Raw genomic sequence first — 56,344 nt, forward strand, 5'->3', positions numbered from 1 at the left:
GGGCGCGGTCGGGGTGGGGGCTCTCTCCGCGAGTCATTCCGTGGAGAGAGCCCCCACCCGCAACGCATCTTCGATGCGCTGCGACCTCCCCCGCAAGCAAGCGGGAGGGGCGAAGAAAGCCAGCGGCGCCCTTAAACCAGCAGCCCCTGCTGCTTCGCCAGATCCTGCAGCGACACCAGCGGCCGGGCGCCGATGTGCTGGATCACCTCGGCGGCGGCGAGCGCGCCGAGCCGGCCGGCATTCTCATGGCCGACATTGCGCACGAGACCGACCAGGAAGCCGGCGGCGAACAGGTCGCCGGCGCCGGTGGTGTCGACCAGCCTGTCGATCGGCGAGGCGGGCGCCGCGACGACGCTGTCGCCGGAGATCACGACGCAGCCCTTCTCACTGCGGGTGACGACGCCGAGCTTGGTGTCCTTGCCGAACTGCTTCAGCGCGGTGTCGAAATCCGAGGTCTGGTACAGCGAGTGCAGCTCGGACTCGTTGGCGAACACCAGATCCACGATGCCCTTGCGCATCAGGTCAAGGAATTCGTCGCGGTAGCGATCGACGCAGAACGAATCCGACAGCGTCAGCGCGACCTGGCGGCCAGCGCCATGCGCGATATCAGCCGCCTTCACGAAAGCGTCCTTGGCGTTCTTCGGATCCCAGAGATAGCCCTCGAGATAGATGATGCCGGCGGCCGCGATCTGGGCCGGATCGATATCGTCCGGCGTCAGGTCCTGCGCGGCGCCGAGATAGGTGTTCATGGTGCGCTCGCCGTCCGGCGTCACCAGGATGTAGGAGCAGCCGGTGGCCGGGCCGGTCCTGGCCGGCGCGGTGTCGAAGGCGACGCCGGCGGCGCGGATGTCGTGGACGTAGAGCTTGCCGATCTGGTCGTCCTTGACCTTGCCGACATAGGCGGCGCGGGCGCCGAGACTGCCGACGCCGACGATGGTGTTGGCAGCCGAGCCGCCCGACATCTCGGTCGCCACGCCCATGTCGCCGTAGATCGCGGTGGCCCGCGCCTCGTCGATCAGTTGCATCGAGCCCTTGGTCATGCCGTGACGGGCAAGGAACCCCTCGTCGGTCTGCACCAGCACGTCGAAGATCGCGTTGCCGATCCCAAGAACGTCGTATTTTGCGTCAGCCATAGACCTGCCCTGTGTTAACGCCACCCAACAAGAGTGGCGGCCTATCACGTTCGGCCTCGGGGCAGCAAGGGAAGCTCTACGTTCCGTCATCCCGAGCTCTACGTTCCGTCATCCTGAGGAGCGCGGAACGCGCGTCTCGAAGGATGCGCGGCCCCACTCTGGCCGATTCATCCTTCGAGGCTCGCTGCGCTCGCACCTCAGGATGACGGGTCCGTTAGAGTGCCGCTGGCAGCAAAGCGCGCTACTGCTATACAGACCTCATGTTCCGCTCCTTCCTCACCGTCTCCTCGGGAACGCTGGCCTCGCGACTGCTCGGCTTCGTGCGCGATTCCGTGATCGCGGCGCTGCTTGGTGCGGGGCCGGTGGCGGATGCGTTCCTGGCGGCGTTCCAGCTTGTGAATGTGGTGCGACGGCTGCTGGCCGAGGGTGGACTGAATGCCGCTTTGGTGCCGGCCTGGCTGAAGGCGCGCGATGCCGGCGGCCTGGACGCGGCAACCGCCTTTGCCGGCCGCGTGCTCGGCACCATCAGCGCCGCCGTGATCGCGGCCGCGCTCGTCATCGGCGTGCTGATGCCGCTGGTGATCGCGGCGATCGCGCCGGGGTTCGTCGGCCGCGACACGCTGCAATTCGCCGTCGACGACGCGAGGCTGATGCTGCCCTATCTCGCCTTCGCCGGCCCGGTCACCGTGATGATGGCGTTGCTCAGCGCCCAGGGACGTTTCGCGCTGACCGCGTTCTCGCCACTGTTGTTCAACATCGCGCTGATATCAGTGATGGCCGTGCTGCTGGTGCGGCAGCAGGAGCCGGCGCAGGCGGCGATTGTCATGGCGGCGACGATCGGCATCGCCGGCTTCCTGCAACTGTCGATGCTGGCGCTGCGCGGCGCGAAACTCGCTTCGCCGCTCAGCGTGTCCTTCGATCCTGACATGCGCCGCTTTCTCGGCCGCGCGGTCCCGGGCATGGTCGCGAGCAGCGCGCCGCAATGGCTGATGGTGGCAGGCGCGGTGATCGCATCGACCTCGCCATCGGCGGTGTCCTGGCTCTATTTCGCCAACCGCCTGCTCGAGCTGCCGCTCGGCATCGTCGGCGTCGCCATGGGCACGGTGCTGATCCCGGAGATGACGCGCGCCGTGCGCAGCGGCGAATCCAGCGCGATCGCGCATGCGGAATCGCGTGCCCTCGAGCTCGCGGTCGGGCTGGCGCTGCCGGCGACGCTCGGCCTGATGGTGCTGAGCGAGCCGATCGTGCGGATGCTGTTCGAGCACGGCGCGTTCACCGCCCAGGATAGCGCGGCAACCGCGCAAGCCTTGACCTGGCTGACGCTGGCCTTGCCGGCGCATGTGCTGGTGAAGGCGCTGTCGCCGGCATTCTTTGCGCGCGAGGACACGCTGACGCCGCTGCTCGCAACGCTGAAAGCGGTCGTGGTGGCGATCGCGGCGGCCTTCCTGCTCGGCCAGATCTTCGGTGCGAGCGGAATTGCCGCAGGCATCGCGCTCGGCGCCTGGAGCAACGCACTGGCACTGATCCGCAAGGGGGCCGCGACCTTCGGCTTCTCGATCGATGCCGATGCGCGCCGCCGGCTGCCGCGCATCCTGGCCGCGGCGCTCGCGATGGGCGCCCTGCTCTGGCTCGCGGAGGGCGCGCTGCCGTCCGCCGGCAGCCACGGTTTCGTGCAGGCGGCCTCCCTGCTCGTGCTGATTGCCTCAGGCATCGCCGGTTACGGGCTGTTCTTGCAGCTTTTCGGCGTCACCGGCTGGCGCGAGGCGATTAACGCCGTCCGGCAAAGGCGCCCCGCCTGACTTGCGCGCGCGGAGCTTAAGTGGCAAACGACGCGGCAAAACTAGCCATTTCCGGGAATTAGACCATGGCGTTCGTTGAACGGGTTTTCTCAGGCGTCCAGCCGACGGGCAATCTGCACCTCGGCAACTACCTCGGCGCCATCGTCAACTTCGTGAAGATGCAGCAGACCCACAACTGCATCTATTGCGTCGTCGACATGCATGCGATTACGCAGGGCGTCGAGGTCTGGGGCGGCCCGGCTGAGCTCGCCCGCAACACCCGCGAGGTCACCGCGGCCTTCATCGCCGCCGGCATCGATGCCAAGAAGCACATCGTGTTCAACCAGAGCCAGATCGCCGGCCATGCCGAGCTGACCTGGATCTTCAACTGCGTCGCGCGGATCGGCTGGCTGAACCGCATGACGCAGTTCAAGGAGAAGGCCGGCAAGGACCGCGAGAACGCCTCCATCGGCCTCTACGACTATCCGGTGCTGATGGCCGCCGACATCCTGCTGTACCGCGCCACCCATGTGCCGGTCGGCGAGGACCAGAAGCAGCATCTGGAGCTGTCCCGCGACATCGCGCAGAAGTTCAACAACGATTTCGGCGATTCAATTCGTGGTCATGGCTTTGCCGACGGCCTGTTCTTCCCGCAGCCCGAGCCGCTGATCACGGGGCCGGCGACGCGGGTGATGAGCCTGCGCGACGGCACCAAGAAGATGTCGAAGTCGGATGCGTCGGACAATTCGCGCATCAACCTCACCGACGACGCCGACACCATCGCGCAGAAGATCCGCAAGGCGAAGACCGATCCGGAGCCGCTGTCGTCGGAGGAGAAGGGTCTCGAAACCCGCCCCGAGGCCGATAACCTGGTCGGCATCTACGCGGCGCTGGCCGGCATCTCCAAGCAGGAGGTGCTGACGCAGTTCGGCGGCGGGCAGTTTTCCAGCTTCAAGAACGCGCTGGTCGAGGTTTGCGTCGCGAAACTGGCGCCGATCGCCTCCGAGATGAAGAAGCTGGTCGCCGATCCCGGCCATGTCGACGCGGTCCTCGCCGACGGCGCCAACCGCGCCCGCGGCATCGCCGACGAGACCATGCGCATCACCAAGGATATCGTCGGCTTCATCCGCCCGCGCTGACGCGCAAGGCAGGAACTGCGCGCTCCCTCTCCCAAACGGCGAGGGAGTATGGCACCATGGGTTGGTTTGGTTCAGCACCGGGACATGCATGACCGCCCAGCGACGCAGCTACGAGTCAGGTCACAAGCCGAAATGCCTCGTCATCGTTGACGACACTGCGGAATGGGACCGCGCGGTCTATTACGCCAGCCGGTGGGCGATCCGGGTCGGCGGCGGCGTCGTGATGCTGCGGGTGATCGAGACCGAAGACCAGAACCAGCAATGGCTCGGGGTCGCCGACATCATGCGCGCGGAGGCCGAGGAAGCCGCCAACGAGGCGCTCGACCGCGCCGCCGGCCGCGCCAACGGCATCGCCGCGATCACCCCGGAGCGGGTGATTCGCGAGGGCGACCCGATCGAGCAGATCCTCGACGTGATCGACAAGGACGTCGATATCGCAGCGCTGGTGCTGGCCGCCAATCCGGGCGCCGAGGGGCCCGGGCCGATCATCACCACCATGGCCAAGACCATGGGGGCATTCCCGATCCCGGTGACCATCGTGCCGGGCGGCCTGACCGACGCCGAGATCGACGCCCTGTCCTAGCCCGTTACCGGCCCCGGACCCGCTTCCGGGCATGGGTATGCGCCTGGAACCGCGGTTTTGCGGCTTGATCGCGGGCTTTTTAGTTGCCATCTGACTCCTTGATTTGACGCGTTTTCTTCGCGAACCGGTGTCACTTCGCTCGAAAACGCTATAATGGAACCCAACGCGCCGGCCTTGAACCGGCGACGCCGGAGACAGCAAATGTTCATTCAGACCGAAGCCACGCCGAATCCCGCCACGCTGAAATTCATCCCGGGCCGCATGGTGCTCGACAGCGGCACCATGGAATTCTCCTCGCCCGAATCCGCCGCACGCTCGCCGCTCGCCGAACGGCTGTTCGCCGTATCCGGCGTCACCGGCGTGTTCTACGGCGGCGACTTCATCACCGTGACCAAGGCGGACGGCGACTGGCAGCACCTCAAGCCCGCGATCCTCGGCGCCATCATGGAGCACTACATGTCCGGTGCGCCGCTGCTCGCCGACGGCACCGCGGCCAGCGACGACGCGCGCGATGAGGAAGACGAGTTCTTCGACGAGGCCGACGCCGAGACGGTCGAGCAGATCAAGGACCTGATCGAGACCCGCGTGCGCCCCGCGGTCGCCAATGACGGCGGCGACATCACCTTCCGCGGCTTCAAGGACGGCATCGTCTACCTCAACATGAAGGGCTCCTGCGCCGGCTGCCCGTCATCGACCGCAACCCTGCAACACGGCATCCAGAACCTGCTCCGGCACTTCGTGCCCGACGTGCAGGAAGTCCGGCCGATGTGATGGAGCGGCGAATGGCGAGTGGCGAATCGCGAATAGCATTCTCCGCTGGACCCCTGTTCGCCATTCCCTATTCGCTATTCGCCCTCCCATGATGATTCTCGCCATCGATACGGCGCTCGACGCCTGCTCCGCGGCGGTGCTCGACACCACCTCCGGCAATACAATCGCCATTGAATCGCAGGCGATGCAGCGCGGCCATGCCGAGGCGCTGATGCCGCTGATCGCTCGGGTGATGAAGGAGAGCGGCATCGGCTTTGCCGGGCTCGACCGCATCGCCGTCACCACCGGCCCCGGCAGTTTCACGGGCCTACGCGTCGGCCTCTCGGCGGCGCGCGGCCTGGCGCTGGCCGCGGAAAAGCCGGTGGTCGGACTGTCGACGCTCGCCGCCTACGCCGCGCCTGTGGTCGCCGAGAACGGCGCCTCTGCGATCCTGTCGGCGATCGATGCGCGGCACGATCACATCTATTTCCAGCTGGTCGGCGGCGACGGCAGCCCGATCATCAAGCCGAAGGTGGCGCCGATTGCGGAAGCGCTCGAGGCCTCCCAACACGGCGCGCTGCATCTGGTCGGCAACGCCGCCAATATCCTCGCCGAACGCTGGCCCGCCGACGCCGCACCGCCGGTCAAGGTCGACCGGCAGCCCGCGCCCGATATTACCTGGGTCGCCTGGATCGGCGCGGCCGTGGATCCTGAAACCGCGCCGCCGCGGCCGTTCTATCTGCGCGCGCCCGACGCCAAGCCGCCGAAGGACCGGCTCGAAATCAGCGTGCCGCGATCGACATGATCGGCTTGCTGTCACGATGGTGGGGCGGCGGTCCGCCCGCGGTCGAGCCCGCATCGCTGCGTGATGCGGCGCGGCTCGCCCAGTTGCATGGCGCGTCGTTTCATCGCGGCTGGGGCGAAGGCGAATTCGAGACAATGCTGACCGAGCGCAACACGCTGGTGCACCGGCTGCGCCAGGGCCGCAGGGTGATCGGCTTTGCCGTGTCGCGGATGGCGGCGGATGAGGCGGAAATCCTGTCGATTGCGATCGATTCCAATCAGCGCGGGCGCGGCCTGTCGCGCGACCTGCTGCTGACCCATCTCGGCCATCTTGCCGGCCGCGGCATCCGCACCATCTTCCTCGAGGTGGAAGAGAACAATCAGCCGGCACGACGCCTCTATGAAAGGGCCGGATTCGGCGTGATCGGCCGCCGCGAACGCTATTACAAGCAGCCCGGCGGGGAACATTTGAACGCGCTTCTGATGCGGCGCGACTTGTCGTAACATCGGGGCGATGGCAGAACAGCGCCCTGCTCTGCCATCCAAGGCCCAAGGACTGGCCAAGGACCTGCCAAGGACCCATGACGACGGTGAAAATCACGCCTGCGCAGAAGAATACCGGCATCGAGGCGCGCTGCGCCGCGACCGGCATGCGCATGACCGAACAGCGCCGCGTGATCGCACGCGTGCTGGCGGAGGCCATGGATCACCCCGACGTCGAGGAGCTCTACCGCCGCTGCGTTGCGGTCGACGACAAGATATCGATCTCGACCGTCTATCGCACCGTCAAGTTGTTCGAGGATGCCGGCATCATCGAGCGCCACGACTTTCGCGAGGGCCGCGCGCGCTACGAGCAGATGCCGGAGAGCCATCACGACCATCTGATCAATCTGCGCGACGGCAAGGTGATCGAGTTCACCTCCGAGGAAATCGAGAAGCTGCAGGCCGAGATCGCGCGCAAGCTCGGCTACAAGCTGGTCGATCATCGTCTCGAGCTGTATTGCGTCCCGCTCGACGAAGACAGCAAGTCCTAAAGCATGATCCGGAAAAGTGCGAAGCGGTTTTCCGAAAAGATCATACTCAGACAAGGAGCTAAAGCGCGATAATGATTCAACCTGATCTCATCGCGCTTTAGACGCGTGCGGGAACGCGTCACCCGACCATGACATTCGATCTCGTCATCTTCGATTGCGACGGCGTGCTGGTCGACAGCGAGGTGATCTCCTGTCGCGCGCATGCGGAAACGCTGACGCGTCACGGCTTTCCGATTACGCCTGACGGCGTGCTGAAGCGCTTCCTCGGCGTGTCCGACCGCGAGGCGCGGCGCATCGTCGAGAGCGAGATCGGCCGCGCGCTGCCCGAGACCTTCGAGGCCGAGGTCAAGCATGCGACGCTGAGCTTCTATGCCGACGATCTCAGCGCCATCGCGCATGTCGGCGAGGCGATCGCCGCGCTCGGCTTACCGAAATGCGTGGCGTCGAGCGGCACGCCGGAAAAGATCCATCACGGCCTGACCTGCGCCGGGCTCTACGACCAGCTCGCGCCGCATATTTTCTCCGCCACCCAGGTCAAGCGCGGCAAGCCGGCGCCCGATCTCTTCCTGTTCGCGGCCACGCAGATGGGCGCCGCCCCCGCGCGCTGCGTCGTGATCGAGGACAGCGTGGCCGGCGTCACCGGCGCCCGCGCCGCCGGGATGACTGTGCTCGGTTTTTATGGCGGCAGCCACTGCACGGCGGAACATGAGGGGATGTTGCGCCAGGCCGGCGCGGCCGTAACCTTCGCCGATATGCGCCAATTGCCCGATTTGATCGCCCAGGCCGGCCAAAAACACGGCTCGATCGCTGGATTTTCCCCGGTTTAAGCTATATTTCAGCCTCGGCGCCCCGATGGCGCCGTTTCCATTTTTCGCTCTCAGGGTTCCATGACGACGCCGCGCAAGCTGCACATCAAGTCCTATGGCTGCCAGATGAATGTCTACGATGCGCAACGCATGGCGGACACGCTGGCCGGCGAAGGCTTTGTCGAGACCGCGAGCGCCGAAGACGCCGACCTGGTGATCCTCAACACCTGCCACATCCGCGAGAAGGCGTCGGAGAAAGTCTATTCCGAGCTCGGGCGGCTGCGCGTCGCCAAGGATGAGGCCGCGCGGGCGGGCCGCGAGATGAAGATCGCGGTCGCCGGCTGCGTCGCGCAGGCCGAAGGCGCCGAGATCATCCATCGCGCGCCGACCGTCGACATCGTGGTCGGGCCGCAGAGCTATCATCATCTGCCCGAGCTTTTGAAGCGCGCCAAACAAAACGGCCGCGCGCTGGAAACGGAATTCCCGGTCGAGGACAAGTTCGGCTTCTTGCCGCAGCCGAAGCCGGATGCGATCCGCGCCCGCGGCATCTCCGCCTTCGTCACGGTGCAGGAGGGCTGCGACAAGTTCTGCACCTTCTGCGTGGTGCCTTATACCCGCGGCGCGGAAGTCTCGCGCCCGGTCGCCAGGATCATCGACGATGTGAAGCAGCTCGCCGACAATGGCGTGCGCGAATTCACGCTGATCGGGCAGAACGTCAACGCCTATCACGGCGAAGGCCCCGACGGCCGCGTCTGGCCGCTCGGCAAATTGTTGCAGCGGCTGGCCACAATTCCCGGCGTCACGCGGCTGCGCTATTCGACCAGCCATCCGCGCGACGTCGACGACGCCCTGATCGCGGCCCATCGCGATTTGCCCGAACTGATGCCGTTCGTGCACCTGCCGGTGCAATCGGGGGCGGACCGGATCCTTGCCGCCATGAACCGCAAACATACCGCCGATGACTACCGGCGCGTCATCGACCGGTTCCGCGCCGCGCGGCAAGACATTGCTTTTTCATCAGATTTTATCGTGGGCTTCCCCGGAGAGACCGCGGAAGAATTTTCCGCCACCCTCGCGCTTGTCACGCAAATCGGATACGCTGCGGCGTATTCATTCAAGTATTCGCCACGGCCGGGCACGCCGGCGGCGGAGATGCGGGAGACAGTGTCAGCAGCCGAGATGGACGAGCGCTTGGGGCGGCTTCAGGAATTGATCGACAGCCAGCAATCGGCCTTCAACCGGGCTGCGATTGGCACAACGGTCGATGTGCTGTTCGAGCGCGCCGCGCGCAATCCGGGCCAGATCGTCGGCCGCACCGCCTATCTGCAGCCCGCCCATGTGATGGCGTCGCCCGACATCATCGGCCAGGTCCTCCCGGTGCGGATCGACAGCCTCGAGCGCTACAGCCTGATCGGCGAGCTCGCGCCGCGACCCGCGCCCGGCCTCATTTCGCAGACCATTGGAGCCTGAAATCCTTGCCCAAAAGCGCATCGGATTCGTCTTCGCTCGCTCCCAGCCGCAAACCTGACCGCGACATGCAAATGCCACCCGAGACCCGGCCCCCTGAAACTCAGGTCGTCATCGATTTCGACGACAACCGCGCGGCATCCGCGCTGGTCGGCCCCTACGGACAAAATCTGGCGCTGATCGAGCGGCGGCTCGGCGTCGTGGTCGATTCCCGCGGCAATCATCTCACCATCGCAGGCTCCCGCGACGGCTGCGACGCGGCGCGGCGCGTGCTGGAGACGCTCTACGCGCAGGCCGTCGAAGGACACGACCTCGATCAGGGCGAGGTCGAAGGCGCGATCCGCGCGGTGATCGCGCAGGGCTCGCTGTTCGAATTCGACAACAAGACCGCCAAGCCGACCTTCGAGACCATCAATCTGCGCAAGCGCCCCGTCCGCGCCCGCACCGCAGCGCAGGATTCCTACATCCGCGCGCTGAAGCGGCATGAACTGGTGTTCGGCATCGGCCCGGCCGGCACCGGCAAGACCTGGCTCGCGGTCGCCCATGCCGCGCAGTTGTTCGAGCGCAAGGAGGTCGATCGCATCATCCTGACGCGGCCCGCGGTGGAAGCCGGCGAGCGGCTCGGCTTCCTGCCCGGCGACCTCAAGGAGAAGGTCGATCCGTATCTGCGCCCGATCTATGACGCGCTGTACGATCTGATGGACGCCCGCGTCGTCGAGCGCGCGCTGCAGGGCAACGAGATCGAGATCGCCCCGCTCGCCTTCATGCGCGGCCGCACCCTGACCAATGCCGCCATCATCCTCGACGAGGCGCAGAACACCACGACGATGCAGATGAAGATGTTTTTGACGCGTCTCGGCGAGAACAGCCGGATGATCGTCACCGGCGATCCGTCGCAGGTCGACCTGCCGCACGGCCAGGCCTCGGGGCTCACGGAAGCCGTGAAGCTGCTCGACGGCGTCGAGGGCATCGCGCAGGTGCATTTCAAGGCCGAGGACGTCATCCGCCATGAATTGGTGGCGCGCATCGTGGCCGCCTATGAGGGATTGCCGCAAAAGCCGGCAAACGCCAGATCTTGAGACCAATAGCTTCGGCCGCGAGCCCGCACGACGCGGGATCCGGCCATAACGCAGATTTTGAAACCAACGTGTCTGCTTTTCCTGCAACCGAGGTTCTCGTCACCGCCGAATGCTGGCAGGCCGAGCCCAGTGCCGACGCGGTGATCCACCGCGCCATCGAGGCTGCCGCCGAAATCGCCGATGCCGATGTCGCCGACGCCGAGCTTGCGGTGATGCTGACCGACGATGCCGGTATCCGCACCCTGAACGCCAACTGGCGCAGCATCGACAAGCCGACCAACGTGCTGTCGTTTCCGGCGCTGCAGCCGGAAGGCGCCGGCGGAGCCGACGATGCCCCGCGCATGCTCGGCGATATCGCGATCGCCTATCAGACGACGCGGCGGGAAGCCGATGAAGAGCAGAAGCCGTTCGACCATCATTTGAGCCATCTCGCGGTGCATGGCTTCCTGCACCTGATCGGTTACGACCACGAGAACGACGACGATGCCGAGGACATGGAGGCGCTCGAGCGCGAGATCCTCTCTTCCCTCGGCATTCCCGACCCCTATGCGGATCGGATCGCCTGACATGCCGGATTCCGAACCGACCCACGACAACCCGCGCAACGTGAGCAACCTGCCCGCCGTGGTGCACGAGGGCGAGGTGCAGCGCCCGGCGGCCGAGGGCTGGCTGGTTCGCGCGATCCGTACCCTGTTCGGCTGGAAGGCCGGCTCCGTGCGCGACGATTTGCAAGTGGTGCTCGACGCCTCGACGCCGGACGATGTCGGCTTCTCGGCGATCGAGCGCACCATGCTGCGCAACATCCTGTCGCTGAACGAGCGGCGGATCGCCGACGTCATGGTGCACCGCGCCGACATCGTCGCGGTCAAGCGCGACATTCCCCTCGGCGAATTGATGAGCCTGTTCGAGAGCGCGGCGCATTCGCGGCTCGTCGTCTACAACGAAACCCTCGACGACCCCGAGGGCATGGTGCACATCCGCGACCTGCTCGCCTTCATGACCGCGAGAGCCCGCGTCACCGACGCGACCAAGACGAAGCGCAAGAAGCCGTTCCCGGCCGGGCTCGATCTGCGCAGCGTCGATCTCGCGCTGCCGCTGTCGGAAGCCAACATCATCCGCAAGCTGCTCTATATCCCGCCATCGATGCGCGCGATCGACCTGCTGGCGCAGATGCAGGCCTCGCGGATCCATCTCGCACTGGTGGTCGACGAATATGGCGGCACCGACGGGCTGGTGTCGATCGAGGATATCGTCGAGCAGATCGTCGGCGAGATCGACGACGAACACGATTCCGACGAGCCGCCGTCGATCGTGCGCCAGCCGGACAATTCCTTCATCGCCGATGCGCGCGCCAGCCTCGACGATGTCCGCTCGGTGATCGGCGAGGACTTCGTGATCGGCGATGCCGGCGAGGAGGTCGAGACGCTCGGCGGCTACCTCGTATCGTTCGTCGGGCGCCTGCCGGTGCGCGGCGAGGTGATTTCGGGACCCGGCAACTACGAGGTCGAGGTGCTCGACGCCGATCCGCGGCGGGTCAAGCGCGTGCGCATCACCGCGCGCAAGGAACGGCCGACGCCGCGCAAGGAGCGCGAGCGGCGCCGCGAGCAGGCGCCGGACTCCGGAAACCCGCAGGCGAATGACAACATGCCGCCGCCCGGCGAGGGAGCCGGTCCGCAGTGAGGCTGTCCGACAAGCTCCGATCGATCGGCCTTGCAATCATCCTGACCTGGGGATGGAAACGCGCCGTCCTCGCGCTCACGGCCGGCGCGCTGTCTGCGCTGGCGATGGCGCCGTTCAACGCCTGGCCGGTTCTGTTTCTCACCTTTTCCATCGCGGTCTGGCTGATCGACGGCAGCGCGGCCGGCCGCTGGCGCGGTCTGCCTGCCGCGGCGCTGTCCGGCTTCTGGTTCGGCCTCGGCTATTTCGTGCCGGGACTGTACTGGATCGGCTACGCCTTCTTCGTCGACGCGGACACCTTCGCCTGGCTGACTCCGTTCGCGGTGCTCGGCCTGCCTGCTTATCTCGCTTTGTTCACCGCCTTCGGCTTCGCGCTGGCGCGGCTGATCTGGCCGCGCGACGCCTCGCGCGTGCTGGCGCTCGCGGTCAGCCTGACGATTTCGGAATGGCTGCGCGGCCATCTCCTCAGCGGCTTTCCGTGGAATGGGTTCGGCTACGCACTGACCGAGCCGCTGGCGCTGGCCCAGGCTGCGTCGCTGATCGGGCTGTGGGGCATGACGTTCCTGGCCGTCGCGATCTTCGCAAGCCCGGCCGTGCTGATCGACGGCGCCTCGCGCGGCCGCAAGCCGTGGCGCGCGCCGGTGGCCGCGGTGCTGGTGCTGGCAGCGATGCTGGCGTTCGGCGTGGTCCGCCTCGCGCAGCAGCCGACCAGGATGGTCGACGGCGTCAAGCTGCGCATCATGCAGCCCGATTTGCAGCAGGATGCCAAGTTCAACTACTCCGCCAAGGCGGCGGTGATGCAGAAATATCTCACCCTGTCGGATCGCGCCTCCGGGCCGCACGCCACCGGCGTGAAGGATGCCACCATCCTGATCTGGCCGGAATCCGCGTTTCCGTTCTTCCTGACCAAGGAAGCCGACGCGATGGCGCAGATCGCCGACCTGCTGCCGAAGGGAACCGTGCTGATCACCGGTTCGGTGCGCGCGCCCGATCTGCCGCCCGGCGTCCGCGTGACGCGCGCCTATAATTCCATCTACGTCATCGACCACGACGGCAGCGTGCTTGCGGTCTACGACAAGCTGCATCTTGTCCCGTTCGGAGAATATCTGCCGTTCCAGGACTGGATGGAGAAGGTCGGCTTCGTGCAGCTCACCAAGGTGCAGGGCGGCTACATTCCCGGCACGATCCGCCGTACGCTCGATATTCCGAATGCACCGCGCGCCCTGCCCCTGATCTGCTACGAGGCGATCTTTCCCGGCAACGTCGTGAGCCGCGACGATCGTCCCGGCTGGATCGTCAATGTCACCAATGACGGATGGTTCGGAATCTCGACCGGCCCTTACCAGCACCTGCAACAGGCCCGGCTGCGCACCATCGAGGAAGGCCTGCCGATGGTCCGCGCCGCAAATACGGGTATCTCGGCCGTCATCGACCCCGTCGGCCGGATCGTTGCACAACTCGGGCTCGGCATCGAAGGCGTGCTCGATGCCGGCCTGCCGGTGGCCATCGCGCCGACGATCTATGCGCGTGTCGGGAACATCCCCGCCGCTGTGATTGTGATCACAGCCCTGGCGTTCGTATTGCGGCGGCGGTTTGTGAGGCGAAAAGCCTGACGGCTGCATATCGCCGGTTGTCGCGAACCCGAAAAAACGTCGAAATTTACCTCAGTATGATTCCACCAGTTGACAGATCGACCGTGCACTTCGCATTGTACGGGTCCACGCGAAATCACAAGCCAAGTCAGCCCCTTTGCGCAAATTGTCCGCATTTCGTCCCGATCCTCCTTGCAGGATTTGACGGCACCGGCGCCTGAGGCATACTCCACTTCCAACTTGCCTCATCCACGGGCGCGCAATCCCTTAGGAGAGTTGGAGATGTCCACTAAAGCGCCCAATCCTGTTGACAAATATGTCGGCAGCCGCGTCCGGATGCGACGCATCATGCTCGGCATGAGCCAGGAGAAACTGGGCGAGGCGTTAGGCCTGACGTTCCAGCAGGTGCAAAAATACGAGAAGGGCACCAACCGCGTCGGCGCCAGCCGGCTGCAGCAGATCTCCGAAATCCTGCAGGTGCCGGTTTCTTTCCTGTTCGACGGCGGCCCGAGTGGGGTCAAGACCGCCGACGGCTTCAGCGAGGGCGCCTCGCCGACCTATGTCTCCGATTTTCTGGCAACCGCCGAGGGCCTGGCCCTGACCCGCGCCTTCACGCGGATTGCAGACGCCAAGCTCCGCCGCAGCATCGTCGAACTGGTCGAGCAGATAGCGGCGCGCGAGGCTGCCGAGCAGGTCTGATTCAGCCATATCCGTTTGAGCGATCGTCAAATCTGGAATATGCCATTCCAGCGTACGCTAACGCGATGAGTTCAGCTTGAGCATCATCGCGCTCTAGCGCCTCGTTTGAGCATGATTTCGGATCATGCTTTGGCGCGTGCGCGCAATGACAAAGCGAATTCACAGGCGACGACAACAGCATGTCCAGCAATCCGTTCGAAACCGCCGTGATTCTCGACGGCATCCGCCGCTGGGTCGAGATCGAATCTCCGACGGAGCGGCCCGATCAGGTCAACAAGCTGGCCGATCTCGTCGCGTCGGGCTATCGCGACCTGCCGGCCACGGTGGAGCGCATTGCGGGACGCGACGGCTGCGGCGATCACCTGGTGACGCGCTCGTCCTGGGGCCAGGACGCGCCGGGCATCCTGGTGCTGAGCCATCTCGACACAGTCCATCCGATGGGATTCATCGAACGGTTACCATTCAAGGTCGACGGCGACAGCGCGTTCGGCCCCGGCATCTACGACATGAAGGGCGGCGCCTATCTCGCCTATCATGCGTTCAGGCAGGTCTGCGCCGACGGCGCGCGCCCGCCGCTCGGCATCACCCAGCTCTACGTATCGGACGAGGAGATCGGCAGCCCGACCTCGCGGGCGCTGATCGAGGCCGAGGGCCGCAAGGCCAAATACGTGCTGGTGACGGAGCCGGCGCGCGATGGCGGCAAGATCGTCACCGGACGCAAGGGCGTTGCGCGCTTCGACGTGTTCATCAAGGGCGCGCCGGCCCATGCCGGCACGCGCCCCGAGGACGGCCGCAGCGCGATCCGGGAACTCGGCAATGTGATCCAGGCGCTGGAGGCGATGAACGATCTCAAGCGCGGCGTCACCGTCAATGTCGGTGTCGTCCGCGGCGGCACCAAGCCGAACGTGATCGCCGAAGAGGCCTATGCGGAAGTCGACATGCGCGTGCCGACCATGGCCGACGCCGACGAGCTGGTGCCGAAGATCCTCGGGATCACCTCACGCACCGAGGGCGTCAGCGTGAAGATATCGGGCGAATTGAACCGTCCGCCCTATGAGAAAAGCAACGCCGGCGCCGCGCTCTACGAGCACGCCAAGGGGGTGGCCGCCGAGCTCGGCTTCGAGCTGGCGGATGTGTTCACCGGCGGCGGCTCCGACGGCAATTTCACGGCGCCGCACACCGCGACCCTCGACGGCCTCGGCGTCGACGGCAAGGGCGCGCATACCCATTACGAGCAGCTCTACATCTCGTCGATCGAGCCGCGCGCGCGGCTGCTCCACCGTCTCTATCAAACGCTGCGATGACACCGGCTCCAGGCGACCGCGGCGATCGCGATTCCACCGACGACGGCACGATGGCGCATGCGCGCGGCTCGTTCTTCGGACGGCGCAAGGGCCACAAGCTGCGCCCGCATCAGGCCGACCTGATCGACACTCTGCTGCCGCATCTGGCCGTCGACATCTCGGCGCCCGCGCCCGAGGCGCTGACCGAGTTGTTCGATGACGGCACCGAGAATGTCAGGCTCGAGATCGGCTTCGGCGGCGGCGAGCATTTGATCGCGGAGGCGCAGGCCTTTCCGACCACGGGCTTCATCGGCTGCGAGCCCTATGTCAACGGCATGGCGAAGATCCTTACCCAGATCGAGGCGCTAAATATCGGCAATATCCGCCTGTTCGCCGGCGACGCGGCCGAACTGCTGGCCTGGGCGCCGACGCGCTCGCTTGCGCGCATCGACCTGATTCACCCCGATCCCTGGCCGAAGCGGCGGCATTGGAAGCGGCGTTTCGTGCAGGATGCAACGGTCGTCGCCATGACGCGGCGGCTGCCGCCGGGCGGCGAATTCCGCTTCGTCAGCGATATCGACGACTACTGCGCCTGGACGCTGGCGCATCTGATGCGCTCGCCCGACTTCGCCTGGCTCGCCGAGCGCGCGATCGACTGGCAACGACCATGGCCGAACTACACGATGACGCGCTACGGCGCCAAGGCCGAGCGCGAGGGGCGCAAGGCGGCGTATTTGAGGTTTCGCAGGCTTTAGCACCTCGTGATGCCCGGTCCCGGCCATGACGGCGAAGGGAATTACTGCCCCGCCAGGCGCGCCTTCCTGACGTCGGTCGCCTCCCACACCATCCGCTTGCCGCGCTCGCAGCCGAGCAGTTCGATCGGATCGTGATTGTCGATGTGGCCGAACTGGCCCTTGTAGACGCTGTAGCCGCACAATTCCTGCAAGCGGCGCGGAAAGCGGGCCGCGGTCTCGCGCGGAATGCCGAGCTGCAGGTTCTCCTGCTGCCGCATCCAGCCCCAGCAATAGGCGCAGGAGAAGGCAAAGCGCCTTGCGTCGCTGCTGTTGGCGCCGCCGCCATGCCACAGCGCGCTGTCGAACAACATCACGCTGCCGGCCGGCATGGTCGCGGTGACCGCGTCGTACTCCTTGCCGTATTCGGGCGACGAATCGAATTTGTGGCTACGCGGAATGATCCGCGTCGCGCCGTTATCCTCGCGGAAATCGGACAGCGCCCAGATCGCATTGATCGTGATCGGAATGTGCGGCCGCGGCAACGGGATCAATTGGGTGTCTTCGTGAATCGGCTGCGCCTCCTGGCCGGGCCCGAGCACCAGCGAGCAGAACGACGACAGCAGGCATTCCCTGTCCAGCACGCGTTCGACCACCGGCAGCACGTTGTCATGCAGCGGCACCTCCCAGAACAGATCGTCATAGGTCAGGAGGTTGTTGATGCGCAGCGTCTTGAAGCCTTCGAACGACGTCCTGGCAGGTGCGAGATTGTGCTCGCGCTCGATTCTCAGCACCGCCGCCTTCAACCCCTCGACCAAATCGGGCGAGGCGGCGCGCTCGATCACGGTGTATCCGTCGTCGCGGATCCGCGCGGCGTGCGATTGGATGTCGGCGTCCGTCAGCATGGCGATCTCCCCGTTGGCGCTGTGTCGCGCCTTGCGGAAAGCATAGCGGAACGATTTGAGATTGGGAGGTATTTGATGATCCCGTCACCCTGAGGAGCGCGGAACGCGCGTCTCGAAGGGTCGACGGCCCAACTGTGGCCGTGCATCCTTCGAGACGCGCCTGCGGCGCTCCTCAGGATGACGGAGCCAAGAGCTGTTAGCGTGAACTAGCGCGACTTCCAGAACTCCACGACGCGCTGCGCCGTTGACGGCATCAGGCGCACGAAATTCACCCGCGCACCTTCGATATCGGCAGGAGACGGCACGCGGTTCGGCCCGAGCCGCATCAGGATCAGGGTGCGCACGGTCGGCCATTCGAAGCCGATCGTCTTGCTGGCGATCAGGATCGGATCGTAACGGTCGCCGGAGACCAGGCGATCGAGCGTGACGATTTTCACGCCGGCCATTGCGGCGAGCGCCGCCACGCATTCCTCATATTTGAAGGCCTTTGCGAAGCCGGCCACCGCGGCCTCGTTCAATTCGCCGGCGCGATGCAGCGCCAGGATGGCGCGCTGCGCGGCCGTGAAATCGCGGCCCTCGACCTGAACGATCACGCCCTCGATCTCGTTCATCGCCAGCTTGATCTCGGCCTGGCGTTCCGGCTTGGCGACGGCATGTAGACGGCGGCGGATCACGTCGATCGAGCCGGCGAGCAGGCCCTTCAGATGCTCGGGCGGAAGATCATCGCGGCGGCCGATCCGCAGCGTCAGCACGCCGTCCTGGCCGGCGCGCCGCACCAGCGTCGCGAAGGACGCATCCGAGAACGCGGCGCCGGCATTGCCGGCCGCGCATCGGATCACATCGCGATCGCCGCGGCGGACAAGGACGTCGGTCAGCGCAGTCGAGAGCCTTGGCCGCTCGGCCATCGCGAGCAGATGGCCCTGGCCCTTGGCATTGGCGATCTCGACCAGCACCTTTTCGTCAATCACCGGCGATCGGCGCAGCAGCGGCCCCGCGATCGCGACCTCGTCGTCGCGGGCGAGCTGCCCGACCAGATGGCGCGGCGCGTTGCCGAGGGGCGCGAGCCGTTCGGCGAGATCGACCCGCGCAGCAAGCTCGGCATGCGGCACCAGGCTGGTCAGCACCCCGTCGAACAGGTCGATATGGTCGGGGCGGAAGCTCGCCGCGCCCTGCAGGAACAGCTCGCCGAGCCGCCGCGCGGCCTCGGCGCGGCGCTTGGGGTCGCCGCGGCGAACGATGTCGTCGAGTTCCGGAATCAGCGCAGGGGCTGTCGTCATGAGCCTTGTCCAACCGGCGACTTCTGCCGATTTTCGGCAATCTATGGTCCCGTTCGTAAACGGAGGGTTAGATCGATCCGGCATCCGGGGAGCCGTAAAATCGCCTCCCGCCGGACCCGAGGGGCCTTGCCCGACCCGGGCAAAAGAGCTATATCCAGCGCAACTTATGGTATCTCATACGATCGCGTAGGAGAGTGGGCCCCCCGGGACCCGCTCTTTTTTATTACCTGACAGGGACCCAGCGAGGCCGGGTCCGGTTTGGGTAGCGTTAGCGGCCCCTTAAGGCCACCTGAACAACACAACAGACCTCAGCAGCCTTTAGACCTTAGACAGCCTTTGACACTGGATATGACCGAACCGACCGCCACGCCCGTGGACACCGAACTGCTCGCCGAGCCGCGTCTCGTCGTCGAGCCCGGGGTCGCGGCGCGCGTTGCCGCGGTCGCGGTCCCGGTGCTGCAGGGCATGGGCTATCGCCTGGTGCGCATCAAGGTCTCGGGCGATGCCGGCTGCACCGTGCAGATCATGGCGGAGCGGCCCGACGGCTCGATGCAGCTCGAGGATTGCGAGGCGATCTCGCGCGCGCTGTCGCCGGTGCTCGATGTCGCCGACCCGATCGAGCGCGCCTACCGGCTGGAAATCTCTTCGCCCGGCATCGATCGCCCGCTGGTGCGCCGCTCCGACTTCGAGCGCTACACCGGGCATCTCGTGAAGATCGAGATGGCGGTGGCGCATCAGGGCCGCAAGCGGTTCCGCGGCGTGCTTGCCGGCGTCGAGGGCGATGCGGTGCGCATCAGGCGCGACGATCCGCGTCCCGACGAGGACGCCGAGGTTCTCCTGGTGATGGAGGACATCTCGGACGCGCGGCTGGTGCTGACCGACGAGCTGATCGAGGAATCGATGCGCCGCGGCAAGGCCGCCGAGCGCGAGCTGCGCCGCGAACTCGGCCTCGCGCCGCCGCAACCGGCCCACGCCAAGATGAGCGACCCGGCGAAGAGTCAGAAGCCGAAACCCAAGCCTGGTGACAAGCCTGCTCACAAGCCCGGCAAGAAGCCGGCCCCGACCAACACCAAAAAGCACCGCCTGGCGGCCGAGCGCGCGCGCCGTGGCGAGATCGATCCATCCGAAGGAGACTAAGCCATGGCAGTCAGCGCCAACAAACTCGAACTGCTGCAGATCGCAGACGCAGTTGCGCGCGAAAAGTCGATCGACCGCTCCATCGTGATCGCGGCGATGGAAGACGCCATCGCCAAGGCCGCGCGTGCCCGCTACGGCAGCGAGACCGACGTCCATGCCGAGATCGACGCCAAGAAGGGCGAGCTGCGGCTGACCCGCCACATGCTGGTGGTCGACGTCGTCGAGAACTCCTCCAACCAGATTTCGCTGCACGATGCGCAGCGCGCCAATCCGGGCGCCCAGGTCGGCGACACCATCGCCGACACGCTGCCGCCGCTGGAATATGGCCGCATCGCCGCGCAGTCGGCCAAGCAGGTGATCGTGCAGAAGGTGCGCGAGGCCGAGCGCGACCGGCAGTACCAGGAATTCAAGGATCGCATCGGCGACATCGTCAACGGCATCGTCAAGCGCGTCGAATATGGCAGCGTGATCGTCGATCTCGGCCGTGGCGAAGCGATCGTGCGCCGCGACGAGATGCTGCCGCGCGAGGTGTTCCGCAACGGCGACCGCGTCCGCGCCTATATCTTCGACGTCCGCCGCGAGACGCGTGGTCCGCAGATCTTCCTGTCGCGCACCCATCCGCAGTTCATGGCGAAGCTGTTCGCGCAGGAAGTGCCGGAGATCTACGACGGCATCGTCGAGATCAAGGCGGTCGCCCGCGATCCGGGCTCGCGCGCCAAGATCGGCGTGATCTCGCGCGATTCCTCGGTTGACCCGGTCGGCGCCTGCGTCGGCATGCGCGGCTCGCGCGTGCAGGCCGTGGTGAACGAGCTGCAGGGCGAGAAGATCGACATCATCCCGTGGTCGCCCGACATCGCAACCTTCGTCGTCAACGCGCTGGCGCCGGCTGAAGTCGCCAAGGTCGTGATCGACGAGGACCGCGAGCGCATCGAGGTCGTGGTTCCCGACACCAACAACCAGCTGTCGCTAGCGATCGGCCGCCGCGGCCAGAACGTCCGCCTCGCCTCGCAGCTGACCGGCTGGGACATCGACATCCTGACCGAGCAGGAAGAGTCGGAGCGCCGCCAGGCCGACTTCGAGAACTCGACCCGCGTGTTCATGGAAGCACTCAATGTCGACGAGGTGGTCGGCCAGCTGCTCGCCTCCGAAGGCTTCACCTCGGTCGAGGAACTCGCGCTGGTCGACGTCAAGGAACTCGCCGGCATCGAGGGTTTCGACGAGGAGACCGCCAACGAGCTGCAGACCCGCGCCCGCGAATATCTGGAACAGCTCGAGGCGGAACTGGAAGCCAAGCGCAAGGAACTCGGCGTCGAGGACGCCATGAAGGACGTGCCCGGCATCACCGGCAAGATGCTGGTCAAGCTCGGCGAGAACGAGGTCAAGACGGTCGAGGATCTCGCCGGCTGCGCCACCGACGATCTGGTCGGCTGGACCGAGCGCAAGGAAGGCGGCGAGCCGACCAAGCATGCCGGGTTCCTCGACGGCATCGAGATCTCGCGCGACGAGGCCGAGGCCATGATCATGCAGGCCCGTCTGAAGGCCGGCTGGATCACCGAGGCCGACCTCGCCAAGCCTGCCGAGGAGGCCGAGGCCGCCGAAGCAGAAACGACGGCTTCGTAAGGAGATGCCCGACGGATGCTGGCTCAGGCTGATCCCGATCTCGACGATGGCCCGCGGACGCAGAAGTCCGCGACCACGCGGATGTGCGCGGTCAGCCGCGAGGTGCGTCCGATCGACGAACTGATCCGGTTCGTCATTGCGCCCACGGGCGAGGTGATCCCGGATCTGAAGCGCAAGCTGCCCGGCCGCGGATTATGGGTTTCCGCATCGCGGCGCAGCGTTGCGGAAGCGGTCCGCCGTCACCAATTTAGCAAGGGATTCAAGCGCGACGTCCGCGTCGCGCCGACCCTCCCCACCGACACCGACACCCTCCTGGTGCGCAGCGTCACCGAGGCCCTGGCAATGGCCGCCAAGGCCGGTCAGGTCGTTTCGGGCTTCGGCAAGGTCGAGGACGCACTCAACCGGAACGAAACTGCAGCCCTGATCCACGCTTCCGACGGCGCAGCGGACGGAATCCGCAAATTGGACGCGATCGTCAGGCAAAGGGGCGAAAAACGTGGTGAATCGCCGGTAATCCCCGTCGTCAATGTTTTGACGTCGGAAGAATTGGATTTGGCACTTGGGCGGTCAAATGTGATACATGCTGCGCTGCTCGCGGGCCCAGCGAGCAAGACGTTCCTGTCGCGCTGCCAGATGCTGGTCCGATACCGGATGGCCGACGACGACAAGACCGCCGAAGCGGCCAGAAATTCCAGAGCGTGATCCGGGAAGGCGGACGCCGTCTTTCCGACCGGTCATGCTCAGCAAACGACGACACGTTGAAGGATTTGTGCGGCAAACGCACAGCGAAACGAGATTAGGACTGCTGAATGGTTGATACCAAGACCCCTGGCGACAAGACTTTGAGTGTCCCGAGCAAGACGTTGTCGCTGAAGCCGCGCGTCGAGACGGGCACCGTGCGCCAGAGCTTCAGCCACGGCCGGACCAAGCAGGTCGTGGTCGAGAAGCGCGGCAAGCGCCGCGTCGGTGGCGATGGCCCCGGCGAGGCGCATGCGCCGGAACCCGTGGTTGCAAAGCCGGCGGCGCCCGCCGCCAAGCCGCCGCTCGGCCGCCCCTCGGGCCCGCCTCCCGGCCAGCAACAGCGTAACACCCGCTCCGGCGTGGTGCTGCCGACCCTGACCGAGGATGAGCGTTCCGCGCGTGCCAGCGCCCTCGCCGACGCGCGGCAGCGCGACATCGAAGAACGCCGCCAAGCCGAAGAGGAAGCCAAGCGCCGCGCCGTCCGCGAGGCTGCCGAGAAGGCCGAGCGTGAGGCCGCCGAGGCCCGCCGCAAGGCGGAAGAGGAACGCCATCGCCACGAGGAAGAGGCCAAGCGCAAGGCCGAGGTCGAGGCCAAGCGCCGCTTTGGCGAAGGCGAGGCCAAGCCCGGTGCGGCGCCCGCTGCTCCCGCCAAGCCTGCCGGAGCCGCACCTGCGTCTGCTCCGGCCGCCCGTGCGCCCGGCGCAGCCCGCCCGACAACGACCACGACGCCTGCTGCGCGCACGCCTGCTGCCCCGGGGCGGCCGCCGGCCGTTGCCGCCGAGGCGGACGAGGACGAAGGTCCGCGCCTGGTGCGCCGCCCCGGCGGCGCCGTGCGTCCGGTCGCGGCCCCGAAGACCACTCACAAGCCCGGCCCGCAGAAGCAGCGCGGACGCCTCACCGTCGTCACCGCGCTCAACGCCGATGACGTGCGCGAGCGCTCGATCGCCTCGTTCCGCCGCCGTACCCAGCGCCTGAAGGGTCACGCCGCAAACGAGCAGAAGGAAAAGCTGATCCGCGAAGTCGTCATTCCGGAAGCGATCGCGATCCAGGAACTCGCGAACCGGATGTCGGAGCGCGCGGTCGATGTCATCCGCATGCTGATGAAGCAGGGCGCGATGCACAAGATCACCGACGTGATCGATGCCGACACCGCGCAGCTGATCGCCGAAGAGCTCGGCCACACCGTCAAGCGCGTCGCCGCGTCCGACGTGGAAGAAGGCCTGTTCGACGTCGTCGACGATTCCACCGACACCGAGCCGCGTTCGCCCGTGGTCACCGTCATGGGCCATGTCGACCACGGCAAGACCTCGCTGCTCGACGCGCTGCGCCATGCCAATGTGGTGTCGGGCGAAGCCGGCGGCATCACCCAGCATATCGGCGCCTATCAGGTGCTGTCGCCCGAGAGCGGCACCAAGATCACCTTCATCGATACGCCCGGCCACGCCGCGTTCACCGCGATGCGCGCCCGCGGCGCCAAGGTCACCGACATCGTCGTGCTGGTGGTCGCGGCCGATGACGGCGTGATGCCGCAGACGATCGAGGCGATCAACCACGCCAAGGCGGCCAAGGTGCCGATGATCGTGGCGATCAACAAGATCGACAAGCCGGACGCGCGGCCCGAGCGCGTGCGCACCGAATTGCTCCAGCACGAGGTGCAGGTCGAATCGCTCGGCGGCGACGTCGTCGACGTCGAGGTCTCGGCCAAGAACAAGACCAATCTCGACCGGCTGCTCGAGATGATCGCGCTGCAGGCCGAAATCCTCGACCTGAAGACCAATTCGCAGCGTCCGGCGGAAGGCACCGTGATCGAAGCCAAGCTCGATCGCGGCCGCGGTCCGGTCGCGACCGTGCTGGTGCAGCGCGGCACGCTGCGCATCGGCGACATCATCGTGGCCGGCGCCGAAATGGGCCGTGTCCGCGCCTTGATCTCCGACCAGGGCGAGAATCTCGAAGAGGCCGGTCCGTCCGTGCCGGTCGAGGTGCTCGGCTTCAACGGTCCGCCGGAAGCCGGCGACCGTCTCGCGGTTGTCGAGAACGAAGCCCGCGCCCGCCAGGTCACGAGCTACCGCGCGCACCAGAAGCGCGAGAACGCGGCTGCCTCGATTTCCGGCATGCGCGGCTCGCTCGAGCAGATGATGTCGCAGCTCAAGACCGCGGGCCGCAAGGAGTTCCCGCTGATCGTCAAGGCCGACGTGCAGGGCTCACTGGAAGCGATCCTGGGCTCGCTCGAGAAGCTCGGCACCGACGAGGTCGCCGCCCGCATCCTGCATGCAGGCGTCGGCGGCATCTCGGAATCCGACGTCACGCTCGCCGAAGGCTTCAACGCCGCGATCATCGGCTTCTCGGTCCGCGCCAACAAGGAAGCGGCGGCCGCGGCCAAGCGCAACGGCATCGAGATCCGCTACTACAACATCATCTACGACCTCGTGGATGACATCAAAAAGGCGATGTCCGGCCTGCTCGCGCCCACGCTGCGCGAAACCATGCTGGGCAACGCGCAGATCCTGGAAGTGTTCAACATTTCTAAGGTCGGCAAGGTCGCGGGTTGCCGCGTCACCGACGGCACCGTGGAACGCGGCGCCAATGTTCGCCTGATCCGCGACAACGTGGTGGTGCACGAAGGCAAGCTGTCGACGCTGAAGCGCTTCAAGGATGAAGTGAAGGAAGTGGTCGCCGGCCAGGAGTGTGGCATGGCGTTCGAGAACTACGGCGACATGCGCGTCGGCGACGTGATCGAGTGTTACCGCATCGAGACGATCCAGCGCTCTCTGTAAGTCCAAATCTTACGAAGCGTTGGGTCCATTTAACTGAAAATGCGACTGCGCGGCCGGACTTTGGTCCGGCCACCAGCGCATTGTCTGATTGAAAGCAAAGCTAGACATTGATGCCCGCGGCCAAGGCCTGCGGGCGTGACGGTTTTGGAAGAAGGTCATGCCCCGTCAAAAGAAGAGTTCCAGCCCCGGCGGATCGCAACGTCAGCTGCGCGTCGGCGAAACGGTTCGCCATGCAGTTGCCGAGATTCTGTCACAGGGTGAGGTCCACGATCCCGATCTGGAAGGCCACATCATCACCGTTCCCGAGGTGCGTATGTCGCCGGACCTGAAGCTCGCGACGATCTATGTGATGCCGCTCGGCGGCCGCGACACCGACACGGTGATATCGGCGCTCGAGCGCAACAAGAAGTTCCTTCGCGGCGAGATCGCGCATCGCGTCAACCTGAAATTTGCACCCGACATTCGCTTCCGCGTCGACGAGCGGTTCGACGAGGCGGAGCGCATCGAGAAACTACTGCGGACACCTGCGGTGCAGCGAGACCTTGCACCCGATTCGGACGACGAGTGATGACTGTGATGACGACCAACGGCGTTATCGACGCGAAGGATGCCGACGCGCGCGACGCTGAGCGGGATGCTTTTGCCGGCCAGCGCAGCGACGATGCGCGCCGCACCAACAACGACCCGCGCCAGAAGCAGGGCAGGCAGAACCAGCAGCCGCGCCGCGACAAGCGCGACGTCCACGGCTGGGTGGTGCTCGACAAGCCGATCGGCATGACCTCGACGCAGGCGGTCGCGGTGCTCAAGCGCCTGTTCCAGGCCAAGCGCGCCGGCCACGCCGGCACGCTCGATCCGCTCGCCTCCGGCGGCTTGCCGATCGCGCTGGGCGAGGCCACCAAGACGGTGCCGTTCGTGATGGACGGCCGCAAGCGCTACCGCTTCACGGTGTGCTGGGGCGAGGAGCGCGACACCGACGACACCGAGGGGCGGCCGGTCAGGACCAGCGAGAGCCGGCCGACCGCGGATTCGATCCGGGAGCTTTTGCCGCGCTTCACCGGGGTGATCGAGCAGATCCCGCCGCAATATTCGGCGATCAAGGTGCAGGGCGAGCGGGCCTATGACCTGGCGCGCGACGGCGAGACCGTGGAACTGAAGCCCCGCCCGGTCGAGATCCACGAATTAACCCTTGTGGAACATGGAGATAACGGTCATTCCGTGTTCGAGGCCGAGTGCGGCAAGGGAACCTATGTCCGGGCGCTGGCCCGCGATATGGGCCGGATTCTGGGCTGTTTCGGCCATATCTGCGCCCTGCGGCGGACCCTTGTCGGTCCGTTTACCGAACGGGACATGATTCCGCTGGAACAGTTGGAGGCTTTATGCAATAGAGCCGCGTCTGGCGAGGGCAGCCTCGCCGACGCGCTTTTGCCCGTTGAGACCGCGCTGGACGACATCCCGGCACTGGCCGTCACACGGGCTGATGCGGCAAGGCTCCACAGGGGCCAGGCCGTTTTGTTGCGCGGACGGGATGCGCCCAATACCAGCGGCACAGTCTATGTCACGGTGGCAGGCCGGCTTCTCGCGCTTGCCGAAATTGGCAATGGCGAACTCATCCCCAAGCGCGTGTTCAACCTGAACGGACTGACTGCCGGTCCGGCTCGCAACCATGAAAGTAACTGACGATGTCGATTACCGCAGAGCGCAAAGCGGAAGTCATCAAGACGAATGCCAACAAAGCCGGCGACACCGGCTCGCCCGAGGTTCAGGTCGCGATCCTGTCGGAACGCATCAATAACCTCACCGAGCACTTCAAGAGCCATGTGAAGGACAACCATTCCCGCCGCGGCCTCCTGAAGCTCGTGTCGACGCGTCGCTCCCTGCTTGACTACATCAAGCGCAAGGACGAGGCGCGCTACAAGGCGCTGCTCGAAAAGCACAACATCCGTCGTTGATTTGAGAAGCACGCGCGCGAGGGTTCGCGCGCGTTTTCGCATGGTCGTCCGCGAACTCGGACTTTCGAATTGCCGAAAGATGATCATGCGCAGCATGGCAATAGTGCCATGCCAACTAGCGTCCAGCAGCAATCCGGCCGCTGGACCGGGCAAGATGCCCAGATGACCGAAAGGATGGACGCCATCCGAAATCCAGGGACCATGGCAGGATCGCCGGATACTGATCGCAACCGCGTGTCAGTGTCTCGCCGTCTTGGCATGGTCTTTGTGTTTCAGGGCGCCATGCTTTCGTGAAACCATGAAAGAAGACCGAAATGTTCAATACGCATTCCGTCGAGATCGACTGGGGTGGACGTCCCCTCAAACTTGAAACCGGCAAGATCGCCCGCCAGGCCGACGGCGCCGTGATGGCGACCTACGGCGAGACCGTGGTGCTTGCCACCGTCGTCGCGGCGAAGGCACCGCGCGAAGGCGTCGACTTCCTGCCGCTCACGGTCGACTACCAGGAGAAGACCTACGCGGCCGGCCGCATTCCCGGCGGCTATTTCAAGCGCGAAGGCCGTCCGACCGAGAAGGAGACGCTGGTCTCCCGCCTGATCGACCGCCCGATCCGTCCGCTGTTCGTCGACGGCTGGCGCAACGAGACCCAGGTGATCGTCACCGTCCTGTCGCACGACATGGAGAACGATCCGGACATCGTCTCGCTGGTCGCCGCCTCCGCCGCCCTGACCCTGTCGGGCGCGCCGTTCAAGGGCCCGATCGGCGCTGCGCGCGTCGGCTTTGCCAATGACGAATACGTGCTCAACCCGACGCTCGACGAGATGACCGAGACCCAGCTCGATCTCGTCGTCGCCGGCACCGCCGACGCCGTGCTGATGGTGGAATCGGAAGCCAAGGAGCTCAACGAAGACGTGATGCTCGGCGCGGTCATGTTCGGCCACCGCCACTTCCAGCCCGTCATCAACGCGATCATCGAGCTCGCCGAGAAGGCCGCCAAGGAGCCGCGCGAAGTCACCACGATCGACAATTCGGAGATCGAGAAGGAGATGCTCGGCATCGCCGAGCAGGAGCTCCGCAATGCCTACGCGATCCCGGTCAAGCAGGAACGCTATGCCGCGGTCGGCGCCGTCAAGGAGAAGGTGCTGGCGCACTTCTTCCCGGAAGGCCAGGAGCCGAAATACGACAAGCTCCGCGTCGCCGGCGTGTTCAAGGAACTGGAAGCCAAGATCGTTCGCTGGAACATCCTCGACACCGGCAAGCGCATCGACGGCCGCGACGCCAAGACCGTGCGCAACATCATCGCCGAAGCCGGCGTGCTGCCGCGCGCCCACGGCTCGGCGCTGTTCACCCGCGGTGAAACCCAGGCGATGGTCGTGACCACGCTCGGCACCGGCGAGGACGAGCAGTACATCGATGCACTGTCGGGGACCTACAAGGAAACGTTCCTGCTGCACTACAACTTCCCGCCCTACTCGGTCGGCGAGACCGGCCGCCTCGGCGGCACCAAGCGTCGCGAGATCGGCCACGGCAAGCTCGCCTGGCGCGCGATCCACCCGGTGCTGCCGCCGCACCACGAGTTCCCGTACACGATCCGCGTGGTCTCCGAGATCACCGAGTCGAACGGCTCGTCCTCGATGGCTTCGGTCTGCGGCGCCTCGCTGTCGCTGATGGACGCCGGCGTGCCGCTGAAGCGGCCGACCGCCGGTATCGCCATGGGCCTGATCCTCGAAGGTCAGCGTTTCGCGGTGCTGTCGGACATCCTCGGTGACGAGGATCATCTCGGCGACATGGACTTCAAGGTCGCCGGCACCGACCAGGGCATCACCTCGCTCCAGATGGACATCAAGATCGAGGGCATCACCGAGGAGATCATGAAGGTTGCGCTTGGCCAGGCCAAGGAAGGGCGCATCCACATCCTCGGCGAGATGGCCAAGGCGCTGACCGCGGCGCGCGCCGAGCTCGGCGAATACGCACCGCGCATCGAGACCTTCAAGATCGCCACCGACAAGATCCGCGAAGTGATCGGCACCGGCGGCAAGGTGATCCGCGAGATCGTCGAGAAGACCGGCGCCAAGGTCAACATCGAGGACGACGGCACCGTGAAGGTCGCCTCCAACGATGGCGAGGCGATGAAGGCTGCGATCAAGTGGATCAAGTCGATCGCCTCCGATCCGGAGGTCGGCCAGATCTACGAGGGCACCGTCGTCAAGGTGATGGAGTTCGGCGCGTTCGTGAACTTCTTCGGCGCCAAGGACGGCCTCGTCCACATCAGCCAGCTCGCGGCCAACCGCGTGCAGAAGACCTCCGACGTCGTCAAGGAAGGCGACAAGGTCAAGGTCAAGCTGCTCGGCTTCGACGATCGCGGCAAGACCCGCCTGTCGATGAAGGCCGTCGACCAGACGACCGGCGAGGACCTCGAGGCCACGCAGAAGACCGAGGCTGCGGCACCGCGCGAAGCTGCCGGCGAGTAAGCCCAGGCCAATCGACCGGCAAATCGACTGTTACGAAAAGGGCGGCCCCGGGGCCGCCCTTTTTGGTTTGCCGAGGTCGGCCGCAAATCAATCTCCGCTGATCGGCATGCGCGGTTTTGACCCGGCATTGTGATCGGGATTCGTTGGAACCCGTTCACAACTCGGGCCTAACATCAGGATGCTTTCCCAGCACGGAGAACCACGATGTCCTCGATGTCCCGACGCCATTTGATCATCGCAGCAGGCGGCATCGCTGCGGCCGCCGCCTCGTCGCGCGCTGCGTTCGCGCAGGCCACGGCGCAGGCCCCGGCCGGACCATTCAAGATCGATCCGCTGACCTATCCCACCAATGCGCTGGAGCCGCATATCGATGCCAAGACGATGGAGATCCATCACGACCGGCATCATCAGGCCTATGTCACCAACCTCAACAATTTCGCCAAGGACAATCCGCAGATCGCCGAGAAGCCGGTCGTCGAGGTACTCGCCAATCTCGGCAGCGTGCCGGACGCGATCCGCACCGGCGTGCGCAACAACATGGGCGGCCACGCCAACCACACCATGTTCTGGCAGATCATGGGACCGAACGGCGGCAAGGCGGACGGCGAGGTGCTCGCCGCGATCGATCGCGACCTCGGCGGCATGGAGAAATTCCAGACCGATTTCAACGCCGCCGGCGGGCGCGTGTTCGGCTCCGGCTGGGTGTTCGTCACCGTCACCAAGGATGGCAATCTCGCGATCGAGACGCGGCCGAACCAGGACAATCCGATCATGGACGGCAAGCGCGCGCTGCTCGGCAACGATGTCTGGGAGCACGCCTATTATCTGACCTACCAGAACCGCCGCCCCGATTATCTCAAGGCGTGGTGGAATACGGTGAACTGGAAGGCCGTGGCCGAGCGCTATGCGGCGGCGAAGGCCGGGACGCTCGGCGTGTGAGCCGCCGGGCTCGCCGGTCGCGAGGAACTGCGTTACCTTCGAAAGCTCCGCGATCGCTTCGCGGGGCTTTCACCTTTATGTATCCACAGCGTCGCACCGCCGGTGTCGAACGCCGTGAGGATCGACGATGACGCCGCCGACCATCCGCCCTGCACGTTCCGACGAACATGACGCGATCGCGCGCGCCTGGATGGCGAGCTGGGCCTCGACCGGGCTCTCGCAAGCCAGCGACAGTTTGTTGAACGATCTGCGTGCCCGCCTGCCGCGCGAGATCGCGGGCGGCTGGAGCCTGTTCGTGGCCGATGATCGCGGCAGCATCGCCGCCATGCTGGCGCTGCACCTGCCGACCTCGCTGCTCGACCAGCTGATGGTCGTGCCCGCCTATCAGGGCATGAGCCTGGGACGTCAGCTGCTCGCCTTCGCCCGCCGGCAGATGCCCGACGAGATCCGGCTGAAATGCGTCCGCGAGAATGAGAAGGCCTGGCGCTGGTACGAGCGCGAAGGCTTTGTGTTCGAGAAGGAAGCGCCCAATCCGGTCACCGGCTTCATGATGAAGCACTATCGGTGGACGAGAACAAACCGCACATCAGAGGCCAAGCCATGATCAAGCTGTACTGGTCGCCGCGCTCGCGCTCGTTCTCCGCCATCTGGCTGCTGGAGGAATCCGGTCTGCCATACGAACGGGTGCTGACCGACATCAGCACCGGCGCGCAGAAATCGCCGGATTTCCTCAAGATCAATCCGATGGGCAAGGTGCCGGCGCTGACCGACGGCGACGCGCAGCTCGCCGAGGCCGCCGCGATCTGCGCCTATATCGCCGACCGCTATCCCGAGACCAAACTCGCACCGGCAGCGACGGACCCGAAGCGGGCGCGCTATCTGCAGTGGCTGTTCTTCTCGCCGAGCTGCATCGAGCCGGCGCTGATCCAGCTCTTCACCAAGCTCGAGGTGCCGACCAGCACCGCGGCATGGGGCAGCGCCGCGCAGGTGTTCGACGTGCTCGACACCGAGTTGCAGAAGGGGCCGTGGATCCTCGGCGACCAATTCTCCGCCGCCGACATCGCGATCGGCGCCGGACTGAACTTTGCGGTGCGCGTGTTCAAGATGGTGCCGCCGCGGCCGTCGTTCGCGGCCTATATCGACCGCTGCGTGGCCCGGCCTGCGTTCCAACGCGCAGAGAAGATCGCGGCGGGGTGAGCGTCGGATCTTGTAGCCCGGATGGAGCGAAGCGAAATCCGGGGCCCTCCTCCGCAGAGGGATTGTCCCGGATTGCGCTTCGCTCCATCCGGGCTACTAACCTCCCCTTGAAAAGGGGGGTCGCTTTGCTCGCCAGGGCAAAGCGGGTGGGGATCAACTCTCTCCGCTAGCAGCATCGCCTGCGGCTGACCCCCATCCCGACCTTCCCCCTTTCAGGGGGAAGGAGCAGGCCGGTCTGTAACCGCTCACGCAGTTTTCCGAACGGCTTAACCCGGCACGACGCGGGGATCGACGTCCTGCGTGTAGTCGACGCCGTCGATGCCGAAGCCGAACAGGCGCAAAAACTGACTCTTGTACTCGCCGAGGTCCGCCAGTTCGCCGAGCGTCTCGGTGGTGAGCAGAGGCCAGCGCCGCGACACTTCCGTCTGCACTTCGGGCGAAAGCTCCCAGTCGTCGACCCTGACGCGCTGCGCGTCATCGAGCGCGACGCCCTTACCGAGCTTCGCCCGGAACAGGCGGTCGATCTGCTCGATGCAGCCTTCATGGAGACCGAGCTGTTTCATGACCTTGAACAGCACCGTGCCGTAGAGCGGCACCACCGGTATCGCCGAGCTCGCCTGGGTGACCACGGCCTTCAGCGCCACGACGCGGGCCGCATCCGCACCGAGCCGACCCCGGATCGCTTCTGCCTTGCTGTCGAGATCGACCTTGGCGCGGCCGAGCGTGCCGTTCCAGTAGATCGGCCAGGTCAGTTCGCTGCCGATATAGGTGTAGTTGAGCGTCTGGAAGCCCGGCGCCAGCACGCCAGCATCCGCGAGTTGATCGATCCAGCGCTTCCAGTCGTCGCCGCCCATCACCGCGACGGTGGCCGCGGTTTGCTCCTCGCTCGCCGGCTCGAGCGTCGTCTGGAACACCTCACCGGTCTCGGTGTCGAGCGTCTTGATCTCGACCGGGGCGCCCAGCGGCTTGATCACCGAACGATAGGTCTTGCCGGTGTCGGGATCGGTCCGGACCGGAGCCGCCATGCTGTAGACCAGCAGATCGAGCTGTCCGAATTTCTCGCGCACCCGCTCGATGAAGGTCGCCTTCAGCTCGTCGGAGAAGGCGTCGCCTTCGAGCGTGAGCGGCGATCGTCCGATCTTCTGGGCCTCGATCTCGAAGGCGCGGTTGTTGTACCAGCCAGCGCTGGCGCTTCTCTTTTCCGACGGCTCGCGCTCCAGCGACACGCCGATGGTGTCAGCGCCGCCGGCGAAGGTCGCGACGATGCGGCTCGCGAGGCCATACCCCGTCGAGCAGCCCAGCACGGCAACCCGCTTCGGGCAGTCGGCGACCGGGCCCTGCTTCAGAACATAGGCGATCTGTTCGCGGACATTCGTGGCGCAGCCGACGGGATGTGCCGTCGTGCAGATGAAGCCTCGCACGCGCGGTTCAATAATCATTCCCACCCCATTCCGGATCGTTGCACTGTTCCCATTCGCTGCCTGCGGGCCTCCCTCAGCAAGCGAGGAGAGGCGAAATCACGCGTCAAGCCGCCTGAACACCAGCGTGGCGTTGGTGCCGCCGAAGCCGAACGAGTTCGACAGCACGGTGTTGAGCTTGACGTTGTCGATGCGCTTGCGCACGATCGGCATGTCGGCAAACACCGGATCGAGTTCGGTGATATGTGCGCTCTCGCAGATGAAGCCGTTGTTCAGCATCAGCAGCGAATAGATCGCTTCCTGCACGCCGGTGGCGCCGAGCGAGTGGCCGGTCAGCGCCTTGGTGGCCGAGATCGGCGGGCACTTGTCGCCGGTGCCGAACACCTTGCGGATCGCCTCGATCTCCGGCGGATCCCCGGCGGGCGTCGAAGTGGCGTGCGGATTGATGTAATCGACCGGCGTGTTCACCGTCGACATCGCCATGCGCATGCAGCGCTCGGCGCCCTCGCCCGACGGCGCCACCATGTCGTAACCGTCGGAGGTCGCGCCGTAGCCGACGACCTCGGCATAGATCCTGGCGCCGCGCGCCTTGGCGCGCTCGAGCTCTTCCAGCACCACGACACCCGCGCCGCCGGCGATGACGAAGCCGTCGCGGTTGAGATCGTAGGGGCGCGAGGCGGTGGCCGGCGTGTCGTTGTATTTCGAGGACATCGCGCCCATGGCGTCGAACAGCACCGACAGCGTCCAGTCGAGTTCCTCGCAGCCGCCGGCGAAGATGACATCCTGCTTGCCGATCTGGATCGTCTCATAGGCGTTGCCGATGCAGTGGTTCGACGTCGCGCAGGCCGACGAGATCGAATAGTTCACGCCCTTGATCTTGAACCAGGTCGCGAGCGTCGCCGACGCGGTCGAGGACATGCCCTTCGGCACCGCGAACGGACCGACGCGCTTCGGGCCCTTGGCGCGCGCGATGTCGGCGGCCTCCACCAGCGTGCGCGTCGACGGACCACCGGATCCCATGATGATGCCGGTGCGGATGTTGGAGACTTCATTCTCCTCGAGGCCGGAGTCGCGGATCGCCTGTTCCATCGCAACGTGATTCCACGCCGCACCTTCGGCAAGGAACCGCATCGCGCGGCGATCGATCACCTCGGCAGGATTGAGTGTCGGCGCACCGTGCACCTGCGAACGGAAGCCGAGTTCGGCGGCCTTCTCCGCGCGCGAAATGCCCGACTTCGCCTCGTAGAGGCTCGCAAGCACTTCCTGGGTGTTGTTACCGATGGACGAGACAATCCCCATCCCCGTGATGACAACCCGCCTCATGTTCGCCTCGCCCTGCCTTTATGTTGCCGCATGATGATCCTGCTCAAGATGGCGCCGTGCCCTGCTTGAACAAACCGACCTTCAAGTCCTTGGCGCGATAGATAATCTCGTCGTCCATGGAAAGCCACCCATCGGCAATTCCAAGCACGAGCTTTGACCGCATCACGCGCTTGATATCGATGTTGTACACAACCTTGCGCGCGTGCGGCAGCACCTGTCCGGAGAACTTCAGCTCGCCGAGGCCGAGCGCGCGGCCACGACCTTCGCCACCGATCCAGCCGAGGTAAAAGCCGACCATTTGCCACATGGCATCGAGGCCGAGGCAGCCCGGCATCACCGGATCGTTCTTGAAATGACAGCCGAAGAACCAGAGATCCGGTTTCACCTCGAGCTCGGCGCGCACCAGCCCCTTGCCGTACTCGCCGCCATTTTCCGAAATCTGGCTGATGCGATCGAACATCAGCATCGGCGGCAGCGGCAACTGGGCGTTGCCGGGACCGAAAAGCTCGCCCCGCCCGCAAGCCAGCAAATCCTCGTATTCGTAACCGCCGCGCCGATCCAGCATCCTCTTTCCACCTCTGATGTCCCGATGAAGCGCTTTGCTTGGTCGGACCTTGATCTACCCACGGGAACCGGAATAACCCGTCCCGCATCTTGGCGCTACCTGGGTACGCTACGGCCTGTTATCTCTGCCGAAAGCGCATATGTGGTCCGCGCGCTCTCTAACATACGGCTAACTGGGCGGCAAAGCGGCATTCCGATGATAAATGACCGCTTCTCCTTAGGTTTCTACCGCAGCTTGGATTCGTTCTAGTTGCGAAAAACTTGCATCTGATAGGCATCCTTTTTATATTTATGAGGAATATTGCCTGAGTTGGGTGCATAGAGTGGATATGAACGAGGAAGTACCGGCTGTGAATGATGATGCCGTGCACCCGGCTGCCCGGGGCGCTGGGCACCACCCTGCCCTGACCGGCTGTCCGTGGCATGACGTCAACGAAATGTTGCAGTCTGCCGGCCTGCGGCCGACCCGCCAGCGCATGGCGCTGGGCTGGCTGCTGTTCGGCAAGGGTGCCCGCCACCTGACCGCTGAAATGCTGTACGAGGAAGCCACGCTGGCCAAGGTTCCGGTGTCGCTGGCGACCGTCTACAACACCCTGAACCAGCTGACCGATGCCGGCCTGCTGCGCCAGGTCAGCGTCGACGGCACGAAAACCTATTTCGACACCAACGTGTCGACGCATCACCACTTCTATCTCGAGCACAACCACGAGCTGGTCGACATTCCCGACCCGAACCTCGTGCTGTCGAAAATGCCCGACGTGCCCGAAGGCTACGAGATCTCCCGCGTCGACATGGTCGTGCGGCTGCGCAAGAAGCGCTGAGTTCTGTCGTCCCTGCGAAAGCAGGGACCCATAACCACAAATCTTGGTTGCTGGTTAAGGGCGTCTCCTACCGCGCGCCAACGATAAATCACGCGGTATGGGTCCCTGCTTTCGCAGGGACGACAAACCTCAGTCCACCTTCTCGTCGGCGTAGACGCCCCAGAGGCGCTGCTGCTCGATCCAGCCGTCGAAGCCGTTGCCGGTGACCCGGCACCAGTTGTTGCCGCATTTCTTCACCTGCGCGACGACGCCGGCCTGCAGGCGCGCCGCGACGGCGCTGGTGGCATCGGGACGATCGTACAGCGAGGCCAGATCGTCCTTGTTCTTCATTGTGACGACGGCGGTGCGGCGGCCGGACAGCAGGGAATGATAGACCCAGCCTTCGGCGCCCTCGGAATCGCGCACCCGGCGCCAATTCTCGAACTCGGCGGTGATTTCGACCGGCAGCCCCGACCGCGTGTATACCCAGGCGACGTCATTGTCCTTGGTCGGGCCGGCCCGGACGTTCACATGATCCGACTTCAGGCTGACATAGCGCGGGATCGGCAGGCCGCTGGTGGTGGGGCTCAAATCCTTGGCGGAATGTCCGGGCATGACCGACGCACTCAGCATGCTTCCGACCAGCGCCACCAATGAACTGAAACGCCAGAACGCCACCATCAACTCGTCTCCTGCCGAGATGCCTAACCCGCATCCGGCGCACTGCAACCCCAACCACGCCCGAAGGCCCCCTGCGCCTGCGCCCGTTCGCTCCCGCACAGCAAGTCCGGGGGTTCTTGTCTTGGCCCGGCCTTCTGCTAGAGAGGACGGAACGCCTGAGAGCCAGAACACCCGAATTTCCCGTTGTTTCGCCTTGGCGAAAAGCCGGGGCAAGTATCGGGAACCCTAGGAAACGCGAAGGAAACGCCGGGCAGCGCGGCTATCAGCAGTGTCGAACAACCGGGTTAATGAGGCCTGAACGGTTTGTTTTTTGGCACGCCGCGCGCCCCATGAAAGCAGGACATGTCGGTGAAGAAAAAGCCTCTCGTCGTCGTCACCCGCAAGCTGCCGGACTCGATCGAGACCCGGATGCGCGAGCTGTTCGACGCCAGATTGAATCTCGACGACACGCCGATGACGCCGGAGCAGATCGCCGAGGCGGCGCGAACCGCCGACGTGCTGGTGCCGACCGTGACCGACATGGTCCGCGAGGATGTGATCAATCAGCCCGACTGCAAGCTGAAGATGATCGCCAATTTCGGCAATGGCGTCGACAATATCGACGTCGCCGCGGCGCATGCCCGCGGCATCACGGTGACCAACACCCCGAAGGTGCTGACCGAGGACACCGCCGACATGACCATGGCGCTGATCCTTGCGGTGCCGCGCCGGATGATCGAGGGCGCCTCGATCCTGACCGAAGGCAAGCAGCACTGGGCGGGCTGGTCGCCGACCTGGATGCTCGGCCACCGCATCGGCGGCAAACGGCTCGGCATCGTCGGCATGGGCCGCATCGGCCAGGCGGTGGCGCGCCGTGCCCGCGCCTTCGGCCTGCAGATCCACTATCACAACCGCCGCCCAGTGGCGCCCATGATCGCCGAAGAGCTCGGGGCGACCTATTGGGAAAGCCTCGACCAGATGCTGGCGCGGATGGACATCATATCGGTGAACTGCCCGCACACGCCGGCGACCTATCACCTGCTCTCGGCGCGGCGGCTCAAGCTGATCCGCAAGGAGGCCTATGTCGTCAACACCGCGCGCGGCGAGGTGATCGACGAGGACACGCTGATCAAGCTGATCGAAGCCGGCGATATCGGCGGCGCAGCCCTCGACGTCTATGAGCACGAGCCCGCGGTGAACCCCAAGCTGGTGCGGCTCGCCCGGGCCGGCAAGGTGACGCTGCTGCCGCATATGGGCTCGGCCACCATCGAAGGCCGCGTCGAGATGGGCGAGAAGGTGATCATCAACATCCGAACCTTCCTCGACGCCCACAAGCCGCCGGATCGCGTGCTGCCGAGCATGCTGTAAGTGCTCGTAGCCGGGATTACGCCGCGCTCCATCTACGCCACGCAGCTCCAACCTCCCCTTGAAAAGGGGAGGTCGCTTTGCTCGCCAGAGCAAAGCGGGTGGGGATCATCTCTCTCCACGAGCGACGGTGCGTGTGGCTGACCCCCATCTCGACCTTTCCCCTTTCAGGGGGAAGGGGAAGAGAGATTTGCGGCCCGGATGGAGCGCAACGCAATCCGGGGCCTGTATCCGCGGACGGACCGCCCCCGGATTGCGCTTCGCTGCATCCGGGCTACGGCACCGCCAAAATATCGAAAACAACCCCATGCAAAGTAGCCGGTGCGGCCGGCGAGGCGCATGCTGTAATCACGCATTCGGTGTCGTCCCTGCGAAAGCAGGGACCCATAACCAGCGCTGTTCATGGTTGCGCTGAGCTGGAGCTCCAGCCTTCGCAATCGTGAGAGCTGTGGTTATGGGTCCCGGCTCAAGGCCGGGACGACGATGTGGTGAGAGCTCGACCTATCTCTTCCGCCGCGCCTGCTTGCGCCAGTCGGCGACGAACGACACGAACGCGGCGAGCGCGGGCGGCGGCTGACGGCGGCTCGGATAATAGAGGAACGGTCCGTCGAACGGCGGGCACCAGTCGTCGAGCACGCTGACCAGTGCGCCGGATTTGACGCCATAGCGGACATAACCCTCGAACGTCGCCCAGTAGCCGACGCCGTCATGGACTGCGCGCAGCGCAAGGCCGAGATGGGTCGCGGTCAGCTTGGCCGGCGGCGAAATCTTCACCACGCGGCCGTTCTTCTCGAACTCCCAATCGAACATCACGCCGTTGCTGAAGCGGCTGCGGATGCAGGGGTGCGCCAGCAGATCCTTCGGATGCATCGGCCGGCCGTGCTTTGCGACATACGCACTGGACGCCACGATCGCGTAACGTTGCGGCGCGCCGAGCGGGACCGCGACCATGTCCTGCGCCAGGTGCTCGCCGTAACGCACGCCGGCGTCAAAGCCCTGCGCGACGATGTCGACGAACGCACTCTCCGCGACGACGTCGAGATCGACCCGCGGATATCTGGCGAGGAACGGCGCGATCATCGGCGCCAGCACCAGATCGACCGCGGGCGGCGGCGCGTTGATGCGCAACCGCCCCGACGGCTCGGCGCGCAGGCCGCGCACCTCCGTGATCGCATCGGCGACGTTGACCATGGCGGGCGCGACGCGGGCCAGCAGCAGTTCGCCGGCTTCCGTCAGCGCGACGCTGCGGGTGGTGCGGTTCATCAGGCGGACGCCGAGCCGCTCTTCCATGTCGCGCAGGCGCTGGCTGAGGCTGGAGACCGAGACGCGCTGCTCGAGCGCGGCACGCCGGAAATTGCGCGTGCGCGCCACCGCCACGAAGGCGTCGAGGTCGCGAAGGTCGAATTCCTGCATTGTTCGATATAGTGAACAAGCTATTCGCGATTGTCCAGCTTATCGTCCGAAACCGACCGGCCCATATCACCTCGGCATTTGGCGACGGATTCTCCGCCGCAAACGTTCGAGGAACATCCACATGGACACACGCAAACTCGGCTCAACCGGGCCCACCGTCTCGGCCCTCGGCCTCGGCTGCATGGGCATGTCCGAGGTCTATGGCCCGGCCGATCGCGGCGAGAGCATCGCCACGGTGCACGCGGCGCTCGATGCCGGCATCACGCTGCTGGATACCGGCGACTTCTACGCCATGGGCCACAACGAGATGCTGGTGCGCGAAGCCCTGAAGGACGTCGCGCGCGACCGGCTGCAGATCAGCGTCAAGTTCGGCGCGCTCCGCGGCCCCGCGGGTGAATTCGCCGGAATGGACACCCGGCCGGCCGCGACGAAAAATTTCCTCGCCTATTCGCTGCAACGTCTCGGCACCGACTACATCGACATCTACCGTCCGGCACGTCTTGATCCCAACGTTCCGATCGAGGAGACGATCGGCGGCCTCGCCGATCTGGTGAAGTCCGGCTACATCAGACATATCGGCCTGTCCGAGGTCGGCTCCGACACCATCCGCCGTGCGCATGCCGTGCATCCGATCGTCGATCTCCAGATCGAATACTCGCTGATCGAGCGTGGCATCGAGCGCGACATCCTGACGACCTGCCGCGAGCTCGGCATCGGCATCACGGCCTACGGCGTGCTGGCGCGCGGGCTGATCAGCGGCCACTGGTCGAAGGAGTCCGGCAAGATCGGCAGGGACTACCGGCTGATGACGCCGCGCTTCCAGGGCGCGAACCTCGATGCCAATCTCGCGCTGGTGGAGCAGTTGCGCGCCATTGCCGCCGAGATCGGAGCAACGCCGGCGCAGGTCGCGATCGCCTGGGTCGCGGCGCAGGGCAAGGAGATCGTGCCGCTGGTCGGCGCCCGCACCCGCAACCGTCTCACCGAAGCACTCGGCGCGACCGAACTAACGCTGACGCAAGCTCATCTCGCGGCACTGGCGAAAGCCTTCCCGCCGGATATCGCGGCCGGCACGCGCTATGCGGCCGAGCAGATGGCGCATCTCGACAGCGAGAAGCCGGCCACCAGGTAACGGCGGCACTCAGGTGCGATGGGCGTTGAGGTCAGCGATGACAGGCCCATCGCCATTGAGCGGGTTCTGCGGATCGCGCGTGTAGCGCAGGGTTTCGAACCGCATCGCGCGCGCATCCACCATCAGGAGGCGGCCGACCAGGCCCTCGCCGAAGCCGACGATCTCGCGGATCGCCTCCAGCGCCATCATCGACCCCAGGACGCCGGCGAGCGCGCCCATCACGCCGGCCTCGGCGCAGGCCGGCACCGTGCCCGGCGGCGGCGCCTCCGGAAACAGGCAGCGATAGGTCGGGTTGAATTCGCCGTCCGCATTCTTCTCATGCGCGCGGATCGTGGTCAGCGAACCGTCGAACTGGCCCAGTGCGGCCGTGATCAGCGGCCGCTTCGCGAGGAAGCAGGCATCGGCGACGAGATAGCGGGTCTCGAAATTGTCCGAGCCGTCGAGCACGAGGTCGTAGTTCGCGATCAGCGCCATCGCATTGTCGGCGGTGAGCCGCATCGGATGCGCCTCGAACGTCACATGCGGATTGAGCGCATGGATCTGCGCCGCCGCGCTGTCGACCTTGCGCTTGCCGATATCAGACGTCGCATGGATGATCTGGCGCTGCAGGTTGGAGAGCGAGACGATATCGTCATCGATCACGCCGAGCCGGCCGACGCCGGCGGCGGCCAGATACATCAGCACCGGCGCGCCGAGGCCGCCGGCGCCGATCACCAGCACCGACGCTTTTTTCAGCGCATTCTGGCCGGGGCCGCCCACCTCGCGCAGCACGATGTGGCGGGCATAGCGTTCAAGTTCGTCGGCACTCAGCATTGTCTCATCTATCCTACCCGTGACCCTCATGGTGAGAAGCGCGGCACGCGCGTCTCGAACCACGAGGCCCGGTCCGTGGCCTCATCCTTCGAGACGCGGCTCTCGCCGCTCCTCAGGATGAGGGTTGACGCGCTCCCTGAACCGGAGCGCGGTTGTTGCCGACCAAGCAGATGTGCTTAATTGCCTGGACGTCAATGGTGTCAGTCATTCCCCCCGGATTTGTCATGAGATCGGTGCTTTCGGCAACATTGATGGCCGCTGCCATGGGCATGGCGCAGGCCCAGATGACCCCGCCCTCGACGGCGGGGGCGAAGCCGAAGACCGTGACGACGGTGCCGATACGCCCCGCGCTGCAGAAGCCGGAGGATACCGCGGGCGCGATGGCGCAGGCCGAGCGGCTGGCGCTGCAATCGGACCTCGCCTGGGTCGGCGAATATAACGGCGCGATTACCGGCGACGTCAGCGAACGCATGGTCAATGCGATCAAGGAATTCCAGAAGAAGCGCGGCGGCAAGCCGACCGGCGTGCTGAACCCGCAGGAGCGCGGCGTGCTCGCCGACACGGCGCGGCGGAAGCAGGAGGCTGTCGGCTGGCGGATCGTCACCGAGCCGGCCACCGGGGCGCGGCTCGGCATTCCGACCAAGCTGGTGCCGCAGCTCACCAGCGATGCCTCCGGCGCCAAATGGACCTCGCCGACCGGCACCGTCCAGGTGCTGCTGACCAGGCGCAAGGAAGCGAGCCAGACCACCGCAAAGCTTGCCGAGCAGGAAAAGAAGGAACCGGCCGGCCGCACCATCGACTACACCGTGGTGAAGCCGGATTTCTTCGTGCTGTCGGGCATGCAGGGGCTGAAGAAGTTCTATCTGCGCGGCACCTTGAAGGGCGACGAGGTCCGCATCCTCACCATCCTCTATGACCAGGCGATGCAAACCACCATCGAGCCGGTGGTGATCGCGATGTCGAGTGCCTTCAATGCATTTCCGGCCGCCGTCCAGGCCGGTCCGCCGCCGCGCAAGACCGTCGAATATGCCACCGGCGTCGTGGTCAGCGACGACGGCGCCATCGTGACCGATCGCGTGGCGACCGACGACTGCATCGCGCTGACGATCCCGGGCTACGGCAATGCCGATCGGGTCGCCGAGGACAGGGATCACGATCTCGCGCTGCTGCGCATCTATGGTGCGCGGGGCCTGAGGCCACTCAATATCGCAGGCCAGGCGACGCAAACCACGCTCGACATCACCGGCATTGCTGATCCGCAGAACCAGGGCGGCGGCGCGGCCGCGAGCAGCTTGAAGGCTTCGGTCGCACAGATCGGCGGCGGCGATCAGGCGCTGTCACCGGCGCCGGCACTCGGGTTCTCCGGCGCGGCGGCGACCGATAGTGGCGGCAGGTTTGCCGGTATCGCGACGCTGAAGCCCGTCATCGTTGCAGGCCCCGCAAACGCGGCGCCGCCGGCGCAGGCCGCGCTGGTGCCGGCCGACACAGTGCGCAGCTTCCTGAAGGCGCATGGCGTCACCGCGTCGGGCGACTCGGCGGACGCCAAGGCCGCCGTGGTCCGCGTGATCTGCGTCAGGAAGTAGAGTTACCTCGCCCCGCTTGCGGGTGATCCCGCATAGCAGACCGGGTTCTGTCCATCTCGTCGTCCCGGCGTAGGCCGGGACCCATACGCCGCAGCAGGCGTTGTAGGCGGGACTCGTCGTTTCAGCAGCGCGTAACAATGACGGGCTGTGGTTATGGGTCCCGGCCTTCGCCGGGACGACGATGGGGAGACAGGCTCTGGCGGACGATCCAGCATTCCATAGTCATTTGTGATTCAGCTACCACTCTTCCATACGTCGTCCTGGCGAAAGCCAGGACCCATAACCACCGCATTCAGCGATGAAACAGGATCGCGGCCCCGGCGTCGCACAACAATGAGATTTGGGGTAATGGGTCCTGGCTTTCGCCAGGACGACATGGAGGATGGTTCTCGATTCAACCTGTCAAACAGCGTAGTCGGCGTCACCTCAACGCAAAGCGCACCCCGGCGCGGGCGAGACCGCCGGCAATGCCGACCGGGGTGCCGTCGGCGCGCCAGCAGGCCGCGCCCGACATCGTGCCGTCAGCGTGAAACTGGATCGCGTTCATGCCGCCGGCCACCGTCGGCACCACTTGCACCTTGTGGCCCTTGGCTGACAGCGCGGCGCGGACGGCTTCCGGCACCGCCTGCTCGACCTCCAGCGCATTGCCCTCGGTCCAGACCCGCGGCGCCTCGACCGCCTCCTGCAGGCTCATGCCGTGGTCGATCAGGTTGATCAGCGCCTGCATCGCGCTCGGGAAGATGCGCTTGCCGCCGGGCAGGCCGAGCGCGTAAGCGAGCTTGCCGTCGCGCAGCGCCATCATCGGCGACATCGAGGTGGTGACGCGCTTGCCGGCGGCCAGCGACAGCGCGTGCCCCGGCCGCGGATCGAACAGGTTCATGTAGTTGTTCGGCACGGTGCCGAGGCCGGGGATCAGGATCTTGGCGCCGAACAGATTGTTGATGGTCTGGGTGGTCGCGACCACATTGCCCATCGCATCCGCCGCGGTCATGTGAGTGGTGTGCGCGCTTTCGAGCTGGGTGACGCCGGCTTTCCAGGCTTGTGCAGCGGCGGGATCGATCGCGCGGCGGCGCTCCTCGGCATAGGCCTTCGAGGTCAGCCGCTCCACCGGCACGTTGATATAGGCGGGATCGCCGCTCGCGGCCGCGCGGTCGGCGAAGGCGATCTTCAACACCTCGGCAAGATAATGGATCGTCTCGGCCGTGCCGAAGCCGAGGCGCGCGATGTCATAGCCCTCGAGGATGTTGAGCATCTGCGTGATGTGCACGCCTGACGCCGCCGGCGGCGGGGGCCCGAGGATTTCCCAGCCGCGGTAATCGCAGCGGATCGGCTGCCGCTCGACGGTCTTGTAGGTCGCAAGATCCTCTTGCGCGACGAAGCCGCCGTGCTTCTTCATGTAGTCGACCAGGATGTCGCCGAGCGGTCCCTGGTAGAGTGCGTTGTCGCCATGATCGGCGATGTATTTCAGCGTCTCGGCATATTCCGCCTGCACCACGCGCTCGCCGGGCTTCAGCGGGGTGCCATCAGGCAGATAGATCGCCGAGATCGGCTTGTCCTTCAGCATCTCCTCGGCGCCGTCGGTGATGCATTCGTGCAAATAGGGCGTCGCCGCATAGCCGCGCGCCGCGTGCTTGATCGCCGGCTGCATCACGTCGGCCAGACTCATGGTGCCGAAGCGGCGCAGCGTTTCGCACCAGGCCTTCAGCGAGCCCGGCACCGCGACCGCCTTCGGCCCGTTCAAATTCTCGTTGCCGACGGTGTCGAACACGTCGTGCGCCGAACCCGGCTTCGAGGTGTAGGTATCCGGCTTTACCGCCTGCGGCACCGTGCTCTGGCCATCGATGAAGCGATGGCTGCCGTCGGCGAGGCGAATATGCGCCATGCCGCCGCCGATGATGCCGACCATCATCGGCTCGACCACGGTCAGCGTGAACAAGGTGGCGATCGCCGCATCGATCGCGTTGCCGCCGGCAGCTAGCATCTCGGCGCCCGCGCTCGATGCCAGCGGATGATTGCTCACCACCATGCCGCGGCTGCTGGTGGCCGGTTGCTTCTCGCATTGAAAACTTGTCGCGGCGCGGTCGCGCCAGGCGCCATTCATCGACATGCCGTTGATCGCCATTGTGTTCTCGTTCTTGATGGAGCGATGGCAGCTATGTTCGCCAGCCTCGCATGCGCGGTCAAGCTGTCGCATTCGTCATGGCCGCATTCGCAAAAGCGATGTCAGCGTCGATCGCGCAGCCAGGTCTCGCGCGTAACCTTCCATTTCTCCGCCCTGGACTCGCCGTTGTGGTGCGGAAGCTCGACGAAGCCGACGAATTCGGCCCCGGTCTTCTGCTTGACCCGGCGCGAGGCGACGTTGGACTGGGCGTTGCAGACATGGAAGCTGGCAAGGCCGAGCGTCAGGAAGGCGAAGTCATTCACCGCCGCGATCGCCTCGGTCATGAGGCCCTGATTCCAGTACGGCTCGGCGAGCCAGAATCCGCGATTGCCCTTGCGGCCATCGGCGCGCGGCCGGAAATTGATGTTGCCGATCGCCTCGCCATCGCCGGCACGCAACACCAGCACCCATTGATAGCTTTCCTCGCCGGCCGCGATCTTATCCAGCTCCCGCCTGATAAAACTTTCCGCACCGTCGCCGGGATAGGGCCACGGCACGACAGTTGCGAGATTTTTGATCACATTCCAATTGTTGAAGTGACGCTGGATCGCGGCGGCATCCGACAGCGCAAGCGGCCGCAGGATCAGGCGCTGGGTCTCGATGCGCGGGGTCTCGAACATGTTACTTCTGACACTTCGGGCACCAGAACGTCGAACGGCCGTTCTGGGTGAAGCGCCTGACGATGCCCTCGCAGCCCGACGTGCGGCACGTCTCGCCCTCGCGGTCGTAGACCTGGAACGAATGCTGGAAATAGCCGAGATCGCCATTGGTCAATCGATGGTCGCTGATCGAGGAGCCGCCGGCCTTGATCGCCTGGTTGAGCACCGAATGGATCGCGTCGACCAACCGCCTGGCGTGGTCGGTGGGCTCCGCCTTCTTCGTTGCAAGCGTCGCGGCCAATCGCCGCGGCGACAGATGCGAACGAAACAGCGCCTCGCAGACATAGATGTTGCCAAGTCCCGCCACCACGCGCTGATCGAGCAGCGCGGCCTTCAGGCTGGTCTTCTTGTTGTGGCAGGAGCGCGCCAGCATCGCCGCGTCGAACTCATTGCCGAGCGGCTCGGGACCGAGCCCCTTCAGCAGCGGCTCATCCTCGATCGCGTTGCGCGCGATGACCTTCATGTAGCCGAAGCGCCTGGGATCGTTGAAGACGACGGCCGCGCCCGACGACATGTGGAACACGACGTGATCGTGCGCGCGATCCTCGCTGCGCGGATGGTGGAATTGCCCCGGCGTCGCCGCGCCTTCGCCCTTCAGCACGCGGAACGAGCCCGACATGCCCAGATGCATCAGCAGCACGTCGCCGGAGTTCAGGTCCGCCATCAGATATTTGGCACGGCGGCCGAGCCCGGTGATGGTCCGGCCCTCGAGCCGGGCGATAAAGTCTTTTTGAAACGGAAACCGCAAATCCTTGCGGCGGGCCTCGGCCTTGAGGATCCTGGACCCCTCCATGGCCGGTTGCAGGCCGCGGCGGACGGTCTCGACTTCGGGTAATTCCGGCATGGCAGGCATTCACCTTTTGGAAGTGACGTGATAGCGCCATTGCGGCCGCCGCGCTATGGTTTGGCTGGAGCGTTTTTCGAGCGAAGCGGCTACCGGTTCGCGTGAAGCAAACGCGACCAAAAAGGGTAAGAGTTCTGAGTGATGGATCGGCCGGATCAAACCACCCATTTCGGCTTCAGGGATGTGCCCCTGGGCGAGAAGCAGACGCTGGTGAACGACGTGTTTCACAGCGTGGCGTCACGCTACGACCTGATGAACGACCTGATGTCGGCGGGCCTGCACCGGGCCTGGAAGGACGTCATGATCACGACGCTCGACCCGCCGAAGGGCGACCGGCCGTTCGCGCTGCTCGACGTCGCCGGCGGCACCGGCGACATTGCGTTCCGGGCCGCCAAGACCGCGGGCGCGGGCTTTCATGCCACGGTCTGCGACATCAATGCCGATATGCTCGCCGTCGGCCGCGAGCGCGCCGCGAAGCAGCACCTCGATGACCGCGTGTCGTTCGTCGAGGGCAACGCCGAGGCGCTGGGCTTCGCCGACCGCGCGTTCGACGCCTACACCATCGCGTTCGGCATCCGCAACGTGCCGCAGATCGACCTTGCGCTGCGCGAGGCCTATCGCGTGCTCAAGCCCGGCAGCCGCTTCCTGTGCCTGGAATTCTCCACCGTCGACGTGCCCGGCCTCGACAAGATCTACGATCTGTTTTCCTTCAAGGTGATCCCGCCGCTCGGCCGCGCCGTCACCGGTGATGCCGAGTCCTATCAATATCTCGTCGAGTCGATCCGCAAATTCCCGCGGCCGAACGCGTTCGCCGAGATGATCGGCGCCGCCGGCTTTGCCCGCGTGAAGTGGCAGAGCCTCTCCGGCGGCATCGTGGCGCTGCATTCGGGCTGGCGTTTGTGATCTCTGCACTGACCCACATCACGCGCCTCGCCCGCGCCGGTTTCGTGTTTGCGCGCGAGGGCGTGTTCGGCGTCGTCGATCCCGCGCTGGTGCCGCCGCCCGGGCAGCTCGCGCTGAAGCTGGCGCGGCTGATCGAGCGCCGCTCGGCCAAATCAGGTCCACGGTTGTCGCGCGCACTGACGCGGCTCGGACCGGCCTATCTCAAGCTCGGGCAATTCCTCGCCACCCGCCCTGACGTGGTCGGCGTGGCGATGGCGCGCGATCTCGAAGCCCTGCAGGACCGGCTGCCGCCGTTCGCGCAGGAAGCGGCCGAAACCGTCATCACGCAATCGCTGGAACGGCCGTTGGCGCAGGCCTTCGTGCATCTGGGCCCTGCGGTTGCCGCAGCCTCGATCGCGCAGGTGCACCGTGGCGAAATCGAGCGCGACGGCGTGCGGCAGCAGGTTGCGGTCAAGGTGCTCCGGCCCAGTGTCGCCGCGCGCTTCCGCCGCGACCTCAGCGACTTCTTTTTTGTCGCGCACAAGGCCGAGGCGCATTCCGCCGAGGCGCGGCGCTTGCGGCTGATCGAGGTCATCAACACGATGTCGCGCTCGGTCGCGATGGAGATGGACCTGCGGCTCGAGGCGGCCGCGCTGTCCGAGATGGCCGAGAACACCCGCGACGATCCCGACTTCCGCGTGCCCGCGGTGGATTGGGATCGCACCGCGCACAGCGTGCTGACGATGGAGTGGATCGACGGCATCGCGCTGAACGATCACGTCCGGCTGGCGCAGGCCAAGGTCGATTTGCCCGATCTCGGCCGCAAGGTGATCCAGAGCTTCCTGCGCCACGCGCTGCGCGACGGCTTCTTCCATGCCGACATGCATCCCGGCAATTTGTTCCTCGACGAGGCCGGCCGGCTCGTTGCCGTGGATTTCGGCATCATGGGACGGCTCGGACTGAAGGAGCGGCGCTTCCTGGCCGAGATCCTGCTCGGCTTCATCACCCGCGACTATCGCCGCGTCGCCGAGGTGCATTTCGAGGCCGGTTATGTGCCGGGCCACCATTCGGTGGAGAATTTCGCGCAGGCGATCCGCGCGATCGGCGAGCCGATCCACAACCGCACCGCCGAGGAAATCTCGATGGCGAAGCTGCTCACGCTTCTGCTCGAGGTCACCGGCCTGTTCGACATGCAGACGCGCCCCGAGCTGATCCTGCTGCAGAAGACCATGGTGGTGGTCGAGGGCGTGGCGCGCGGCTTCGACCCGAAGCTCGACATCTGGAAGATCGCCGACCCCGTGGTGCGCGAATGGATCACGCAGAATCTCGGCCCGGCCGGCCGCATCCAGGGCGCGATCTCGGGCGCGGGCGAGCTCGGCCGCATCCTCGCCAACCTGCCGTCGATCGCCAACCGCGCCGTCACGGTGCTCGAGCAGCTGGAGACCATGACGCTGGAGGGCCACATGCTGTCGTCGGACTCGATCGACGAAATGGCCCGCGCCGAGGCCCGCAAGGCGCGGGTGCAGACCGTCGGCCTCTGGGTCATTGCGATCGCCTCCATCGCGATCTTTTTCGCCATCCGGGCGCACTGATTGCAATGCATGCACCATGTGATAGCATCGCTATCACACTTGTTTGAGCATGATCTCCGCGCAAACGCCTTGCGTTTGTCGCGAGGGAAAACCGCTTCACACTTTTCCGGATCATGCTTTGAGGGCAGCACGCCATGGCCAGCCTGACCATCCGTAAACTCGACGACACGCTGAAGGCCTATCTGCGGCTGCGCTCCGCCAAAAACGGCCGCTCGGTCGAGGAGGAGGTCCGGGTGATCCTCCGGGAGCTCGCAGACGGCGGTACGGAGCCTGCGGAGGTGCTTGGGGCGGGTTCCGCGACAGTGGCAGCCCCCGCTCCTCGGGCCGCCAGCGCGGCCGGCGAGCCGCGCGTCACCCTGATCATCGGCGGGGGGATTGCGGCCTACAAGGCGCTGGATCTGATCCGGCGGCTCAAGGAACGGCACATCCAGGTCCGCTGCGTGCTGACCAGGGCGGCCCAGCAATTCGTCACCCCGCTCGCCGCCAGCGCGCTGTCGCATGAGCGCGTCTACACCGACCTGTTCGACGCCGAGAGCGAATTCGACGCCGGCCATATCCGGCTGGCCCGGGACTGCGACCTGATCGTGGTGGCGCCGGCGACCGCCGACCTGATGGCGAAGATGGCGCAGGGCCATGCCGACGATCTCGCCACCGCCACCTTGCTGGCGGCCAACCGGCCGATCCTGCTGGCGCCGGCGATGAACCCGCTGATGTGGAACAATCCGGCCACCCGCCGCAACGTGCTGCAGCTCCGCCGCGACGGCGTCCATACTGTCGGCCCCAATGCCGGCGAGATGGCGGAAGCCGGCGAAGCCGGCGTCGGCCGGATGGCCGAGCCGACCGAGATCGCCGCCGCCGCCGACCGCATGCTGCGGCCGCCGCAGCCGCGTCCGCTGGCCGGCAAGCGGGTGCTGATCACCGCGGGCCCGACCCATGAGGCGATCGATCCGGTCCGCTACATCGCCAACCGCTCGTCCGGCAAGCAGGGCTTTGCCATTGCCGCCGCCGCGCGCGCCGCCGGCGCCGAGGTCGTGCTGGTGACCGGCCCGGTCGAGCTTGGCGACCCCCAGGGCATCTCGGTCATGCGCGTCGAGTCCGCCCGCGACATGCTGCACCGGGTCGAGGCCGCGCTGCCGGTCGACGTCGCGATCTTCGCCGCCGCGGTCGCCGACTGGCGGGTCGCCACCGAGGGCAGCCAGAAGCTGAAGAAGACCGCGGCCGGCATGCCGCCGCTGCAGCTGGTCGAGAACCCCGACATCCTCGCGACAATTTCCAAGCTGAAGGAGCAGCGGCCGCCGCTGGTGATCGGCTTCGCCGCCGAGACCGAGCATCTGATCGAGAACGCCAAGGCGAAGTTCGCGCGCAAGGGCTGCGACTGGATCGTCGCCAACGACGTCTCGCCGGCGACCGGCGTGATGGGCGGCGACCGCAACACCGTTCACCTGCTCTCGCGCGAGGGCAAGGACGTCACCGTCGACTCCTGGCCGGTCATGACCAAGGAGGAAGTCGCGACCGCGCTGGTGTCGCGCATCGCAAGAGCCGTAGGAACCGCATCGTGAGCGCCACCATCAAGGTCGAAGTCCACCAATTGCCGCACGGCGCCGATCTCTTGCTGCCGATCTATCAGACCGCCGACGCCGCCGGCCTCGATTTGCTCGCGGCGGTGCCGCGGTCGGCGCCGCTGCTGCTGCTGCCGGGCCGCTACGAGATGGTTCCGACCGGACTGACGATCGCGCTGCCGCCGGGCTACGAGGCCCAGGTGCGGCCGCGCTCCGGCCTTGCCGCCAAATACGGCGTCACGGTGCTGAACTCGCCCGGCACGATCGACGCCGACTATCGTGGCGAGATCAACGTGCTGCTGATCAATCACGGCCACGAGGTGTTTTCGATCCGGCGCGGCGAGCGCATCGCGCAGATGGTGATCGCGCCGGTCACGCGGGCCGAGCTGGTTCCGGTCGACGTGCTGTCGGCGACCGGGCGCGGCAGCGGCGGCTTCGGCTCGACCGGACGCTAGAGCGCGTCGGAGAAGTGTGCGGACGAGCTCGGCAAGATCAAGCTTCGTGCGCTCTCCGCACGACTACGGAGTCAATTCGCGTAAAATCCACGCCACCCGGCGGCATTTTTTCACAGGGGATTCTGCGTTCACGGTCTGGACTCTTACTCGCCGAGTCCCGTTGGGACTATTCTGTTTTGATTCGAGCGCGACGGGGGGTCTTCGTCGGGCTGACTGGTCCTGCTTGGGCATGATCGGCGGACAAACGTTGTACGTTTGCCGTGAGGGAACACCGGTCTCCTCTTTTCCGGATCATGCCTGGGGTTTGTGCGTTCTGGGGCAACATATGTCGGGCGTAGTCGCGGCAATGCGTCGAACCCTGCTGTCATGCACCTCACTGGCGCGCGACGGCATGATTGGGCTCGCCATCACCGCATTGCTGCCGGCCCGCGCAGCGTTTGCCGCCGAGAGCCCGGTCGCCCAGGCGGTGTCGGATCATTTCGGCTTCAATCACCAGGAGGTCGCGGTCCTCGCGACGTCGCTTGCGCTGGTCGGCTTCTCGGCCGTCGCCGCGATCCTCCTGATGCGCACCCGCGTGCGCGCGACGAGGGCCGAGGAGCAGTTGCAGTCCGAGATCACGGACCTGCAGGCGCAATCGGACCGGCTGCGCGCGCTGCTGTTCGTCGAGCCGCAGGTCCTGATCTCCTGGGCCGCGGGCGACAACCGGCCACAGATCTCGGGCGACATCTCGCTGGTGATGTCGCAGGAAGGCTCGCCGCAGCGCGTCCTCGCCTTCGGAACCTGGCTGCCGCCCGAGCCGGCGCTGCAGATGGACCACGCCGTCGATGCGCTGCGCGAGAAGGGCGAGGCATTCCTGCTCAACCTCTCGACCTCGGCCGGCCGCGCCATCGAGGCGATGGGCCGCGCGATCGGCGGCCAGGCCATCGTGCGGATCCGCGAGCTCGGCGGCCTGCGCCGCGAACTCGCCGAGTCCAACCTGCGCTACAAGACGCTGCAGGAGGAAACCGAGCTGCTGCGCGATTTCGCCGCCGCCGCGCCATGGCCGATCTGGGCCAAGAGCCTCGAGGGCAATCTGCGCTACGCCAACGCGGCCTATGTCCGCGCCACCGAGGGCAAGAGCGTGTCGGACGCGCTGCAGCGCAATCTCGAACTGCTCGAAAGCGACCAGCGCACTGAATTGACCCGCGCGCTGAACGACAATGCCAATTATGCCGCGCGGCTGCCGATCGTCGTCAGCGGCGAGCGGCGGATCTACGACGTGCAGGCGCTCAAGCTCTCCGGCGGCAGCGCCGGTATCGCGATCGACGCCAGCGAAGCTGCGGCGTTGCGCGCGGGGATCGCGCGGATGGTCGAAGCGCACCGGCGCACCCTCGACCAATTGTCCTCGGGCGTCGCGGTGTTCGATGCCGACCGGCGGCTCACCTTCTACAACGAGTCCTACCGGCGGCTGTGGGGCCTCGACCAGGCCTTCCTCGACGGCAACCCCGACGACTCCAGTGTGCTGGACCGGCTGCGCGCCAACCGCAAGCTGCCCGAGCAGCCGGATTTCCGCGCCTGGAAGGCCAAGCTGCACGAAGCCTATCGCGCGGTCGAATCCGAGACCTATACCTGGTTCCTGCCCGACGGCCGCGCCATCAGCGTGGTCACCACGCCGAACCTCGAGGGCGGCGTCACCTATCTGTTCGACAACGTCACCGAGAGCCTCGACCTCGCCCGCCGCTACGACCGCCTGACGCGGGTGCAGCGTGAGACCCTGGACAATCTCGGCGAGGCGGTCGCGGTGTTTGGCAGCAATGGCCGCGCGGAACTGTTCAACCCGCCCTTCGCCAAGATGTGGAAGCTGCCGGCCGATGCGCTGCAGGGCGAACCGCATATCGAGGCGGTGGAAGCGCTGTGCCGGCCGCTGTTCGACGACGCCCTGACCTGGCGCACGCTGCGCGAGCAGATCACCGCGATCGAGAACCGCGCCCAGGTCGCGCTCAAGCTCGAGCGCAGGGACGGCAGCGTGCTGAACTGCATGACCATCCCGCTGCCCGACGGCAAGACCTTGCTGGCCTTCCAGGACATCACCGACACCGAGAATGTCGAGCGGGCGCTGCGCGAGCGCAACGAGGCGCTGGAAGCCGCCGACCAGATGAAGGTCGATTTCGTCCACCACGTCTCCTACGAGCTGCGCGCACCGCTCACCACCATCATCGGCTTCGCGCATTTCCTCAGCGATCCCTCGACCGGACCGCTGACGCCGAAGCAGGCCGAATATCTCGACTACGTCACCAAATCGACCAACGCGCTGCTGGCGCTGACCAACAACATTCTCGATCTCGCCACCATCGACGCCGGCGCCATGAAGCTCGAGCTCGGTCCGGTCAATATCGGCCAGGCGATCGAGGCCGCCGCCGAAGGCATCCAGGATCGCCTCGCGACCGACCGCATCACGCTCAAGGTCGATATCGAGCCGGACATCGGCGCCTTCGTCGGCGACGAGCGGCGGGTGGTGCAGGTGCTGTATAATCTGCTCGCCAACGCCGTCGGCTTCTCGCCGCATGACGCCACCGTCACGATCAGCGCGCACCGCACCGAGCACAGCGTGGTGTTTGCGGTGACCGACGCCGGTCCCGGCATTCCGGCCGAGATGCGCGACAAGGTGTTCAACTGGTTCGAGAGCCATTCGCACGGCTCGCGGCACCGCGGCGCGGGGCTTGGCCTGTCGCTGGTCCGCTCCTTCGTCGAACTGCATGGCGGACGGGTGCGGGTCGATTCGACCGTAGGCCGCGGCACGACCGTGACCTGCGACTTCCCGATCGACCAGACCGCACATCGCAACGCTGCTGAATGACGGCGACCTCGACATTCTCGGTGGCGCTCGCGAACGAGACCGCGACAGCGGAGCTGATGGCCGACCTCGCGCTGCTGATCGGCGCCGGCGACGTCATCACGCTGTCCGGCGACCTCGGCGCCGGCAAGACCACCGCCGCGCGCGCGCTGATCCGTTACCTCGCCGCCGACGACGCGCTGGAGGTGCCGAGCCCGACCTTCACGCTGGCACAGAGCTACGAGCTGCCGTCGTTTCCGCTCGTCCATGCCGACCTCTACCGCATCAACGACGCCAGCGAGCTCGAGGAGATCGGGCTGTCGCCGCTGCCCGACGACATCGTGGCGCTGATCGAGTGGCCGGAACGCGCGCCCGGCGCGATGCCCGCCGACCGCATCGATATCGCGTTCAGCCATCGCCCGGCGCTCGGATCGGCGGCGCGCGCGGCCGAGATCACCGGCCATGGCAAGGGCGCGGCGAAGGTCGCGCGGCTCAACGAGCTGCGCCAGTTTCTCGATCGCGCGGGCTTTCTCAATGCCCGGCGCGAACGCATGCCGGGCGACGCCTCGACGCGCTCCTATGCGCGGCTGCGCAACGACGACGGCACCGTCATCCTGATGAACTCGCCGCGCCGTCCCGACGGCCCGGCGATCTACAGCGGCCAGTCCTACAGCGCAGCGGTGCATCTGGCCGAAGACGTCAGGCCGTTCGTCGCGATCGGAAACGGCCTGCGCAAGCATGGCTTTTCCGCGCCCGCGATCCGTCACACCGACCTCGGATCCGGCTTCCTCATCACCGAGGATTTCGGCGCCGAAGGCATCATCGATGGCGATCCGCCGCAGCCGATCGCCGAGCGTTACGAGGCCGCCGTCGACATGCTGGCGGCGCTGCATCGTGAAGTGCTGCCGGAGCAATTGCCGCTGACATCAGACGAGAGCTACGACGTCCCGGTGTTCGACATCGACGCCTGGCTGATCGAGATCGGGCTGATGCTGGAATGGTACTTGCCCGACCGCGGCGTGCAGCCGAGCGAGGAGCTTCGCGCCGAATTTCTCGGGATGTGGCGCGGCCTGCTGGAGAAGCCCGCAGCCGCGCCGCGGACCTGGGTGATCCGCGACTTCCATTCGCCGAACATCATCTGGCTTGCCGAACGCACCGGTATCCTACGCGTCGGCGTCATCGACTTCCAGGACGCGCTGCTCGGCCCCGCGGCCTATGACGTGGTGTCGCTGCTGCAGGATGCGCGGATCGATGTGCCGGAGCAGCTCGAGCTGTCGCTCTTGACCCGCTACATCAAGGCGCGGCGCGCCACCGATGAGAGCTTCGATCCGGCCGGCTTCGCCGAGCTCTATGCGATCATGTCGGCGCAGCGCAATACCCGCCTGCTCGGCACCTTTGCGCGGCTCAACCGCCGCGACGGCAAGCCGCAATATCTCAAGCACCAGCCGCGGATCTGGACCTATCTCGAGCGGTCGCTGGCGCATCCGGCGCTGACCAGCTTCCGCATCTGGTACACGGCCAACTTCCCTCCTCCAGTACCGTAGTTTACGGGTTATTAGCCTCGCCTCCCCTAAGGTTGCGGAGCCCGCACCTGATCCATGGCGCGGCCGGATCTGGAGCGGGACCACACGATGGGGACGGAACGACGCAAGGGCGATCGTGTCACGTTTGAGCGCGGCATAGCGGCGCACATGATGGGCATCGACGGCACCTGGCGGCGCGACTGCACCATGGAAGACGTGTCGGAGACGGGCGCCAAGCTCTCCGTCGACGGCTCGGTCGAGGGCCTGAACCTGAAGGAGTTCTTTCTGCTGCTGTCGTCCACAGGATTGGCCTATCGCCGCTGCGAGCTGGCATGGGTCAATGGCGACCAGATCGGCGTCAACTTTCTCAAACAAGGCGACAAGAAGAAGAAAACTGCCAAACGCGGCACGCAAGCTGCCGACGTCTAGGCCAGGGTCGTCATTGCCGTCTTACGGCCGTCATGTCCGATGACTATGGCGTCTGATTGATGTGCTTGCCGAATCGCCGTGATATGATCGGCGCATGAGAGATGATGACCGAGAATATCCGGAAGATGCCCGTCACACCCCATAAGGCCATGGTGCTCGCTGCGGGCCTCGGCGTGCGCATGCGCCCCCTGACCAACACGATGCCGAAGCCGCTGGTCAGCGTCGCCGGCCAGCCGCTGCTCGACCATGTGCTCGACAAGCTCGCCGGCGCCGGCGTCAGCGAAGCCGTCGTCAACGTGCATTATTTGCCCGACCAGATCATCGAGCACGTCAAGCCCCGCAGCCGTCCGCGCGTGATCATCTCCGACGAGCGCGACCAGGTGCTCGGCACCGGCGGCGCGGTGGTGAAGGCGCTGCCGCTGCTCGGCGATACGCCGTTCTATCATCTGAACGCGGACACGATGTGGATCGACGGCGTGCGCTCCAATCTGGCGCGGCTCGCGGAGACCTTCGATCCCGCGCGGATGGATATCCTGCTGCTGATGGCGCCGACCGCCTCCAGCATCGGCTATGGCGGGCGCGGCGACTATTCGATGTTGCCGGATGGCGCCTTGCGCAAGCGGCGCGAGCATCAGGTGGTGCCGTTCGTCTATGCCGGCGCCGCGATCATGTCGCCTGCGCTGTTCGCCGACGCGCCGGCCGGCGAGTTCTCGCTGACCAAGATCTTCGACCGCGCCAACGAGCAGGAGCGGCTGTTCGGCCTGCGCCTCGACGGCGTCTGGATGCATGTCGGGACGCCCGACGCGATCCAGGCTG

General features: G+C 65.8%; 51 protein-coding genes (1 of these 51 cut by a window edge). 39 read left to right on the forward strand and 12 right to left on the reverse strand.

Annotation, left to right across the window (positions count from 1 at the left end; translation table 11 throughout):
* Nucleotides 1–131 precede the first annotated feature (131 nt).
* On the reverse strand, nt 132–1,133 hold the full coding sequence (locus AC1VNY_RS16015) for an adenosine kinase (RefSeq protein ID WP_482405886.1): 1,002 nt from the start codon (nt 1,131–1,133) through the stop codon (nt 132–134).
* Between the two features lie 260 nt (nt 1,134–1,393).
* Here AC1VNY_RS16015 and murJ point away from each other — a divergent pair, with 260 nt between their 5' ends.
* From murJ to AC1VNY_RS16095, 16 genes are all read left to right on the forward strand, one after another.
* Complete coding sequence (murJ, locus tag AC1VNY_RS16020; protein WP_482405887.1) at nt 1,394–2,932, forward strand: murein biosynthesis integral membrane protein MurJ; 1,539 nt, start codon at nt 1,394–1,396, stop codon at nt 2,930–2,932.
* Between the two features lie 65 nt (nt 2,933–2,997).
* Complete coding sequence (gene trpS, locus AC1VNY_RS16025) at nt 2,998–4,050, forward strand: tryptophan--tRNA ligase (protein WP_482405888.1); 1,053 nt, start codon at nt 2,998–3,000, stop codon at nt 4,048–4,050.
* A gap of 88 nt (nt 4,051–4,138) precedes the next feature.
* Nucleotides 4,139–4,633, forward strand: coding sequence for a universal stress protein (locus AC1VNY_RS16030; protein ID WP_050383417.1), 495 nt, complete (start codon nt 4,139–4,141; stop codon nt 4,631–4,633).
* Between the two features lie 201 nt (nt 4,634–4,834).
* Entirely contained in the window at nt 4,835–5,404 is a 570-nt protein-coding gene (locus AC1VNY_RS16035; protein ID WP_028335524.1) for a NifU family protein, read from the forward strand.
* Between the two features lie 88 nt (nt 5,405–5,492).
* Nucleotides 5,493–6,188 (forward strand): tRNA (adenosine(37)-N6)-threonylcarbamoyltransferase complex dimerization subunit type 1 TsaB, encoded by a 696-nt coding sequence (tsaB, locus tag AC1VNY_RS16040; RefSeq protein ID WP_482405889.1) that lies wholly within the window; start codon nt 5,493–5,495, stop codon nt 6,186–6,188.
* Entirely contained in the window at nt 6,185–6,670 is a 486-nt protein-coding gene (rimI, locus tag AC1VNY_RS16045; protein ID WP_482405890.1) for a ribosomal protein S18-alanine N-acetyltransferase, read from the forward strand. The genes tsaB and rimI overlap by 4 nt, the downstream gene beginning before the upstream one ends.
* A gap of 77 nt (nt 6,671–6,747) precedes the next feature.
* Nucleotides 6,748–7,200 carry a Fur family transcriptional regulator gene (locus tag AC1VNY_RS16050; protein WP_016840396.1) on the forward strand — a complete coding sequence of 151 codons (453 nt, stop codon included), beginning with the start codon at nt 6,748–6,750 and terminating at the stop codon, nt 7,198–7,200.
* A 128-nt stretch (nt 7,201–7,328) separates the two neighbouring features.
* The gene (locus AC1VNY_RS16055) at nt 7,329–8,027 is read left to right on the forward strand and encodes an HAD family hydrolase (protein ID WP_482405891.1); all 699 of its coding nucleotides are present in this window, start codon (nt 7,329–7,331) and stop codon (nt 8,025–8,027) included.
* A gap of 60 nt (nt 8,028–8,087) precedes the next feature.
* Complete coding sequence (gene miaB / locus AC1VNY_RS16060; protein WP_482405892.1) at nt 8,088–9,476, forward strand: tRNA (N6-isopentenyl adenosine(37)-C2)-methylthiotransferase MiaB; 1,389 nt, start codon at nt 8,088–8,090, stop codon at nt 9,474–9,476.
* Nucleotides 9,477–9,481: 5 nt separating this feature from the next.
* Complete coding sequence (locus AC1VNY_RS16065; protein WP_077231173.1) at nt 9,482–10,552, forward strand: PhoH family protein; 1,071 nt, start codon at nt 9,482–9,484, stop codon at nt 10,550–10,552.
* Nucleotides 10,553–10,620: 68 nt separating this feature from the next.
* Nucleotides 10,621–11,118, forward strand: coding sequence for an rRNA maturation RNase YbeY (gene ybeY / locus AC1VNY_RS16070; RefSeq protein ID WP_482405893.1), 498 nt, complete (start codon nt 10,621–10,623; stop codon nt 11,116–11,118).
* A 1-nt stretch (nt 11,119) separates the two neighbouring features.
* Nucleotides 11,120–12,232, forward strand: coding sequence for a hemolysin family protein (locus AC1VNY_RS16075; protein WP_028335517.1), 1,113 nt, complete (start codon nt 11,120–11,122; stop codon nt 12,230–12,232).
* Entirely contained in the window at nt 12,229–13,842 is a 1,614-nt protein-coding gene (gene lnt / locus AC1VNY_RS16080) for an apolipoprotein N-acyltransferase (protein WP_482405894.1), read from the forward strand. The genes AC1VNY_RS16075 and lnt overlap by 4 nt, the downstream gene beginning before the upstream one ends.
* Before the next feature lie 261 nt (nt 13,843–14,103).
* Nucleotides 14,104–14,520 carry a helix-turn-helix domain-containing protein gene (locus tag AC1VNY_RS16085; protein WP_016840389.1) on the forward strand — a complete coding sequence of 139 codons (417 nt, stop codon included), beginning with the start codon at nt 14,104–14,106 and terminating at the stop codon, nt 14,518–14,520.
* 179 nt (nt 14,521–14,699) lie between these two features.
* Complete coding sequence (locus AC1VNY_RS16090) at nt 14,700–15,824, forward strand: M20 family metallopeptidase (protein ID WP_482405895.1); 1,125 nt, start codon at nt 14,700–14,702, stop codon at nt 15,822–15,824.
* On the forward strand, nt 15,821–16,558 hold the full coding sequence (locus AC1VNY_RS16095) for a tRNA (guanine(46)-N(7))-methyltransferase TrmB (RefSeq protein WP_482405896.1): 738 nt from the start codon (nt 15,821–15,823) through the stop codon (nt 16,556–16,558). The genes AC1VNY_RS16090 and AC1VNY_RS16095 overlap by 4 nt, the downstream gene beginning before the upstream one ends.
* A gap of 41 nt (nt 16,559–16,599) precedes the next feature.
* On the opposite strand, the gene AC1VNY_RS16100 is transcribed toward AC1VNY_RS16095, so the two are convergent.
* Nucleotides 16,600–17,439, reverse strand: coding sequence for a phytanoyl-CoA dioxygenase family protein (locus tag AC1VNY_RS16100; protein ID WP_482405897.1), 840 nt, complete (start codon nt 17,437–17,439; stop codon nt 16,600–16,602).
* A 206-nt stretch (nt 17,440–17,645) separates the two neighbouring features.
* On the reverse strand, nt 17,646–18,716 hold the full coding sequence (locus tag AC1VNY_RS16105) for a DUF2336 domain-containing protein (RefSeq protein WP_482405898.1): 1,071 nt from the start codon (nt 18,714–18,716) through the stop codon (nt 17,646–17,648).
* Nucleotides 18,717–19,064: 348 nt separating this feature from the next.
* Between AC1VNY_RS16105 and rimP the strand changes: the two genes are divergently transcribed.
* The 11 genes from rimP (at nt 19,065) to AC1VNY_RS16160 (ending at nt 31,544) form a co-directional block, all read left to right on the forward strand.
* Nucleotides 19,065–19,853 carry a ribosome maturation factor RimP gene (rimP, locus tag AC1VNY_RS16110; RefSeq protein ID WP_482405899.1) on the forward strand — a complete coding sequence of 263 codons (789 nt, stop codon included), beginning with the start codon at nt 19,065–19,067 and terminating at the stop codon, nt 19,851–19,853.
* 3 nt (nt 19,854–19,856) lie between these two features.
* Entirely contained in the window at nt 19,857–21,473 is a 1,617-nt protein-coding gene (nusA, locus tag AC1VNY_RS16115; RefSeq protein ID WP_212057943.1) for a transcription termination factor NusA, read from the forward strand.
* Between the two features lie 15 nt (nt 21,474–21,488).
* The gene (locus AC1VNY_RS16120; RefSeq protein WP_028343911.1) at nt 21,489–22,175 is read left to right on the forward strand and encodes an RNA-binding protein; all 687 of its coding nucleotides are present in this window, start codon (nt 21,489–21,491) and stop codon (nt 22,173–22,175) included.
* A gap of 107 nt (nt 22,176–22,282) precedes the next feature.
* Nucleotides 22,283–24,988: a translation initiation factor IF-2 gene (infB, locus tag AC1VNY_RS16125; RefSeq protein WP_482405900.1), complete on the forward strand. Its 2,706-nt coding sequence runs from the start codon at nt 22,283–22,285 to the stop codon at nt 24,986–24,988.
* 157 nt (nt 24,989–25,145) lie between these two features.
* Entirely contained in the window at nt 25,146–25,556 is a 411-nt protein-coding gene (gene rbfA, locus AC1VNY_RS16130; protein WP_028343913.1) for a 30S ribosome-binding factor RbfA, read from the forward strand.
* On the forward strand, nt 25,556–26,665 hold the full coding sequence (truB, locus tag AC1VNY_RS16135; RefSeq protein ID WP_482405901.1) for a tRNA pseudouridine(55) synthase TruB: 1,110 nt from the start codon (nt 25,556–25,558) through the stop codon (nt 26,663–26,665). The genes rbfA and truB overlap by 1 nt, the downstream gene beginning before the upstream one ends.
* Nucleotides 26,666–26,667: 2 nt before the next feature.
* Nucleotides 26,668–26,937 carry a 30S ribosomal protein S15 gene (rpsO, locus tag AC1VNY_RS16140; RefSeq protein ID WP_016844725.1) on the forward strand — a complete coding sequence of 90 codons (270 nt, stop codon included), beginning with the start codon at nt 26,668–26,670 and terminating at the stop codon, nt 26,935–26,937.
* Nucleotides 26,938–27,251: 314 nt separating this feature from the next.
* Nucleotides 27,252–29,408 (forward strand): polyribonucleotide nucleotidyltransferase, encoded by a 2,157-nt coding sequence (gene pnp, locus AC1VNY_RS16145; RefSeq protein ID WP_028343916.1) that lies wholly within the window; start codon nt 27,252–27,254, stop codon nt 29,406–29,408.
* A gap of 204 nt (nt 29,409–29,612) precedes the next feature.
* Nucleotides 29,613–30,347, forward strand: a complete 735-nt coding sequence (locus tag AC1VNY_RS16150) for a superoxide dismutase (protein WP_038382606.1) — start codon at nt 29,613–29,615, stop codon at nt 30,345–30,347.
* Between the two features lie 127 nt (nt 30,348–30,474).
* Nucleotides 30,475–30,951, forward strand: a complete 477-nt coding sequence (locus AC1VNY_RS16155) for a GNAT family N-acetyltransferase (protein ID WP_482405902.1) — start codon at nt 30,475–30,477, stop codon at nt 30,949–30,951.
* Nucleotides 30,948–31,544 (forward strand): glutathione S-transferase family protein, encoded by a 597-nt coding sequence (locus tag AC1VNY_RS16160; protein WP_482405903.1) that lies wholly within the window; start codon nt 30,948–30,950, stop codon nt 31,542–31,544. Before AC1VNY_RS16155 ends, AC1VNY_RS16160 begins: the two co-directional genes overlap by 4 nt.
* A 266-nt stretch (nt 31,545–31,810) precedes the next feature.
* Here the strand turns inward: AC1VNY_RS16160 and fabV are convergent, their stop codons facing one another.
* From fabV to fabA, 3 genes are all read right to left on the reverse strand, one after another.
* Nucleotides 31,811–32,983: an enoyl-ACP reductase FabV gene (gene fabV, locus AC1VNY_RS16165; protein WP_482405904.1), complete on the reverse strand. Its 1,173-nt coding sequence runs from the start codon at nt 32,981–32,983 to the stop codon at nt 31,811–31,813.
* A 78-nt stretch (nt 32,984–33,061) separates the two neighbouring features.
* Nucleotides 33,062–34,285, reverse strand: a complete 1,224-nt coding sequence (fabB, locus tag AC1VNY_RS16170; RefSeq protein ID WP_038382610.1) for a beta-ketoacyl-ACP synthase I — start codon at nt 34,283–34,285, stop codon at nt 33,062–33,064.
* Between the two features lie 43 nt (nt 34,286–34,328).
* A complete protein-coding gene (fabA, locus tag AC1VNY_RS16175; protein ID WP_304497888.1) occupies nt 34,329–34,850 on the reverse strand; it encodes a 3-hydroxyacyl-[acyl-carrier-protein] dehydratase FabA in 522 nt (173 codons plus the stop codon).
* A 328-nt stretch (nt 34,851–35,178) separates the two neighbouring features.
* Here fabA and irrA point away from each other — a divergent pair, with 328 nt between their 5' ends.
* Entirely contained in the window at nt 35,179–35,670 is a 492-nt protein-coding gene (gene irrA / locus AC1VNY_RS16180) for an iron response transcriptional regulator IrrA (protein WP_026192029.1), read from the forward strand.
* A 129-nt stretch (nt 35,671–35,799) separates the two neighbouring features.
* Here irrA and AC1VNY_RS16185 read toward each other — a convergent pair whose 3' ends face one another.
* Nucleotides 35,800–36,327: an SH3 domain-containing protein gene (locus AC1VNY_RS16185; RefSeq protein WP_482405942.1), complete on the reverse strand. Its 528-nt coding sequence runs from the start codon at nt 36,325–36,327 to the stop codon at nt 35,800–35,802.
* A 345-nt stretch (nt 36,328–36,672) separates the two neighbouring features.
* Between AC1VNY_RS16185 and AC1VNY_RS16190 the strand changes: the two genes are divergently transcribed.
* Entirely contained in the window at nt 36,673–37,677 is a 1,005-nt protein-coding gene (locus AC1VNY_RS16190; RefSeq protein WP_304497889.1) for a 2-hydroxyacid dehydrogenase, read from the forward strand.
* A gap of 498 nt (nt 37,678–38,175) precedes the next feature.
* On the opposite strand, the gene AC1VNY_RS16195 is transcribed toward AC1VNY_RS16190, so the two are convergent.
* Nucleotides 38,176–39,087: a LysR family transcriptional regulator gene (locus tag AC1VNY_RS16195; protein WP_482405905.1), complete on the reverse strand. Its 912-nt coding sequence runs from the start codon at nt 39,085–39,087 to the stop codon at nt 38,176–38,178.
* 121 nt (nt 39,088–39,208) lie between these two features.
* On the opposite strand from AC1VNY_RS16195, the gene AC1VNY_RS16200 reads away from it, so the two are divergent.
* Complete coding sequence (locus AC1VNY_RS16200; RefSeq protein ID WP_482405906.1) at nt 39,209–40,216, forward strand: aldo/keto reductase; 1,008 nt, start codon at nt 39,209–39,211, stop codon at nt 40,214–40,216.
* 9 nt (nt 40,217–40,225) lie between these two features.
* On the opposite strand, the gene AC1VNY_RS16205 is transcribed toward AC1VNY_RS16200, so the two are convergent.
* A complete protein-coding gene (locus tag AC1VNY_RS16205; RefSeq protein WP_482405907.1) occupies nt 40,226–41,029 on the reverse strand; it encodes a HesA/MoeB/ThiF family protein in 804 nt (267 codons plus the stop codon).
* Nucleotides 41,030–41,253: 224 nt separating this feature from the next.
* Between AC1VNY_RS16205 and AC1VNY_RS16210 the strand changes: the two genes are divergently transcribed.
* Nucleotides 41,254–42,612, forward strand: a complete 1,359-nt coding sequence (locus AC1VNY_RS16210; protein WP_482405908.1) for a serine protease — start codon at nt 41,254–41,256, stop codon at nt 42,610–42,612.
* Between the two features lie 421 nt (nt 42,613–43,033).
* Here the strand turns inward: AC1VNY_RS16210 and ggt are convergent, their stop codons facing one another.
* The 3 genes from ggt to mutM form a co-directional block, all read right to left on the reverse strand.
* Entirely contained in the window at nt 43,034–44,713 is a 1,680-nt protein-coding gene (ggt, locus tag AC1VNY_RS16215) for a gamma-glutamyltransferase (protein WP_482405943.1), read from the reverse strand.
* 122 nt (nt 44,714–44,835) lie between these two features.
* Nucleotides 44,836–45,393: a GNAT family N-acetyltransferase gene (locus tag AC1VNY_RS16220; RefSeq protein ID WP_482405909.1), complete on the reverse strand. Its 558-nt coding sequence runs from the start codon at nt 45,391–45,393 to the stop codon at nt 44,836–44,838.
* 1 nt (nt 45,394) lies between these two features.
* The gene (mutM, locus tag AC1VNY_RS16225) at nt 45,395–46,276 is read right to left on the reverse strand and encodes a bifunctional DNA-formamidopyrimidine glycosylase/DNA-(apurinic or apyrimidinic site) lyase (protein WP_482405910.1); all 882 of its coding nucleotides are present in this window, start codon (nt 46,274–46,276) and stop codon (nt 45,395–45,397) included.
* Between the two features lie 141 nt (nt 46,277–46,417).
* Between mutM and ubiE the strand changes: the two genes are divergently transcribed.
* From ubiE to AC1VNY_RS16265, 8 genes are all read left to right on the forward strand, one after another.
* Nucleotides 46,418–47,179 carry a bifunctional demethylmenaquinone methyltransferase/2-methoxy-6-polyprenyl-1,4-benzoquinol methylase UbiE gene (gene ubiE / locus AC1VNY_RS16230; RefSeq protein ID WP_482405911.1) on the forward strand — a complete coding sequence of 254 codons (762 nt, stop codon included), beginning with the start codon at nt 46,418–46,420 and terminating at the stop codon, nt 47,177–47,179.
* Nucleotides 47,176–48,750, forward strand: coding sequence for a 2-polyprenylphenol 6-hydroxylase (ubiB, locus tag AC1VNY_RS16235; protein ID WP_482405912.1), 1,575 nt, complete (start codon nt 47,176–47,178; stop codon nt 48,748–48,750). The genes ubiE and ubiB overlap by 4 nt, the downstream gene beginning before the upstream one ends.
* A 134-nt stretch (nt 48,751–48,884) precedes the next feature.
* Nucleotides 48,885–50,309: a bifunctional phosphopantothenoylcysteine decarboxylase/phosphopantothenate--cysteine ligase CoaBC gene (gene coaBC, locus AC1VNY_RS16240; RefSeq protein WP_283066097.1), complete on the forward strand. Its 1,425-nt coding sequence runs from the start codon at nt 48,885–48,887 to the stop codon at nt 50,307–50,309.
* Nucleotides 50,306–50,764, forward strand: coding sequence for a dUTP diphosphatase (gene dut, locus AC1VNY_RS16245; protein WP_304497897.1), 459 nt, complete (start codon nt 50,306–50,308; stop codon nt 50,762–50,764). Before coaBC ends, dut begins: the two co-directional genes overlap by 4 nt.
* A 325-nt stretch (nt 50,765–51,089) precedes the next feature.
* Complete coding sequence (locus tag AC1VNY_RS16250) at nt 51,090–53,600, forward strand: PAS domain-containing sensor histidine kinase (RefSeq protein ID WP_482405913.1); 2,511 nt, start codon at nt 51,090–51,092, stop codon at nt 53,598–53,600.
* On the forward strand, nt 53,597–55,120 hold the full coding sequence (tsaE, locus tag AC1VNY_RS16255; protein WP_482405914.1) for a tRNA (adenosine(37)-N6)-threonylcarbamoyltransferase complex ATPase subunit type 1 TsaE: 1,524 nt from the start codon (nt 53,597–53,599) through the stop codon (nt 55,118–55,120). The genes AC1VNY_RS16250 and tsaE overlap by 4 nt, the downstream gene beginning before the upstream one ends.
* Before the next feature lie 87 nt (nt 55,121–55,207).
* On the forward strand, nt 55,208–55,528 hold the full coding sequence (locus AC1VNY_RS16260) for a PilZ domain-containing protein (protein ID WP_028341691.1): 321 nt from the start codon (nt 55,208–55,210) through the stop codon (nt 55,526–55,528).
* Nucleotides 55,529–55,653: 125 nt separating this feature from the next.
* Nucleotides 55,654–56,344, forward strand: partial view of a nucleotidyltransferase family protein gene (locus AC1VNY_RS16265; protein WP_482405944.1) — the 5' portion only. It continues 32 nt past the right edge of the window; only the first 691 of its 723 coding nucleotides appear in the window; the start codon lies at nt 55,654–55,656; its stop codon lies off the right edge, out of view.

Source organism: Bradyrhizobium ferriligni, from assembly GCF_056837965.1.

What these genes read in the sequence shown, in the direction of transcription:
- AC1VNY_RS16200 (WP_482405906.1), top strand. Translation starts at nt 39,209, where the DNA reads ATGGACACACGCAAACTCGGCTCAACCGGGCCCACCGTCTCGGCCCTC.
- murJ (WP_482405887.1), top strand. Translation starts at nt 1,394, where the DNA reads ATGTTCCGCTCCTTCCTCACCGTCTCCTCGGGAACGCTGGCCTCGCGA.
- coaBC (WP_283066097.1), top strand. Translation starts at nt 48,885, where the DNA reads ATGGCCAGCCTGACCATCCGTAAACTCGACGACACGCTGAAGGCCTAT.
- mutM (WP_482405910.1), bottom strand. Translation starts at nt 46,276, where the DNA reads ATGCCGGAATTACCCGAAGTCGAGACCGTCCGCCGCGGCCTGCAACCG.
- tsaE (WP_482405914.1), top strand. Translation starts at nt 53,597, where the DNA reads ATGACGGCGACCTCGACATTCTCGGTGGCGCTCGCGAACGAGACCGCG.
- rimP (WP_482405899.1), top strand. Translation starts at nt 19,065, where the DNA reads ATGACCGAACCGACCGCCACGCCCGTGGACACCGAACTGCTCGCCGAG.
- AC1VNY_RS16050 (WP_016840396.1), top strand. Translation starts at nt 6,748, where the DNA reads ATGACGACGGTGAAAATCACGCCTGCGCAGAAGAATACCGGCATCGAG.
- AC1VNY_RS16085 (WP_016840389.1), top strand. Translation starts at nt 14,104, where the DNA reads ATGTCCACTAAAGCGCCCAATCCTGTTGACAAATATGTCGGCAGCCGC.
- AC1VNY_RS16075 (WP_028335517.1), top strand. Translation starts at nt 11,120, where the DNA reads ATGCCGGATTCCGAACCGACCCACGACAACCCGCGCAACGTGAGCAAC.
- AC1VNY_RS16195 (WP_482405905.1), bottom strand. Translation starts at nt 39,087, where the DNA reads ATGCAGGAATTCGACCTTCGCGACCTCGACGCCTTCGTGGCGGTGGCG.
- AC1VNY_RS16090 (WP_482405895.1), top strand. Translation starts at nt 14,700, where the DNA reads ATGTCCAGCAATCCGTTCGAAACCGCCGTGATTCTCGACGGCATCCGC.
- nusA (WP_212057943.1), top strand. Translation starts at nt 19,857, where the DNA reads ATGGCAGTCAGCGCCAACAAACTCGAACTGCTGCAGATCGCAGACGCA.
- rimI (WP_482405890.1), top strand. Translation starts at nt 6,185, where the DNA reads ATGATCGGCTTGCTGTCACGATGGTGGGGCGGCGGTCCGCCCGCGGTC.
- AC1VNY_RS16030 (WP_050383417.1), top strand. Translation starts at nt 4,139, where the DNA reads ATGACCGCCCAGCGACGCAGCTACGAGTCAGGTCACAAGCCGAAATGC.
- AC1VNY_RS16120 (WP_028343911.1), top strand. Translation starts at nt 21,489, where the DNA reads ATGCTGGCTCAGGCTGATCCCGATCTCGACGATGGCCCGCGGACGCAG.
- AC1VNY_RS16015 (WP_482405886.1), bottom strand. Translation starts at nt 1,133, where the DNA reads ATGGCTGACGCAAAATACGACGTTCTTGGGATCGGCAACGCGATCTTC.
- ggt (WP_482405943.1), bottom strand. Translation starts at nt 44,713, where the DNA reads ATGAATGGCGCCTGGCGCGACCGCGCCGCGACAAGTTTTCAATGCGAG.
- fabB (WP_038382610.1), bottom strand. Translation starts at nt 34,285, where the DNA reads ATGAGGCGGGTTGTCATCACGGGGATGGGGATTGTCTCGTCCATCGGT.
- AC1VNY_RS16250 (WP_482405913.1), top strand. Translation starts at nt 51,090, where the DNA reads ATGTCGGGCGTAGTCGCGGCAATGCGTCGAACCCTGCTGTCATGCACC.
- AC1VNY_RS16100 (WP_482405897.1), bottom strand. Translation starts at nt 17,439, where the DNA reads ATGCTGACGGACGCCGACATCCAATCGCACGCCGCGCGGATCCGCGAC.
- pnp (WP_028343916.1), top strand. Translation starts at nt 27,252, where the DNA reads ATGTTCAATACGCATTCCGTCGAGATCGACTGGGGTGGACGTCCCCTC.
- AC1VNY_RS16155 (WP_482405902.1), top strand. Translation starts at nt 30,475, where the DNA reads ATGACGCCGCCGACCATCCGCCCTGCACGTTCCGACGAACATGACGCG.
- AC1VNY_RS16160 (WP_482405903.1), top strand. Translation starts at nt 30,948, where the DNA reads ATGATCAAGCTGTACTGGTCGCCGCGCTCGCGCTCGTTCTCCGCCATC.
- AC1VNY_RS16210 (WP_482405908.1), top strand. Translation starts at nt 41,254, where the DNA reads ATGAGATCGGTGCTTTCGGCAACATTGATGGCCGCTGCCATGGGCATG.
- AC1VNY_RS16220 (WP_482405909.1), bottom strand. Translation starts at nt 45,393, where the DNA reads ATGTTCGAGACCCCGCGCATCGAGACCCAGCGCCTGATCCTGCGGCCG.
- AC1VNY_RS16190 (WP_304497889.1), top strand. Translation starts at nt 36,673, where the DNA reads ATGTCGGTGAAGAAAAAGCCTCTCGTCGTCGTCACCCGCAAGCTGCCG.
- AC1VNY_RS16205 (WP_482405907.1), bottom strand. Translation starts at nt 41,029, where the DNA reads ATGCTGAGTGCCGACGAACTTGAACGCTATGCCCGCCACATCGTGCTG.
- AC1VNY_RS16260 (WP_028341691.1), top strand. Translation starts at nt 55,208, where the DNA reads ATGGGGACGGAACGACGCAAGGGCGATCGTGTCACGTTTGAGCGCGGC.
- fabA (WP_304497888.1), bottom strand. Translation starts at nt 34,850, where the DNA reads ATGCTGGATCGGCGCGGCGGTTACGAATACGAGGATTTGCTGGCTTGC.
- AC1VNY_RS16035 (WP_028335524.1), top strand. Translation starts at nt 4,835, where the DNA reads ATGTTCATTCAGACCGAAGCCACGCCGAATCCCGCCACGCTGAAATTC.
- AC1VNY_RS16095 (WP_482405896.1), top strand. Translation starts at nt 15,821, where the DNA reads ATGACACCGGCTCCAGGCGACCGCGGCGATCGCGATTCCACCGACGAC.
- trpS (WP_482405888.1), top strand. Translation starts at nt 2,998, where the DNA reads ATGGCGTTCGTTGAACGGGTTTTCTCAGGCGTCCAGCCGACGGGCAAT.
- irrA (WP_026192029.1), top strand. Translation starts at nt 35,179, where the DNA reads ATGAACGAGGAAGTACCGGCTGTGAATGATGATGCCGTGCACCCGGCT.
- miaB (WP_482405892.1), top strand. Translation starts at nt 8,088, where the DNA reads ATGACGACGCCGCGCAAGCTGCACATCAAGTCCTATGGCTGCCAGATG.
- AC1VNY_RS16150 (WP_038382606.1), top strand. Translation starts at nt 29,613, where the DNA reads ATGTCCTCGATGTCCCGACGCCATTTGATCATCGCAGCAGGCGGCATC.
- rpsO (WP_016844725.1), top strand. Translation starts at nt 26,668, where the DNA reads ATGTCGATTACCGCAGAGCGCAAAGCGGAAGTCATCAAGACGAATGCC.
- truB (WP_482405901.1), top strand. Translation starts at nt 25,556, where the DNA reads ATGACTGTGATGACGACCAACGGCGTTATCGACGCGAAGGATGCCGAC.
- tsaB (WP_482405889.1), top strand. Translation starts at nt 5,493, where the DNA reads ATGATGATTCTCGCCATCGATACGGCGCTCGACGCCTGCTCCGCGGCG.
- infB (WP_482405900.1), top strand. Translation starts at nt 22,283, where the DNA reads ATGGTTGATACCAAGACCCCTGGCGACAAGACTTTGAGTGTCCCGAGC.
- ubiE (WP_482405911.1), top strand. Translation starts at nt 46,418, where the DNA reads ATGGATCGGCCGGATCAAACCACCCATTTCGGCTTCAGGGATGTGCCC.
- AC1VNY_RS16055 (WP_482405891.1), top strand. Translation starts at nt 7,329, where the DNA reads ATGACATTCGATCTCGTCATCTTCGATTGCGACGGCGTGCTGGTCGAC.
- AC1VNY_RS16105 (WP_482405898.1), bottom strand. Translation starts at nt 18,716, where the DNA reads ATGACGACAGCCCCTGCGCTGATTCCGGAACTCGACGACATCGTTCGC.
- fabV (WP_482405904.1), bottom strand. Translation starts at nt 32,983, where the DNA reads ATGATTATTGAACCGCGCGTGCGAGGCTTCATCTGCACGACGGCACAT.
- rbfA (WP_028343913.1), top strand. Translation starts at nt 25,146, where the DNA reads ATGCCCCGTCAAAAGAAGAGTTCCAGCCCCGGCGGATCGCAACGTCAG.